The 57,671-nt window shown below is 62.5% G+C and carries 54 protein-coding genes (2 of these 54 cut by a window edge); 16 read left to right on the forward strand and 38 right to left on the reverse strand.

What is annotated here, in order from left to right:
• Window positions 1-179: the 3' end of an enoyl-CoA hydratase gene (locus ATN37_RS20665; RefSeq protein ID WP_218695562.1), read on the forward strand. It extends 601 nt beyond the left edge of the window; 179 of the gene's 780 nt are visible here — the last part of the coding sequence; its start codon lies off the left edge, out of view; the stop codon is at window positions 177-179.
• A 95-nt stretch (window positions 180-274) separates the two neighbouring features.
• Window positions 275-1,864, forward strand: coding sequence for a fatty-acid--CoA ligase FadD5 (gene fadD5, locus ATN37_RS20670; protein WP_003945871.1), 1,590 nt, complete (start codon window positions 275-277; stop codon window positions 1,862-1,864).
• 57 nt (window positions 1,865-1,921) lie between these two features.
• Here fadD5 and ATN37_RS20675 read toward each other — a convergent pair whose 3' ends face one another.
• The 8 genes from ATN37_RS20675 to ATN37_RS20710 all read right to left on the reverse strand — a co-directional run bounded on the left by ATN37_RS20675 (window position 1,922) and on the right by ATN37_RS20710 (window position 11,100).
• Window positions 1,922-2,401: a nucleoside deaminase gene (locus tag ATN37_RS20675; protein ID WP_054187906.1), complete on the reverse strand. Its 480-nt coding sequence runs from the start codon at window positions 2,399-2,401 to the stop codon at window positions 1,922-1,924.
• A 77-nt stretch (window positions 2,402-2,478) separates the two neighbouring features.
• Window positions 2,479-5,022 (reverse strand): ATP-dependent Clp protease ATP-binding subunit, encoded by a 2,544-nt coding sequence (locus ATN37_RS20680; protein WP_003945604.1) that lies wholly within the window; start codon window positions 5,020-5,022, stop codon window positions 2,479-2,481.
• 297 nt (window positions 5,023-5,319) lie between these two features.
• A complete protein-coding gene (locus ATN37_RS20685; protein WP_218695563.1) occupies window positions 5,320-6,177 on the reverse strand; it encodes a triacylglycerol lipase in 858 nt (285 codons plus the stop codon).
• Window positions 6,178-6,215: 38 nt separating this feature from the next.
• Window positions 6,216-7,112: a triacylglycerol lipase gene (locus ATN37_RS20690; RefSeq protein ID WP_047269726.1), complete on the reverse strand. Its 897-nt coding sequence runs from the start codon at window positions 7,110-7,112 to the stop codon at window positions 6,216-6,218.
• 150 nt (window positions 7,113-7,262) lie between these two features.
• Window positions 7,263-7,601, reverse strand: a complete 339-nt coding sequence (locus tag ATN37_RS20695) for an Lsr2 family protein (protein ID WP_003945673.1) — start codon at window positions 7,599-7,601, stop codon at window positions 7,263-7,265.
• Window positions 7,602-8,243: 642 nt separating this feature from the next.
• Complete coding sequence (gene lysS, locus ATN37_RS20700; protein WP_003945834.1) at window positions 8,244-9,755, reverse strand: lysine--tRNA ligase; 1,512 nt, start codon at window positions 9,753-9,755, stop codon at window positions 8,244-8,246.
• Between the two features lie 11 nt (window positions 9,756-9,766).
• A complete protein-coding gene (locus ATN37_RS20705; RefSeq protein WP_054826783.1) occupies window positions 9,767-10,270 on the reverse strand; it encodes a DUF1772 domain-containing protein in 504 nt (167 codons plus the stop codon).
• Window positions 10,267-11,100, reverse strand: a complete 834-nt coding sequence (locus ATN37_RS20710; protein ID WP_073512057.1) for an NAD(P)H-binding protein — start codon at window positions 11,098-11,100, stop codon at window positions 10,267-10,269. The genes ATN37_RS20705 and ATN37_RS20710 overlap by 4 nt, the downstream gene beginning before the upstream one ends.
• Before the next feature lie 80 nt (window positions 11,101-11,180).
• On the opposite strand from ATN37_RS20710, the gene ATN37_RS20715 reads away from it, so the two are divergent.
• Window positions 11,181-12,140: an AraC family transcriptional regulator gene (locus ATN37_RS20715; RefSeq protein ID WP_070161946.1), complete on the forward strand. Its 960-nt coding sequence runs from the start codon at window positions 11,181-11,183 to the stop codon at window positions 12,138-12,140.
• Window positions 12,141-12,161: 21 nt separating this feature from the next.
• On the opposite strand, the gene ATN37_RS20720 is transcribed toward ATN37_RS20715, so the two are convergent.
• The 14 genes from ATN37_RS20720 to ATN37_RS20785 form a co-directional block, all read right to left on the reverse strand.
• Window positions 12,162-12,584 carry a rhodanese-like domain-containing protein gene (locus ATN37_RS20720; protein WP_003945445.1) on the reverse strand — a complete coding sequence of 141 codons (423 nt, stop codon included), beginning with the start codon at window positions 12,582-12,584 and terminating at the stop codon, window positions 12,162-12,164.
• Entirely contained in the window at window positions 12,581-13,099 is a 519-nt protein-coding gene (locus ATN37_RS20725; protein ID WP_007726989.1) for a cysteine dioxygenase family protein, read from the reverse strand. Before ATN37_RS20725 ends, ATN37_RS20720 begins: the two co-directional genes overlap by 4 nt.
• Window positions 13,100-13,360: 261 nt before the next feature.
• Window positions 13,361-14,176 (reverse strand): type III pantothenate kinase, encoded by an 816-nt coding sequence (locus tag ATN37_RS20730; protein WP_054187902.1) that lies wholly within the window; start codon window positions 14,174-14,176, stop codon window positions 13,361-13,363.
• Between the two features lie 3 nt (window positions 14,177-14,179).
• The gene (gene panD / locus ATN37_RS20735) at window positions 14,180-14,626 is read right to left on the reverse strand and encodes an aspartate 1-decarboxylase (protein ID WP_003945761.1); all 447 of its coding nucleotides are present in this window, start codon (window positions 14,624-14,626) and stop codon (window positions 14,180-14,182) included.
• A 27-nt stretch (window positions 14,627-14,653) separates the two neighbouring features.
• On the reverse strand, window positions 14,654-15,586 hold the full coding sequence (gene panC / locus ATN37_RS20740) for a pantoate--beta-alanine ligase (RefSeq protein WP_003945953.1): 933 nt from the start codon (window positions 15,584-15,586) through the stop codon (window positions 14,654-14,656).
• Complete coding sequence (locus ATN37_RS20745; RefSeq protein ID WP_218695564.1) at window positions 15,579-16,520, reverse strand: Rossmann-like and DUF2520 domain-containing protein; 942 nt, start codon at window positions 16,518-16,520, stop codon at window positions 15,579-15,581. Before ATN37_RS20745 ends, panC begins: the two co-directional genes overlap by 8 nt.
• Window positions 16,521-16,630: 110 nt before the next feature.
• Window positions 16,631-17,752: a DUF6779 domain-containing protein gene (locus tag ATN37_RS20750; RefSeq protein WP_218695565.1), complete on the reverse strand. Its 1,122-nt coding sequence runs from the start codon at window positions 17,750-17,752 to the stop codon at window positions 16,631-16,633.
• 68 nt (window positions 17,753-17,820) lie between these two features.
• Window positions 17,821-18,288, reverse strand: coding sequence for a DUF3180 domain-containing protein (locus ATN37_RS20755; protein WP_153213529.1), 468 nt, complete (start codon window positions 18,286-18,288; stop codon window positions 17,821-17,823).
• A gap of 17 nt (window positions 18,289-18,305) precedes the next feature.
• Window positions 18,306-18,809: a 2-amino-4-hydroxy-6-hydroxymethyldihydropteridine diphosphokinase gene (gene folK, locus ATN37_RS20760; protein ID WP_218695566.1), complete on the reverse strand. Its 504-nt coding sequence runs from the start codon at window positions 18,807-18,809 to the stop codon at window positions 18,306-18,308.
• Window positions 18,806-19,171, reverse strand: a complete 366-nt coding sequence (folB, locus tag ATN37_RS20765; RefSeq protein ID WP_003945780.1) for a dihydroneopterin aldolase — start codon at window positions 19,169-19,171, stop codon at window positions 18,806-18,808. The genes folK and folB overlap by 4 nt, the downstream gene beginning before the upstream one ends.
• Window position 19,172: 1 nt before the next feature.
• A complete protein-coding gene (gene folP, locus ATN37_RS20770; RefSeq protein ID WP_218695589.1) occupies window positions 19,173-20,033 on the reverse strand; it encodes a dihydropteroate synthase in 861 nt (286 codons plus the stop codon).
• A 5-nt stretch (window positions 20,034-20,038) separates the two neighbouring features.
• The gene (folE, locus tag ATN37_RS20775; protein WP_019746783.1) at window positions 20,039-20,656 is read right to left on the reverse strand and encodes a GTP cyclohydrolase I FolE; all 618 of its coding nucleotides are present in this window, start codon (window positions 20,654-20,656) and stop codon (window positions 20,039-20,041) included.
• A gap of 59 nt (window positions 20,657-20,715) precedes the next feature.
• Window positions 20,716-23,280, reverse strand: a complete 2,565-nt coding sequence (ftsH, locus tag ATN37_RS20780; protein ID WP_218695567.1) for an ATP-dependent zinc metalloprotease FtsH — start codon at window positions 23,278-23,280, stop codon at window positions 20,716-20,718.
• A 267-nt stretch (window positions 23,281-23,547) separates the two neighbouring features.
• A complete protein-coding gene (locus tag ATN37_RS20785) occupies window positions 23,548-24,195 on the reverse strand; it encodes a FadR/GntR family transcriptional regulator (RefSeq protein WP_007727006.1) in 648 nt (215 codons plus the stop codon).
• A gap of 99 nt (window positions 24,196-24,294) precedes the next feature.
• Between ATN37_RS20785 and ATN37_RS20790 the strand changes: the two genes are divergently transcribed.
• Window positions 24,295-25,635 (forward strand): SLC13 family permease, encoded by a 1,341-nt coding sequence (locus ATN37_RS20790; protein WP_218695568.1) that lies wholly within the window; start codon window positions 24,295-24,297, stop codon window positions 25,633-25,635.
• A 28-nt stretch (window positions 25,636-25,663) separates the two neighbouring features.
• Window positions 25,664-27,073: an acyl-CoA synthetase gene (locus tag ATN37_RS20795; protein WP_217018333.1), complete on the forward strand. Its 1,410-nt coding sequence runs from the start codon at window positions 25,664-25,666 to the stop codon at window positions 27,071-27,073.
• Window positions 27,074-27,146: 73 nt separating this feature from the next.
• Here the strand turns inward: ATN37_RS20795 and ATN37_RS20800 are convergent, their stop codons facing one another.
• A complete protein-coding gene (locus ATN37_RS20800) occupies window positions 27,147-28,448 on the reverse strand; it encodes a hypothetical protein (protein ID WP_042451975.1) in 1,302 nt (433 codons plus the stop codon).
• Window positions 28,449-28,629: 181 nt separating this feature from the next.
• On the opposite strand from ATN37_RS20800, the gene ATN37_RS20805 reads away from it, so the two are divergent.
• The 3 genes from ATN37_RS20805 to ATN37_RS20815 are packed head-to-tail and all read left to right on the forward strand — an operon-like array spanning window position 28,630 to window position 34,693.
• Window positions 28,630-29,931, forward strand: coding sequence for a hypothetical protein (locus ATN37_RS20805; RefSeq protein ID WP_156511694.1), 1,302 nt, complete (start codon window positions 28,630-28,632; stop codon window positions 29,929-29,931).
• On the forward strand, window positions 29,928-31,964 hold the full coding sequence (locus ATN37_RS20810) for a hypothetical protein (protein ID WP_217018331.1): 2,037 nt from the start codon (window positions 29,928-29,930) through the stop codon (window positions 31,962-31,964). The genes ATN37_RS20805 and ATN37_RS20810 overlap by 4 nt, the downstream gene beginning before the upstream one ends.
• Window positions 31,952-34,693: a DEAD/DEAH box helicase gene (locus tag ATN37_RS20815; RefSeq protein ID WP_217018329.1), complete on the forward strand. Its 2,742-nt coding sequence runs from the start codon at window positions 31,952-31,954 to the stop codon at window positions 34,691-34,693. Before ATN37_RS20810 ends, ATN37_RS20815 begins: the two co-directional genes overlap by 13 nt.
• Before the next feature lie 11 nt (window positions 34,694-34,704).
• Here the strand turns inward: ATN37_RS20815 and ATN37_RS20820 are convergent, their stop codons facing one another.
• From ATN37_RS20820 to ATN37_RS20830, 3 genes are all read right to left on the reverse strand, one after another.
• Window positions 34,705-35,061: a hypothetical protein gene (locus tag ATN37_RS20820; RefSeq protein ID WP_230587424.1), complete on the reverse strand. Its 357-nt coding sequence runs from the start codon at window positions 35,059-35,061 to the stop codon at window positions 34,705-34,707.
• On the reverse strand, window positions 35,058-37,508 hold the full coding sequence (locus tag ATN37_RS20825) for an AAA family ATPase (RefSeq protein ID WP_217018327.1): 2,451 nt from the start codon (window positions 37,506-37,508) through the stop codon (window positions 35,058-35,060). The genes ATN37_RS20820 and ATN37_RS20825 overlap by 4 nt, the downstream gene beginning before the upstream one ends.
• 89 nt (window positions 37,509-37,597) lie before the next feature.
• Window positions 37,598-37,975 carry a PH domain-containing protein gene (locus ATN37_RS20830; RefSeq protein WP_030534814.1) on the reverse strand — a complete coding sequence of 126 codons (378 nt, stop codon included), beginning with the start codon at window positions 37,973-37,975 and terminating at the stop codon, window positions 37,598-37,600.
• Here ATN37_RS20830 and ATN37_RS32635 point away from each other — a divergent pair.
• A complete protein-coding gene (locus tag ATN37_RS32635) occupies window positions 37,965-38,087 on the forward strand; it encodes a hypothetical protein (RefSeq protein ID WP_256261790.1) in 123 nt (40 codons plus the stop codon). The genes ATN37_RS20830 and ATN37_RS32635 overlap by 11 nt on opposite strands.
• Here the strand turns inward: ATN37_RS32635 and hpt are convergent.
• Genes hpt through dacB form a run of 4 tightly spaced genes read right to left on the reverse strand, consistent with a single transcriptional unit; the run spans window position 38,075 to window position 42,093 of the window.
• Window positions 38,075-38,629 carry a hypoxanthine phosphoribosyltransferase gene (gene hpt / locus ATN37_RS20835; RefSeq protein WP_019746778.1) on the reverse strand — a complete coding sequence of 185 codons (555 nt, stop codon included), beginning with the start codon at window positions 38,627-38,629 and terminating at the stop codon, window positions 38,075-38,077. The two genes, ATN37_RS32635 and hpt, sit on opposite strands and share 13 nt — an antisense overlap.
• 3 nt (window positions 38,630-38,632) lie before the next feature.
• The gene (tilS, locus tag ATN37_RS20840; protein ID WP_217018326.1) at window positions 38,633-39,610 is read right to left on the reverse strand and encodes a tRNA lysidine(34) synthetase TilS; all 978 of its coding nucleotides are present in this window, start codon (window positions 39,608-39,610) and stop codon (window positions 38,633-38,635) included.
• Window positions 39,611-40,684, reverse strand: coding sequence for a zinc-dependent metalloprotease (locus ATN37_RS20845; RefSeq protein ID WP_047269664.1), 1,074 nt, complete (start codon window positions 40,682-40,684; stop codon window positions 39,611-39,613).
• Entirely contained in the window at window positions 40,684-42,093 is a 1,410-nt protein-coding gene (gene dacB / locus ATN37_RS20850; protein WP_007727020.1) for a D-alanyl-D-alanine carboxypeptidase/D-alanyl-D-alanine-endopeptidase, read from the reverse strand. The genes ATN37_RS20845 and dacB overlap by 1 nt, the downstream gene beginning before the upstream one ends.
• Window positions 42,094-42,196: 103 nt before the next feature.
• Here dacB and ATN37_RS20855 point away from each other — a divergent pair, with 103 nt between their 5' ends.
• Window positions 42,197-42,688 carry an inorganic diphosphatase gene (locus ATN37_RS20855; RefSeq protein WP_003941181.1) on the forward strand — a complete coding sequence of 164 codons (492 nt, stop codon included), beginning with the start codon at window positions 42,197-42,199 and terminating at the stop codon, window positions 42,686-42,688.
• Window positions 42,689-42,794: 106 nt separating this feature from the next.
• On the opposite strand, the gene ATN37_RS20860 is transcribed toward ATN37_RS20855, so the two are convergent.
• From ATN37_RS20860 to ATN37_RS20870, 3 genes are all read right to left on the reverse strand, one after another.
• A complete protein-coding gene (locus ATN37_RS20860) occupies window positions 42,795-43,625 on the reverse strand; it encodes a crotonase/enoyl-CoA hydratase family protein (protein ID WP_007727023.1) in 831 nt (276 codons plus the stop codon).
• 46 nt (window positions 43,626-43,671) lie between these two features.
• Window positions 43,672-43,878, reverse strand: coding sequence for a hypothetical protein (locus ATN37_RS20865; protein WP_124568973.1), 207 nt, complete (start codon window positions 43,876-43,878; stop codon window positions 43,672-43,674).
• A 133-nt stretch (window positions 43,879-44,011) separates the two neighbouring features.
• Window positions 44,012-45,541, reverse strand: a complete 1,530-nt coding sequence (locus ATN37_RS20870; RefSeq protein WP_257233573.1) for an LCP family protein — start codon at window positions 45,539-45,541, stop codon at window positions 44,012-44,014.
• 122 nt (window positions 45,542-45,663) lie between these two features.
• Here ATN37_RS20870 and ATN37_RS20875 point away from each other — a divergent pair, with 122 nt between their 5' ends.
• From ATN37_RS20875 to ATN37_RS20895, 5 genes are all read left to right on the forward strand, one after another.
• Entirely contained in the window at window positions 45,664-46,482 is an 819-nt protein-coding gene (locus tag ATN37_RS20875) for a polysaccharide deacetylase family protein (protein ID WP_007727026.1), read from the forward strand.
• Between the two features lie 4 nt (window positions 46,483-46,486).
• On the forward strand, window positions 46,487-48,466 hold the full coding sequence (locus ATN37_RS20880; RefSeq protein WP_217018325.1) for an amino acid permease: 1,980 nt from the start codon (window positions 46,487-46,489) through the stop codon (window positions 48,464-48,466).
• A 433-nt stretch (window positions 48,467-48,899) separates the two neighbouring features.
• The gene (locus tag ATN37_RS20885) at window positions 48,900-49,322 is read left to right on the forward strand and encodes a hypothetical protein (protein ID WP_228232423.1); all 423 of its coding nucleotides are present in this window, start codon (window positions 48,900-48,902) and stop codon (window positions 49,320-49,322) included.
• Between the two features lie 187 nt (window positions 49,323-49,509).
• On the forward strand, window positions 49,510-50,064 hold the full coding sequence (locus ATN37_RS20890; RefSeq protein ID WP_082893348.1) for a TetR/AcrR family transcriptional regulator: 555 nt from the start codon (window positions 49,510-49,512) through the stop codon (window positions 50,062-50,064).
• Window positions 50,061-51,854: an alpha/beta fold hydrolase gene (locus tag ATN37_RS20895; RefSeq protein WP_083055957.1), complete on the forward strand. Its 1,794-nt coding sequence runs from the start codon at window positions 50,061-50,063 to the stop codon at window positions 51,852-51,854. Before ATN37_RS20890 ends, ATN37_RS20895 begins: the two co-directional genes overlap by 4 nt.
• 948 nt (window positions 51,855-52,802) lie before the next feature.
• On the opposite strand, the gene ATN37_RS20900 is transcribed toward ATN37_RS20895, so the two are convergent.
• On the reverse strand, window positions 52,803-53,267 hold the full coding sequence (locus ATN37_RS20900) for a hypothetical protein (protein ID WP_218695569.1): 465 nt from the start codon (window positions 53,265-53,267) through the stop codon (window positions 52,803-52,805).
• Between the two features lie 497 nt (window positions 53,268-53,764).
• Between ATN37_RS20900 and ATN37_RS20905 the strand changes: the two genes are divergently transcribed.
• Entirely contained in the window at window positions 53,765-54,286 is a 522-nt protein-coding gene (locus tag ATN37_RS20905) for a 2-oxo-4-hydroxy-4-carboxy-5-ureidoimidazoline decarboxylase (RefSeq protein ID WP_007727034.1), read from the forward strand.
• A 56-nt stretch (window positions 54,287-54,342) separates the two neighbouring features.
• On the opposite strand, the gene ATN37_RS20910 is transcribed toward ATN37_RS20905, so the two are convergent.
• The 4 genes from ATN37_RS20910 to ATN37_RS20925 form a co-directional block, all read right to left on the reverse strand.
• On the reverse strand, window positions 54,343-54,798 hold the full coding sequence (locus ATN37_RS20910) for a tellurite resistance TerB family protein (protein ID WP_003941110.1): 456 nt from the start codon (window positions 54,796-54,798) through the stop codon (window positions 54,343-54,345).
• Between the two features lie 84 nt (window positions 54,799-54,882).
• Complete coding sequence (locus tag ATN37_RS20915) at window positions 54,883-56,439, reverse strand: TerD family protein (RefSeq protein WP_052959813.1); 1,557 nt, start codon at window positions 56,437-56,439, stop codon at window positions 54,883-54,885.
• A 40-nt stretch (window positions 56,440-56,479) separates the two neighbouring features.
• The gene (locus ATN37_RS20920) at window positions 56,480-57,373 is read right to left on the reverse strand and encodes an SGNH/GDSL hydrolase family protein (protein ID WP_218695570.1); all 894 of its coding nucleotides are present in this window, start codon (window positions 57,371-57,373) and stop codon (window positions 56,480-56,482) included.
• A 158-nt stretch (window positions 57,374-57,531) separates the two neighbouring features.
• Window positions 57,532-57,671, reverse strand: partial view of a TerD family protein gene (locus ATN37_RS20925; protein WP_054187881.1) — the final stretch only. Its footprint extends 1,270 nt past the window's final position; the window shows 140 of its 1,410 coding nt (coding positions 1,271-1,410); its start codon lies off the right edge, out of view — the gene reads right to left on this strand; it ends in the stop codon at window positions 57,532-57,534.

Here is a 57,671-nt window from a genome sequence, read left to right on the forward strand (position 1 = left end):
CGAAGGCTCCCCGACGCGCCCTCGAACTCACCAAGCGCGCACTCAATGCGGCGACACTGGACCGCCTCGATGCTGCGCTGGAGCTCGAAAATACCGGTCAGGCAGAACTTCTCACTGGCGAGGACTTCAAAGAAGGCGCGATGGCGATGCTGCAGAAACGCGCGCCCCACTTCAAGTAATCACTGCGAATTTTCGTTAACAAAACCACTGTACGAATCGACGGCTCACTGTAGCCTGAGTCACACAATCACCCACGCATGAGAGGAACCCATCGATGGCCTCCACCGATGCAGTCTCCGAGGCGCAGCGTTCACGCCGCACCAACTGGAACAATCAGATCGCCAGGCATGCGCAGATGATTCCCGATCGCACCGCACTGCGATTCCTGGGCGATTCCATCACCTGGAGCACCCTCGACGCACGCGTCGAGAAGCTGGCGGACGCTCTTGCCCGACGCGGCGTCAGCTTCGGCGACCGCGTGCTCATCCTGATGCTCAACCGCCCCGAATACCTCGAGGTCGTGCTCGCGACCAACGCACTGGGCGCCATCGCTGTTCCGGTGAACTTCCGTCTGACACCACCCGAGGTCGCTTATCTGGTAAACGACTCCGGCTCCAAAGTCATTGTCGCCGAAGGACCGTTGGCTCCGTTGGCCGGAGCTGCGCGAGCCGCGTCCGAGGGTATCGACATCTCCATCACCGTAGGCGCCCCCGCCGAGGGTGACAGCCTGAATTACGAGGACTTGATCAGCGAAGAGGGCGAGTCGCACGCGTTCGTCGACATCCCGGACGACACTCCTGCACTCATCATGTACACCTCGGGAACCACCGGTCGCCCCAAGGGCTCGGTGCTCTCCCACTCCAACCTGTCTTCGCAAGCATTGACCTGTATCAGGGCCTTCCACCTGTTCAATGCCGATTCCATCGGCTTCTGTGCGTCGCCCATGTTCCACATCGCAGCCCTCGGTTCCATAGCGCCGAGCCTGCAACTCGGCACGACCACGGTGATCCATCCGGTCGGCGCATTCGACCCGGGTCAACTACTCGACATTCTGGAAGCCGAGAAGGTCACCAGCTTGTTCCTCGTGCCCGTGCAATGGCAGGCCGTGTGCGCAGTACAGAAGGCGCAACCTCGAGCACTGTCGCTGAAGAACATCTCGTGGGGCGCCGCACCGTCGTCCGATACGATCCTGCGGGCAATGGCCGAAACCTTCCCGGACGCATTCAATGTCGCGGTCTTCGGTCAGACCGAGATGTCGCCCATCACTTGCGTTCTCGACGGCGAGGATGCGATTCGTAAGCTCGGATCCGTCGGTCGGGTCATCCCGACCATCTCGGCCAGGGTCGTCGACGAGAACATGGACGACGTGGCGCCCGGTGAAATCGGTGAAATCGTCTACCGCGGGCCCACGATGATGAGCGAATACTGGAACAACCCCACCGCCACCGCTGACGCCTTCCACGGTGGATGGTTCCACTCCGGCGATCTCGTTCGAGTCGACGACGAAGGCTTCGTCTACGTCGTGGATCGCAAGAAGGACATGATCATCTCCGGCGGAGAGAACATCTACTGCGCGGAGGTGGAAAACGTTCTCTACGAACACGAATTGATCGTCGAAGCGGCCGTCGTCGGTCGCCCCGACGCCAAGTGGGGCGAGGTGCCGGTAGCGATCGTCGCGATGGCGCCAGGTTCAGCCGTGGACCTGACCATCGAGGAGCTGAGCAGCTTCCTCAACGATCGTCTCGCGCGCTACAAGCACCCGAAGGACATCGTCGTCGTGGAAGCACTGCCGCGCAATGCAAGCGGCAAGGTCGTCAAGGGTGAACTGCGAGAGAAGGTTCGAGCGGTCGACGCAGTTTCCTGACTTCACACGCAAACGGGCGGCACCTCCAGCGAGGTGCCGCCCGTTTGTGTGTGCCCGTCAAGCGCTCTGCGAATGCAACTTCCGATGCAGTTCTCGCACCAGCGGAACCAACTCCGGCACCGGGCCTTCGACCGGGACGTTCGGCGCAACCTCGTTGACGGACAGAGACTTCACCGGCGCCGGGGACACACCCCACTCCGCGAGCCAGTCGCCGAGTTGAGCCGAAGAGCAGATGTAGACGATACGTCCGAGGCCCACCCACGCGTGCGCGGCCGAACACATCGCGCAGTGCTCTCCCGAGGTGAACACCGTTGCCGTCGAACGCTCTTCCGGCGTCAGGTACTGAGCCGCCCACCGAGCCAGCTCGAACTCGGGGTGGCGAGTGTTGTCGCCGCCCGCGATCCGGTTTCGATCTTCCGCCAGAAATGTTCCGTCGGCCGCTGCCAGGACGGAACCGAAAGGTTCGTCGCCCGCATCCAATGCTTCCGTTGCCAATTCGACGCAACGACGCAGGTGACCCAGTTCGATGTCGTTCATGTGTACGCCCTCTCCCGTGATACACGAAACGGGCGGCACCGGTGAGGTGCCGCCCGTTCGTTACCTACTCTGCTGTACTACTCTGCTGCGCTTTCGCTTTCGCCGGCCTTGGTCAGCTCGATCGGCGGTGCGTCCGGCACGTCGATCGGCTTCTTGGTGGGCGTGAACGTGAACTTCGCGTCCTCACCCGAGCCTTCGCCGTCCCAGTTCTCGACGTCGACGAGCACGATGTGGCCGGGTCCGATCTCTCCGAAGAGGATCTTCTCGGACATCTGGTCCTCGATCTCGCGCTGGATGGTGCGACGCAGCGGTCGTGCACCCAGTACCGGATCGAATCCGCGCTTGGCCAGAAGCGACTTGGCCTTGTCGGTGACCTCCATGGCCATGTCCTTGTTCTTGAGTGCCGCCTCGACGCGAGCGAGCATCAGGTCGACCATCTGAACGATCTGCTCGTTCGTGAGCTGATGGAAGACGACGATGTCGTCGATACGGTTCAAGAACTCGGGACGGAAGTGCTTCTTCAGCTCGTCGTGAACCTTGAGCTTCATGCGCTCGTAGTTCGACTCCGTGCCCGTTCCCGAGCTGAAGCCCAGGCCGACTGCCTTGGAGATGTCAGACGTACCGAGGTTGGACGTGAAGATCAGCACCGTGTTCTTGAAGTCGACGGTACGTCCCTGACCGTCGGTGAGACGGCCGTCCTCGAGGACCTGCAGGAGGGTGTTGTAGATCTCCTGGTGTGCCTTCTCGATCTCGTCGAACAGGACAACGCTGAACGGCTTGCGGCGCACCTTCTCGGTGAGCTGGCCACCCTCTTCGTATCCGACGTACCCGGGAGGGGCACCGAACAGACGCGAAGCGGTGAAGCGGTCGTGGAACTCGCCCATGTCGATCTGGATCAAGGCGTCGTCGTCACCGAACAGGAAGTTGGCGAGCGACTTCGCGAGCTCCGTCTTACCGACACCGGACGGGCCGGCGAAGATGAACGAGCCCGAGGGACGCTTGGGATCCTTCAGACCTGCACGCGTACGACGGATCGCCTTCGAGACGGACTTGACCGCCTCTTCCTGGCCGATGATCCGCTTGTGCAGTTCCTCTTCCATGCGGAGCAGACGAGTGGTCTCCTCCTCGGTGAGCTTGAAGACGGGGATACCGGTCCAGTTGCCCAGAACCTCGGCGATCTGCTCGTCGTCGACCTCGGCAATGACGTCCAGGTCGCCCGCACGCCACTGCTTCTCACGCTCAGCGCGCTGAGCAACGAGGGTCTTCTCCTTGTCACGCAGGTTCGCAGCCTTCTCGAAGTCCTGCGCGTCGATCGCGGACTCCTTCTCGCGACGCGCGTCGGCGATGCGATCGTCGAATTCGCGCAGGTCCGGCGGTGCAGTCATCCGACGGATGCGCATTCGCGCGCCCGCCTCGTCGATGAGGTCGATCGCCTTGTCCGGCAAGAAACGGTCGTTGATGTAGCGGTCGGCCAGCGTCGCCGCTGCCACGAGAGCACCGTCCGTGATGGAGACACGGTGGTGAGCCTCGTAGCGGTCACGAAGACCCTTGAGGATCTCGATGGTGTGCTCGACGGTCGGCTCGCCCACCTGAACGGGCTGGAAACGACGCTCGAGAGCAGCATCCTTCTCGATGTACTTGCGGTACTCGTCGAGCGTGGTGGCACCGATGGTCTGCAGCTCACCGCGAGCAAGCTTGGGCTTGAGGATGGAGGCCGCGTCGATAGCGCCTTCGGCCGCGCCCGCACCCACGAGGGTGTGCAGCTCGTCGATGAACAGGATGATGTCGCCGCGGGTGTTGATCTCCTTGAGAACCTTCTTCAGGCGCTCTTCGAAGTCACCGCGGTAACGGCTGCCGGCCACGAGCGACCCGAGGTCGAGCGTGTACAGCTGCTTGTCCTTGAGGGTCTCGGGGACCTCACCGTTGACGATTGCCTGAGCCAGGCCCTCGACCACAGCGGTCTTACCGACACCGGGTTCGCCGATGAGAACCGGGTTGTTCTTGGTACGACGCGAGAGAACCTGCATGACACGCTCGATTTCCTTCGAGCGGCCGATGACCGGGTCCAGCTTGCCTTCGAGGGCAGCTTGCGTCAGGTTGCGACCGAACTGGTCGAGCACGAGCGAGGTGGACGGCGTGCCGGCCTCTCCGCGGGTGCCACCGGTTTCGGTGGGCTCTTTGCCCTGGTAGCCCGACAGCAGCTGGATGACCTGCTGGCGGACGCGGTTGAGATCGGCACCGAGCTTGACCAGAACCTGGGCTGCTACGCCCTCACCCTCACGGATGAGACCGAGCAGGATGTGCTCCGTACCGATGTAGTTGTGTCCGAGCTGCAGCGCTTCGCGCAGACTCAGCTCGAGGACTTTCTTGGCGCGCGGTGTGAAGGGGATGTGACCGGACGGAGCCTGCTGGCCCTGGCCGATGATCTCCTCGACCTGGCTGCGGACTCCCTCGAGGGAGATACCCAACGACTCCAACGACTTGGCTGCGACACCTTCGCCCTCGTGAATGAGGCCGAGAAGGATGTGCTCCGTGCCGATGTAGTTGTGGTTGAGCATCCTGGCTTCTTCTTGAGCCAGGACAACAACGCGCCGCGCGCGATCGGTGAACCTCTCGAACATCGCTCTCCCTCACACTCTCCGGCGGGCAGGTTCGAGACCGGATGTCTCGTCCCTGGTCGCCGCGTTTCGCTCCGGCACTACAGACTGATCGCCTCGCCGGTCAGCGGACTGACGTCCACGAATCGACAAAGGTTGCACGACCCCACTTATTACTCTAGAGGGCGCGAAGTCCACCTGCTGCTCCTCCACCCGATTGGCGGCGGAAGCCGGACTGCTTACCGTTCACAACGTCGCAGCTGAGGGAATCGTTTCCCGGTTCCTGTACGCCTGAAGCGAACAGCGATTTTCGACGCCTGATCAGCCGAATATCGGGAGTACCCGAGCGCACGGCACCTCACGCGGATTCGACGGATCCAGCGCGTTGAGCGTCAGAGCCGCCGTTCGCTGCGACGCCACCAGCGCGATGTGATCCGACAGGTCCTGCTCGCAACCGTCCTGAACAACTATGTTCGACGCGTTCGACGCGGCCAGTATTCCGCTGCTGTACGGAACGACCACTTGATCGAACCGAGTCACGATGTTGGTGTACTCGACGTCATCGGAGTAGACGCCCGCGTCGCGCAGTTCGGTGACGAAGCTGGCGTTGTCGAAATCCGGTCCCCCGACGCCTTCCGGCGGGCCGACCTCCGAGCCGTCCCACAACGGAGCGATGGAGACGATCTTGGAAACGTGCGTGTCACCGCCGAGGAACTTGGCGTAGTAGGCACTGACCGTCGTCCCCTGGGAGTGCCCGATCAGGTCGACCTTCGAGGCACCCGTCGCAGAGAGAACGTCGTCGACGAAGTCCGACAGCTGCCCTGCGCTGTCTCCGAGTGGTGCGAGACCGCCGGCTGCGGAAATCGGCCACGGCTGGTCCGTTCGATTCCCGAAGGTGAGCGCAAAAACGCAGTATCCCTCGTTGGCCAGTACGGGTGCGAGTACGCCCCAATTGGTCTGACGGTTGGCCGCCGTCCCGTGCACCAGGACGACTGGATCAGGATGAGCAGCGGAAGGCGTGCACGAGAAGTCGTTGGTGCCAGGGGCCGATCCGCCCGGGTTGGTCGCTTCGAGGGCGATTCCACTGAGGAAACCGGACGGGACGGGAAGAGGTTCGTTCGCCGACGCAAGAGACGGCGCGGACACGGCCACGGCTCCCGCCACAGCGAGAGCGCCCACGCATGTTCGAATCCCCACCGAAGGCCTCCGCATAGTGATCAACCCACGACGGGCAATACCGAGTTGCACGGTACCGGCCGCTGATGCGCGGGGTCGAGTGCATTGAGAGCAAAAGTCGCGGCGCGCAGCGATGCCGCGATGGCGAGGTGATCGGAGATGTCTTGCTCACAACCGTCCTGGACGACGATGTTGGTGGCGTTCGGCCCAGGCTCCAGCCCATTTGTATACGGCAGCACCAGTTCGTCGTAGCGGGTCGTGATGTTCGTGTAGTGAACGCCCGGCGCGTAAACGCCTCCCGCACGGAGATTTTCGATGAACTCCGAGCCTGCCCCCATGTTCAGACATGCCTTGCAGATCGGGAATCCGGCCTGCGCTGCCTCGGATACCCCGAGTTCGCGAAGGCTGCGGCCGACACTTGCCTGCTCGTTTCCGAGCGTTCCCTTCCACAGCGACGCCACCGAGACGATGTTGTCCACTTTGTCGGCACCACCGAGGAACTTCGCGTAGTACCCGTTGATGATGGTGCCCTGGGAATGTCCGATCAGATCTACCGATGTAGCACCCGTGGCATCAAGTACTTGATCGACAAAATTCGACAATTGCGCTGCGCTGGAAGGAATTTCCTGCATTCCACCGATGGCCGACAACGGCCACGGCTGCTCGGGGAAGTTGCCGTATGTCAGCGCGAAGACGCAGTAGCCCTCGTTGGCGAGCAACGGCGCATAGGTGGCCCAGTTGGTCTGCCTGTTTCCACCCGTTCCGTGAACGAGCACAACCGGATTGGGATGTTCGGCAGTCGGTTTACACGAAAAGTCATTGGATCCAGGAGCTGAACCGCCAGGATTTCCCAACTCCTGAGGAACACCGGCAAGGAAGGCATTGGGCACGGGCAACGGGGCCTGAGCCGAAGCCACGGAGGTGAACCCGACGAGCATCAGAGCGGCAAGAACCACGCCCCCGAACAACCTGTTTCTGTGCACGACCGACTCCTCTACGAGAGATGCGAACCGTGCAGACGCTAACAAACTAGAACGCGTTATCAATCCGTTTCGGCAAAATGCGCCCGAATCCATTCGCGATCCATTTCAGACGGCCTTTTCGTAGGCTCGGCGCACCTCGGTGGAAATACGACCGCGGGCCGAAATCTCGAAGCCTGCACCCTTGGCCCATTCGCGGATGGCGGCACTCTGATCGCGGTCCGCAACGGGACGGGATTTGGTCACCGCTCCGTTGACTGATTTGGCGGAATTCGACTTTCTCGCATGAGGAATCCACTTTTTCAGTGCATCGCGCAGTTCCGCGGCGTGGGCGGCGGTGAGATCGATTTCGTAAGCAACTCCGTCGACGGAAAACTCCACAGTTTCGTCGGCGGGCGATTTTTTGTCCAGATCGTCAACCATCGTGACAACAACCTTTTTCACCACGACCATTCCTCCCCAGATCCTTCGATAAGCAGCGACAATAGCACCTGGACAAACGTCCTGTCTCGGCTCGTCAGGATGATTGGGACTGATCTCCGCCGGGTATGCCAGTCGACTTGTCTTGCGACAAAGACAGTGCCGATACGTTCTTTGCGGCGCATCGGGGGATGCATCCAGACGGGGGAATCATGACAGACGACGGCTCGAGAAAAGACCTCTACCGAGCGCAATCTTCGCCTCCAAGAACGGCACTCTCGCCAGTATCGCTTACGGCGGACCCACGAATTTCACCATCTCCGGACGCCCTGCGATCCGGTACACCCCAACCGTCACAAATATCCCGGCGGACAACGAATGCGATCCGCCCTCAGCACAATTCGATGTCGTCACCACACCCGGATACTCCACAGCCGAGGTCATGGTCTTCCTTGTCCAGTCGGATCGGGGACTACCTGACGCACTCAACCAGGGCACGATCGACCAAATCATCGCAACAATTCGAGAGTCCGAAACTCGGGCGACCGCGCATGGATGAATCCTTTGCCGCAGGCGAATGTCGTTGGGAACTATCGAATACCTTGGGAGCGCCTCAACTGAAAAAGGTTCGGCCGCAACATGTGCGGCCGAACCTTGATCGAAGTAAAGCTAGCGAGCGGACGGACGAACGATCGGGAAGAGGATCGTCTCGCGAATACCGAGACCAGTCAAAGCCATCAGCAGTCGATCGATTCCCATGCCGGTGCCGGTGGTCGGCGGCATGCCCTGTTCCATCGCGGCGAGGAACTCCTCGTCCAGCACCATCGCTTCGTCGTCGCCTGCCGACGCGAGGCGCGCCTGGTCGACAAAGCGCTCACGCTGGATGACCGGGTCGACAAGTTCGGAGTAGCCGGTCGCCAACTCGAATCCGCGGATGTACAGGTCCCACTTCTCGGTGACACCCTTCTTGCTGCGGTGATCACGGGTCAGGGGCGATGTCTCGACCGGGAAGTCACGGACGAACGTCGGCACGTACAGCTGATCGCCGCACTGGTGCTCCCACAGCTCCTCGACGAGCTTGCCGTGGCCGTAACCCTTGTCCTTGGGAACCTCGAGGCCGACCTTCTCCGCCAGAGCGAGAAGCTCGTCGACCGTCGTATCCGGCGTGACCTCGGTGCCGATGGCAGCCGACAGCGACGGGTACATCTCGAGAACCTGCCACTCGCCACTGACGTCGTACTCGGAACCGTCGGCGAGGGTGAGGACCTGCGTGCCGAATGCTTCCTGCGCAACTTCCTGGACGAGTTCACGAATCATCTTCGCGGAATCGTCGTACGTGCCGTAGGCCTCGTACGTCTCGAGCATCGCGAACTCGGGCGAGTGAGTGGAGTCGACGCCCTCGTTGCGGAAGTTGCGGTTGATCTCGAAGACCTTCTCGATACCGCCGACGACGCAACGCTTGAGGAACAGTTCCGGCGCGATACGCAGGTACAGGTCGATGTCGAGGGCGTTCGAATGCGTGACGAACGGGCGAGCTGCCGCGCCGCCGTGCAGCGTCTGCAGCATCGGCGTCTCGACCTCGAGGAAGCCGCGGCTCTCGAGTGCATTGCGCAGCGCACGGACAACAGCGACGCGCTTGCGGGCGTTGTCCCGAGCCTCGGGGCGAACGATCAGATCCGCGTAGCGCTGACGCACCCGGGACTCTTCGCTCATTTCCTTGTGAGCAACCGGCAGGGGGCGCAGCGACTTGGACGCGATCTGCCACGCGTCAGCCATCACGCTGAGCTCGCCGCGACGGGAGCTGATGACCTCACCGTGGATGAAGACGAAGTCGCCGAGGTCGACGTCGGACTTCCAGGCAGCCAGTGCCTCTTCGCCGACGCCGGCGAGGCTGATCATGGCCTGCAGCTGGGTACCGTCGCCTTCCTGCAGAGTCGCGAAGCACAACTTGCCGGTGTTGCGCATGAAGATGACGCGGCCGACGACGCCGACCAGCACACCAGTCGCCGTGTCCGGCTCGAGTTCCGGGTACTCCGCGCGGATCTGCGCGAGCGTGTGGGTGCGATCGACCGAAACCGGGTACGCCTCCTGCCCCTGCGCCAGGATCCGTTCACGCTTCTCGCGCCGGATACGGAGCTGCTCGGGGGTGTCGTCGACTGGCTGGGCTTCTACATCACTCACGGGGTACAAGACTACTGGGCCGTGTCCACCGCGTTTGTTGCTGGTAGCACCGCGGCCACCGCGAGCACGATTCCCGACAGCAGGTACAGCCCGACCCGAACGTGATTCCACATAGTCCAACCCGCCTCGTACGACGCCCATGCGGCCGCGTCGGTAGTGCTGACCGAGGCAAACGCGTCGTTGCGAGGGACGTGGTAGATCGCGGTCACCGCGAAGGACGCGAGCACACCGACGCAACCGACGACAGCAAGGACCCAGCCGTCCGGTCTGGAGATCGCTGCCCAGATTCCAGCGGCGATCGCGGTGAGCGCCGATCCGACCAGCGGCAGCATCAACGCACTACGCGGCGCTTCGACGTTGATCGCCTGCATCGACGTGATCGCGGTATGTGCATCGACCGACCGCAGAGCGGGCATCACGAAGGACGAGAAGGCAAACAACGCACCACCGGCGACGAGCGCGCCGAGCGCAGTCACCCCGAGCAGCAGCTCCAAGAAAATCTCGGATTTCTTCACGACCAGACCCCCGTTCGGGCAGCCTCGGCGGCAAAAGTGGTGAAATCTCGCGCGGGTCGTTCCAGGACCTCTTCGACGACGCCGGTCACACTTTGATTTCGTCCGTCGAGAACCTCGGCAAACAGGTACCTGAGTAACTCCACGACGTCACTCGGGACGCCGACCTCCGCCATGCCGTCGGAAAACTGTTTGAGTCCAATTCTTTCGAATGTCACGAGACGACCCGACGCCGTCGAAATCGCATCCACCGCCGCCGCGAAAGTGAGCAACTCCGGACCTGTCACCTCGAGAACTCGGCCAAGGAGGTCGGTTCGAGTCAATGCGGCCACCGCCACGTCGGCGAGATCGTCGACGTCGATGAACGGCTCCCCCACCTCACCGACCGGAAGTGCCAGGTGGCCTTCCCGAATCGGATCGAGTAGGTACCCCTCACTGAAGTTCTGGGCAAACCAACTGGCCCGCACCACAGCCCATTCCAGACCGCTGTCGGCGAGAACCTGCTCGGCTTTCTGCGCCGCCGGTTCACCGCGCCCGGACAGGAGCACCATGCGACGAACCCCTTCGCGGTACGCAAGCTCCGCGAACTCCTCGATGTGGGCGCTCGATTCCGGAACAGCCAGATCTGGCGCATACGTCACATATGCCACGTCGACGCCGGACACTGCTGGCTGCCACGTCGTCTGATCGTTCCAGTCGAAACGCGCCCCGGATGTTCTCGATGCGATTCGGGTACGGATTCCCACCGCCGTCAGCCTCTGCGCAACGCGCGCACCGGTCTTGCCGGTACCACCGATCACTACTGCCGATTGAATGTCGCTTGTTGTCGTCATGCACTCATTCGACCGCGGAGCGTCAATACGATCCATGGCCGAAGGTCGCAAAAACATACGCCAGCGTCTACCGTCGAAGCATGGATGCATTGTCGATGATGCTGGCGGGATCGCGGGCGGAGGGCGCTTTTCTACTGCGCTCGCTGCTCGATCCACCGTGGTCATTACGTATCGAGGACCACGCACCGATCACCGTGCTGGTTCTGGTTCGAGGCAGCGCGGTCGTCGTCTCCGACACCGGACAGACAGAAGATCTCGAGGCCGGCGACGTTGCACTGTTGCGCGGCCCCGATCCGTATACGGTCGCCGATCACCCGGACACACCAGTCCACGTACTGATCGACGAAGCACAGAATTGCGCTGCGGTCGACGGCACAGCACTCGAGGACATGTCGGTTCTCGGCGTTCGCACCTGGGGCAACTCGACCAGTGGTCAGACCGTCATGCTCACGGGCACATACCGTTTGGACTCCTATGTCAGCCGTCAGATCCTCGACAGCCTGATACCCGTCGCGGTAGTCCGTCGCAGCATGGAAACCACGCCGATGACGACGCTTCTGGAACAACAAATCGCCGCGGACGGGCCAGGGCAGGAAGTGTTGTTGGACAGGCTCCTCGACCTGGTTCTGATCTCGGCGGTCCGTACGTGGTTCGCGGCGAACCCGGATCGATCGCCGCGTTGGATCAAGGCCTACGAGGATCCCGTCATCGGGCATGCCTTGCGGCTCATACACAATCGGCCGGAGCACCCCTGGACGGTCGCGGCTTTGGCCCAGGAGTCCGGCTGTTCGCGAGCGGCCTTCGCGCGCAGGTTCACCAGCCTCATGGGGATCGGACCGGTTGGCTATCTGACCGAGTGGCGCTTGTCGGTGGCGGCGGATCTGCTCGCAGACCCGGCACGAACGGTGTCGTCGATCGCGCGAGAAGTGGGTTACTCGAGCCCCTTTGCCCTCACAACCGCGTTCACCCGTCATCACGGAATGAGCCCGAAGATGTACCGCCAGACCCGCTGTGCGCCTTTATTAACCGCCCGCGGTTAATAAAGGCGCACAGCAAATACCTCAATGAGCCGAAACCGCCGCCAACTCGCGGGAGCAATGACGAACTCCGCTCAGCGCACCGAGCAGGCCGGCGGCCTTGATCGCCTGGTACCCGCCCACGAGATCGGTGGCCTTGTGCAGACCCAACTGTTGCAACGACGCTGCGGCCAGGCTCGAGGTGTAGCCCTCGGAGCAGACGATCACCCACTCGACGTCGTGGTCGGTGGCCAACGCGAGGTGTGCGCTGCTGGTGGGGTCGAGGCGCCATTCGAGCACGTTCCGCTCGATCGCGAGTGCACCGGGAAGAGTTCCCTCGATGGCGCGCTGCGCCTGCGGGCGAATGTCGACGAAGATCGCGCCGCGGTGGAAGGCTTCGGTGAGCTGGAAGACGTACATACGATCGATCTGTGCGCGAGCGTCGTCGAGCATTTGGTCGATGGTCATTTGGTGCCCCCCTCGGGCAGGTCGGTCAGCTCGGTACGGGTGCGGCGAAGTGTCCGGTGATCCGTCACTTCGTAGAAGGACATTGCCGTCAGCGGCGGCGAGTAGGCGTGAACGCTCAGAGTCGGTGCATCAGAGCTGATTTCGATCGGAGCACCGGGAGCATCCGTCGAACGCACGACATCGTGAACCCATCCGAGCGGGAACGAAGCCTGATCGCCGGCGTCGAGCTGGCGTTCCACCAGGGCGTCACCGGCCCAACGGAATTCGGTGAGCGAACCACTGAGGACGGTCAAGGCACCGAACGAGCCTGCGTGGTCGTGCAATTCGGTGTTGCGTTCGGGCACCCAACTGATGAGCCACACATCGACGTCGTCGTCCGCGTGCAAGCGGGTGGACCAGCGGTCGAGCGTCGGGAAGGTGTCGGGGATGAGGTGATCGAAACGGCCGTCGAGCACGCCGTTTGCTCCCTCGTCGGTCAGACGCAGCAGATCGGCCGGGCGAAGGCGGGTAGGCAACGACGCACCACTCGGGCGACGTCCGGACGCCCCACGGTTAGCGCTACGACCTGCGGAAACAGCACGGTCAGCAGTAAGAGTCGGGGCCAAAACAGAGAGATCTGCAGAATATGTGGATAGCACGAGCTAGCTCCAAGGAATGTGAATTGGTCAAGGCAGCGGTCAGCCTCGACAACACTCCTGAGCACCCATGCAGCGATTCACGAGCACCATTGTGGCATAACTTTTGCAATCGCGAAACCGCTGGAACGAAACCATCGATCAGGCGACGGGTCGTCGACCGGATCCACGACGCGCCTGATTGCGCTCGAAGACCAACCTCAGCCCCTCGAGGGTGAGGTCCCGTTCGAGGTGATCGATGGTGTCGGATTCGGGAATGATCAGCGGTGCGCTGTCCCCGGTCGCGATCACGGAGACGTCGTCACCACCGAACTCCGATAGTTCGTCGCGGACGCGGTTGACCAATCCGTCGACGAGGCCTGCAAAGCCGAATACCGCACCGGACTGCATGCATTCGACGGTATTCTTGCCGACCACCGAACGCGGGCGCACCAATTCGACCTTGCGCAGCGCAGCGGACTGCGACGCCAAGGCATCGGTCGAGATCTCGAGTCCGGGCGCGATGCAGCCGCCCAGAAACTCACCCTTGGCGGAAACGACGTCGACACAGGTCGACGTACCGAAGTCCACGACAATGCACGGCCCCTCGTAAAGATGGTGAGCGGCAAGGCTGTTGACGATCCGGTCGGCTCCCACCTCTTTGGGGTTGTCCACCAGCAGTGGCACACCGGTGCGAATACCCGGTTCGACCACCACATGGGGAACGTGACCCCAGTACCGCTCGAGCATCACACGGATTTCACGCAAGACGGACGGCACTGTCGACAGCGCCGCAACGCCGGTGATCTGATCGACATGAGAACCCAACAGCCCACGGAAGGTCAACGCCAACTCGTCGGCAGTCATCCGAGGATCGGTTCGCATTCGCCAGTCCTGCAACAGCTTCGAATACTCACCAGTCCCGGAGAACAGACCGAGAACGATGTTGGTGTTCCGGACGTCGACCGTGAGCAGCATGGATTACACCAGGCTGGATTCGCGCGAGGCCTCGAGCGTCGACAGCATGCGTGGGGTGATCAGACCCGAACCCTCCGGCGCGTGAGCCGGGTCGGAACCGAGTTCGATCTGCTTGTTGTCGGCATCGACGAAGACTACGCGCGGGGAGTACTCCTTGACTTCCTGCTCGTTCATCACGCCGTAGGCGATGAGGATGACCAGGTCGCCTGGCTTGACCAGATGCGCTGCCGCACCGTTGATTCCGATGACACCAGTTCCGCGCTCGCCGGCAATGACGTACGTCTCGAGACGCGCACCGTTGTCGATGTCGACGATGCACACCTGTTCGCCTTCGAGGAGGTCTGCGGCGTCCATCAGATCCTGGTCGACGGTGACGGAGCCGACGTAATGCAGGTCGGCGTGAGTCACGGTGGCGCGGTGGATCTTCGACTTCATCATCGTGCGAAACATATCCAGGTCCTTACTCGTGAAAAGTGCTCAGTGAGACAGCAGGTCGTCGATGGCGTCGGCGGATGGGTCGGTGTCACGCTCGAGGAAGCCGGTTCCCACCGCGACACCGACGTTGTCGATCAAACGGGTGGTTCCGAGCTTGGCGGCCACCAACAGTCGGCCGTCACCTCGCTCGGGCGCGGGGCCCAGATCGACGCCCCGAACCTCGAGGTAGTCGACCTCGATTTCCGGAACAGCTGCCAGAACAGCGCGTGCGGTTTCCAGGATTGCTTCCGCTCCCCCAGCCGCCGCGTGTGCACCGGCGATCAGAGCGGCGGACAGCGCGACCGCTGCCGCGCGCTGGTTCTCGTCGAGGTAGCGATTGCGAGAGGACAACGCGAGACCGTCGAACTCGCGAACCGTCGGAACTCCGATGATCTGTACATCGAAGTTGAGATCCCACACCATCTGACGGATGAGCGTCAGCTGCTGGTAGTCCTTCTCACCGAAGTACGCGTGATTGGGTGCCGCGATCTGCAGCAGCTTCGCCACTACCGTCAGCATTCCCGCGAAGTGAGTGGGGCGCGCTCCGCCTTCGAGTTCGCTACCCAACGGGCCCGGCACGATGGTGGTGCGCTGACCACGCGGGTACATCGTCTTGGCGCTCGGCGCGAACACCAATTCGACGCCCTCGGCGCGCAACAGGTCGAGATCCGCATCGAGAGTGCGCGGGTACGCGTCCAGGTCTTCACCGGCACCGAACTGGAGCGGGTTCACGAAGATGGAAACGATCACGACGGCGCCGGTGACCTTGGCCTGACGAACCAGTTCGATGTGGCCGGCATGCAGCGCACCCATCGTCGGAACGAGCGCCACCTGACGCCCGACACCTCGCAGTGCCCGCGAGACGCGCCGAAGCTTGTCCGGATCGTGGTGCACCGTCAGTTCGCCGCGCTTGTATCCGCCCTGCAGATCACTCACGACGGTCACCTCCCGTTTCAGTCAAGATGTCGAACAATTCGGTGGGGGCGCCCACCCGCTGGGCCGATCGCAAGGACATCGCCCGATAGCCGGCAGCGAGCTCCGGATCCAGGTCTGTCAGTATGCGCAAATGTGTGTCGACGGCAGCAGCGTCGCCGCGTGCCACCGGGCCGGTCAACGCCGAGGGACCGCGTCGTAGCGCGTTGTCCAAGGCCGCCGACAGCAGCGGCTGCAGGACTCGCTCGGCCACTCCACCCGGATCGCCGTCGACCAACTGCTGACCGAGCAGCTCGTCACCTTGCAACGACGCTCGCAGTGCCTCGACGGCGTCGACCACGAGCGTGACCAGGTGATTACTGCCGTGAGCCAGTGCGGCGTGGTAGAGCGCGCGGTTCTCCTCGCGCACTCGGACGGGCTCGCCGCCGATCTCGAGGACCAGTGACTGCGCGATCGCGTAACCGATGTCGTCGGCAGCCGTGATTCCGAAGCAGGCCGACGACAGCCGTGCGGTGTCCTCGTCGTGACCGGTGAACGTCATCGCCGGATGGATAGCCAGGGGCAGTGCGCCCAGTTCGGTGAGTGGAGTCAGGATCGCGATCCCGTTGGCACCGGACGTATGGGCGACGAGCGTGCCGGGCTTGACGGCATGGGTGGCCGCCAGACCTCGAACAAGATCCGCAAGTTGATCGTCAGGAACGGCGAGAATCAGCAACTCGGAACGAGCTGCGACGTCGGCAGCCGGAAGAATTTCGGTATCGGGAAGCCGCTTCACAGCGCGGGCAACCGAGGCGCTGGAAACGGCGGAGCAAGCGCTGACAACATGACCGGCTCGCTCCAATGCGGCACCGACAGCTGTTCCGACCCGGCCTGCGGAGACAATTCCTACCGTCAATCGCGCAGGTGCAGGTCCATTAGTGATCCCGAAGGAAGTCACCGGATTCCTCTCGTTCGTTCCAGTCCCGCTCGGCGGGTACCAGACGTTCTGCGTCCGAGGATATCCTTCGCCCGAACCGTCATGCCATGGCCGGGCGAGTGATCTGCGACTCAGTCCTCTCGGCGACGGCGTCGACCGGAGCCTTCGGACGGGTTGTTCGAACTCAGATTCGCCATGATTTCGGCGACGGTCAATCCGTTGGAATGAGCACCACTGGCGGCATCTTCCGGAGCAGCACGGCGACGACGTCGCGGCTCCGCGTCAGGCTCCGCAGCGGATTCGGGTTCAGCTTCCGCGACAGCTTCGGGAACAACCGCGCGAACAACCTCGGGCACCTCTTCGACGACAGCGTCTTCGATGACGGCATCTTCGATGTTCGGGGCCTGGGCGGGAGCCTTGACTTCAGGCTCGACCGGCGCGACCGGCTCCGAATCCTTCTTCACCGAAACGTCTTTCACCGTTCGTGTCGGCGAGGAACTCACCGGAGAACTCGGTGCTTGGTTCCCGCTCTGGGGCTTCTGCGTCTCTTGTGACTTCTGCGTCTCTCGAGACTTCTGGGTCGGGATGACGCGCGGCGCCACGAAGCTGCTGTCACGCCACGACGTCTCCGCGAACACGACGGTTGTCTCTGCAGTCACCGGATCGTCGTTGGGCGAAGCCAAGCCGCCGACGTTCGGTGCCGGTTGGCTGGGCCCGCTCTGGCCGGCGCCGGGAACGTACAACCCCGACGGTGCCGGCTGGTACGCGCCGTACGAACTACCGCCAAGTTCCGGCACTCGCGTCGAATCGGTCTTGAGCGCGGTCTGTTCGGGCAGCAGCCCACCTTCGAACAGTGCTTCGAGGTTTCGGCGCAGCGCCACCAATTCGGCGCGCAACCCGGCCAGCTCCTCCGCGTCCGCGGTCACCTCACGTCGCACGCGACCTTCGACGCTCAGTTCGTACTCGCGTCGAGCAGAAATTTCACGTTCGAGCTGCAGTTCGTACACGGTCTGCAGATCGGCAACCTTGGCTTTGTCCAGTGCCGACTCACGCCGATACTTGGTCATGGCGATAGCGCCGAGGGTGGCTGCCCACAGAGCGACGACCAGACCCACCCGAAGAAGCTGAACGCTGTTGCTGAAAATCAGAAACAGCGAAGCAATGACAGCAAGTGCCAGAAGAGCAGCAATGATCATCTGGCTCGCGCTGCGCTTGCTTCGGCGCGCAGACTTCGATCGACCAGAATTTGTCATGGTTGCCAGGGTACTTGCCGAGACCGGGGTCGCCACGTACCTCGGTGGGTGATTTGCCGACCAGGCTGTCAGTGCGCAGGCTCGTCAGGTGTATCTTCCGGCGTCTTGCAACAATGTTCGAGCCACAGAGCTGCCGCTACCAGCGCAATTGCGGCGCCCAACCCCACCCACGCGCCCGGCGTGTCGGAGGCTGCAGCCTGCAGAACCGAGCGCTGTGGGATGAGATACACCAGCACTCCGACCCAGACACCGACGGTAGCTGAACCGACCAAAGCGGATGCTTTGGCCAATGCCAGCGCTCGGGCGGCGGTGATCGGATGAAGCTGTCTGAGCCCGTCGCCGACCTGCCGGTTCTTGACGCGTGAACGAATGACAAAAGCGAAGACGGCCTCGGCAACGGCGACGAAGTAGAGCGACGCTCCCGCATAAACGGGGATGGGCGGCATCGAACCGTAGAACACGCGAATCAGAATCCAGGTGGCCACGGCCGCCACTGCGGCGAGTACCGCGAGTTCACTGATCCGGGTCGGCTTCAAACCCTTGTCTTTTTCGGTCACCGCGCAAGCACCACATCGGTAGTGCGGACACCTTCGCGCTCAGTGCGATCGAGGCCGTCGAGAATTTGTGCCACCGGCAACTTCTGGCCGTCGACGATCAGCGTCGCGTCAGGCTCGACGTCCAGCCAGGGAACGAGAACGAATGCCCGAAGATGCGCGCGCGGATGCGGAAGTGTGAGCACGGGATCGGAACTGACGACGCCTTCGCAGTCGACTACGTCCACGTCCAGGCTCCGTGGCCCCCACCGCTGTTCGCGCACCCGGTCTGCGGCTTCCTCGAGAGCTTGCGAGCGGCGAAGCCATTCAGCGGCATCGGCTTCGGGATCGTCGACCACCACCACCGCGTTGTAGAAATCCTGCTGCTCGACGCCACCCCACGGCGCGGTCGAGTAGACCGGTGAAACAGCAACGAGGGCGCTGCCCAACCCGTCGACAACGGACTGCAGGTGAGCCACGCTGTCGCCGATGTTGGAACCGATCGACAGAACAGCGCGCGTCATGCCGATCGGGTCCGATGCGCGACGACGGCAACGTCCGCAAAAACCAGCGGAATCGGTGCCGACGGTTTGTGGACAACAACCTCGACGCTCTCGACTCGCGAATCTTTCATGACGTCGTCGGCGATCTCCGCGGCGACGGTCTCGATGAGATCGCGCGACGGGCCGGCGACTATCGCTGCGGCGGCTTCCGCCAACTCGCCGTAGTGCAGGGTCTGCGTCAGGTCGTCCGACGCCGCGGCGGGAGCCAAGTCCATCCATACGGTGATGTCGATGAAGAAGTCCTGACCGTCACGCTTCTCGTGGTCGAACACTCCGTGATTGCCGCGAACCTTCAGTCCGCGCAATTCGATTCGGTCCCCCATGTCAGGCCCTTTCTCGTCCACGGTTCCAGGCGTCGACCACGGCAATGGCGTCGAGCGAAGCTTGTGCGTCGTGCACCCGAACTCCCCAGGCGCCCTCGCGCGCTGCAAGGGCGGAGACCACGGCCGTCGCAGTCTCGCGGCCACCAGGTGGACGCGGATTGCCGTCGGGATCGCTGAGCAGAGACCCGAGGAACCGCTTTCGGGAAGCGCCGACCAGTACCGGGAATCCGGTCGCGTTGAACTCGGGTAGTGCGCGCAACAGTGCCCAGTTGTGGTCGGCGTTCTTAGCGAACCCGAGGCCGGGGTCGAGGATGATCGACGACGAATCGACCCCTGCCTTCAACGCCAGATCGACCTGCGACAGCAGTTCGTCACGGACGTCGCGGACCACGTCGTCGTAGTGATCGGCGCTGCCACGATGGACGTAGTCGCCGGCCGAGCGCCAATGCATGAGGATCCAGGGCACTCCGGCGTCGGCCACAACGGACGCCATGTCGGGGTCTGCGCGACCGCCCGATACGTCGTTGACGATGCCTGCGCCCGCTTCGATCGCGGCGGCGGCGACGGAAGCACGCATCGTGTCGACGCTGACGCGAATTCCGGCTGCCACCAGTTCTTCGATCACCGGGACAATTCGGTCCGCCTCGAGTTTCGGATCGACACGGGTGGCTCCGGGACGCGTCGACTCGCCGCCGACGTCGACGATGTCGACGCCGATGCGTTGCAGTTCGAGTCCGCGAGCGATCGCCGCGTCACGATCGAGAAATTGACCACCGTCGGAAAACGAATCGGCGGTGACGTTCAGAATCCCCATCACGACCATCCGGGCCGGATCGCTGCCTGCAACGGGAGCCGCGGACATCTTGCTCACTTACGCAGGATGAGGTCCAGCGCTTCGGACCGTGAGGCCGCGCTGGATTGCAGGAGCCCACGAACCGCAGACGTGGTCGTGCTGGCTCCTGGCTTGCGGATACCGCGCATCGCCATGCACAGATGCTCGGCTTCGATGACGACGATGGCTCCACGCGGGTCGAGCTTGCGCATCAATGCGTCCGCGATCTGACTGGTCAGGCGTTCTTGAACCTGCGGACGCTTGGCGTACAGGTCGACGACGCGCGCGAGCTTCGACAAACCGGTGACCTTGCCCGACTTTCCCGGGATGTAGCCAACGTGAGCAACACCGTGGAAGGACACCAGGTGGTGCTCGCACGTCGAGAACATCGGAATGTCTCGCACGAGCACCAACTCCTGGTGACCCTCGTCGAAAGTTGTGTTCAACGCGTCGTCAGGTTCGGAGTACAGACCCGCGAAGATCTCCTTGTACGAGCGCGCAACCCGGGCCGGCGTATCGAGCAGTCCTGGGCGCTCCGGATCTTCACCGACCGCGATCAACAATTCCCGTACGGCAGCCTCTGCCCGCGCCTGATCGAACGGGCGGCCCGTTCCGAGCGACACCAGTTCACTGGCCACATCATTCACCGACAACCGAACTCTCCTCGAGAATTGTTCACAGGTCCCCCGCCGCAGAGCCTAGTGGCGCAAGGTCAGCGAGATCCGTCCGGTCCGTCCCAGCGAACGGTGCTCGGTCCCTCGTCCTCAGCCGAATGATGCGGCGGAGGAGTTTGCGGCTGTTCCGGTGCGGGGCTCTGCCACTGGTTTTCACCCGACGGGTTTCCCCGGTTCGGATCGGCGAAGGGTCCACTGTCCGGGTACTGCACCGGGTAATCGGGCTGCGCGGGGTAACGGCGGCCGGGATGCGGCTGCTCCGGGTACGCCTGCTGCCCCGGGTGCGGCTGGCCGTACTGCCCCTGATCGGGCTGGGGCTGACCGTGTTGGGGCTGACCGTACTGGCCAGGCGACTGGTTCGGCGGGGTCGGATTCTGTCCACCGGTGTACCCACCCGACTGCTGTCCGGGGTACGTCGGCGACGGGTTCTCACGCGGAGGCCAACCCGGTGCCGACCATCCGGCGGGCGCTCCGTAGTCGGGTGTTCCCGGTTGCGGAGTCTGCTGCGGAGCACTCGGCTGCGGGTACGAAGGCTGTGCGTAGCCGTTCGAGGGTCCCTGGTTGCCGTTGTTGGGGAGACCACCGTTGTTGGGGACACCACCGTTGGGGGCACCGCTGTTGGGTGCACCTGCCTTGACGAGAACAGGTGCGGCAGCGGGCTCCGGCCAGGTTTCGCCGCGCTCGATCGCGAGTTCGCGAGGAGTCTTCACCGGCGGACGATCCGAAGGCGTGCGCCCACCGAAATCGTTGAAAGCCGTGATGCGCGGACGCTTTTCGACGCCGGCAAGGATCTTCTCGAGGTCCTTGCGAGTCAACGTCTCACGCTCGAGCAGTTCGGTAGCGATGAGGTCGAGCGCATCGCGGTACTCGTTGAGGATTGCCCACGCTTCGGTGTGCGCTGCCTCGATGAGGTTGCGCACCTCTTCGTCGATTTCACGGGCGATCTCGTGTGAGTAGTCGGACTGAACGCCCATCGAACGGCCGAGGAACGGATCCCCGCCCTCCTGTCCGTAGCGAACCGCGCCGAGCTTGGCACTCATGCCGTATTCGGTGACCATCGCGCGGGCGATCTTGGTCGCCATGTCGATATCGGACGACGCTCCGGTGGTGGGCTCGTGGAACACCAACTCCTCGGCGGCGCGTCCACCCATTGCCATGACGAGACGAGCGATCATCTCCGAACGCGTCATCAAACCCTTGTCGTCCTCTGGCACGGTCATCGCGTGGCCACCCGTGCGACCGCGAGCGAGGATCGTGACCTTGTAGACCGGCTCGATGTCAGGCATTGCCCAAGCAGCCAGCGTGTGACCGCCCTCGTGGTACGCCGTGATCTTCTTCTCGTGCTCGCTGATGATGCGACTCTTACGCCGCGGTCCACCGACAACACGATCCACCGATTCCTCGAGCGAGGCTTCGGTGATGACGGTTCCGTTTTCGCGTGCGGTGAGCAGCGCAGCCTCGTTGATGACGTTGGCGAGATCAGCACCCGACATTCCGACGGTCCGCTTGGCGAGACCTTCGAGGTCGGCGTTGGGATCGATCGGCTTGCCCTGCGAGTGCACGCGCAGGATCGCGCGGCGACCGGCGAGGTCGGGGGCGCCGACCGGAATCTGGCGATCGAAGCGTCCCGGACGCAGCAGTGCGGGGTCGAGGATGTCGGGGCGGTTGGTTGCGGCGATCAAGATGATGCCGGTGCGATCACCGAAGCCGTCCATCTCGACGAGCAACTGGTTGAGTGTCTGCTCGCGCTCGTCGTGTCCGCCGCCCAGGCCTGCGCCGCGCTGACGACCGACGGCGTCGATCTCGTCGACGAAGATGATGCAGGGGCTGTTCTGCTTGGCCTGCTCGAACATGTCGCGAACACGCGAAGCACCGACACCGACGAACATCTCGACGAAGTCAGAACCGGAGATGGTGAAGAACGGGACGCCGGCTTCGCCTGCGACAGCGCGTGCGAGCAGCGTCTTACCGGTTCCGGGAGGGCCGTACAGCAGGACACCGCGCGGAATCTTGGCGCCGAGCGCCTGGTAGCGGGCCGGGTTCTGCAGGAAGTCCTTGATCTCGTACAGCTCTTCGACAGCCTCGTCCGCACCGGCGACGTCGGCGAACGTGGTTTTCGGCATGTCCTTGGTGAGCTGCTTGGCCTTCGACTTACCGAATCCCATGACTCCGCCGCGACCACCGCCGCCCTGCATCCGGTTCATGACGAAGAAGAAGATGCCGAACAGAATGATCATCGGCAGCACGAACAGAAGGATCGACGTCAGCCAGCTCTCCTGAGTGACCGTCGTGTTGAACTTGTCCGCACCGGCGCCTTCGACCTTGTCGAAGATCTGCTCCGACGCACTCGCGGGGTACTTCGCCAGGATCTGCGTCTTACCGTCGGTGGCGTCGTTGCCGTTCTTGAGCCACAGACGCACCTGCTGCTCACGGTCGTCGATCTGCGCCGACTCAACGTTCTTGGCGTCGAGTTGGGAGATCGCGACCGAGGTGTCGACGGTCTTGAAGTCGCGGGTGTCGTTGCTGAAGTAGCTGAAGGCATAGATCACCAACAGCACGACGGCTACGAGTAGCACGTTACGGAACACAGTCTTACGGTTCATACAGGTCGGCCGATGTGGCCGGTCCTTTCGAGAGTGCGGGTCTGCCAGGTCGCCTTCCGGCTGCCAACCGGACACCTGCAGGTTACCGCGATCGGCCCCATCGATGCCCGCCAGCGGCCGTGCCGCTTGGTTGGAACGGTCGTCACTGTGTTCAACGTGCGCATTACCGATCAGGTTCCCGGGCTACGTCGCAGCACAGTTTCCTGTGAGCGAACATGCTCATAGTGGTTATCGTGCGCTTTTCCGACGCTCGTCCGTCGTTATTCGTCAGGCCGTTTCGGAGAGGATTCCCGCAACAGCGTCAGCGGCGCCCGATTGGTCACCGTCGATGATCCGGTGCGCGAGCTGATCTAGTCGCGCAGACAGTCGCGCCGAGGACTCGGGCACGTCCGCCTGCTTGGCGATGGTGTCGTCGAGATCAGCCAATAAGCCGCCGCCGGCCAGGTGCCTGACGCAGCGCCATGTCTCGGCGAAGTTTCTCGCGGTCCCGTCGTCGGTCAACATCGCGACCCGAAGCGCAGCGTTGGGATTCGACGCCGCCGCCCGAGCCAGGCCGGCCATGATCGCTTCCCTGGCAGCAGTCAGTTCGTCGACAGTTCGGTCTTGCAACCGCACTCCCGAATCCGCAGACCTACCCGCGTCGGGCGTGGGAGCTTCGCGAATCACCGCTCCGTTACCGTGCTGAATTTCCACTCTGCCTCGAATCTCGAGGGCCACGAGCGCTTGAGCCAGCGACGCTCGACTGACGCCGAGTTCGGCAGCCAGGCTGCGTTCGGGAGGGAGCCGATCGCCGGGCGAAAGGCCTTGAGCCTCGATGAAATTCGAAATGTGCTCGGCCAACTGCTCATACAGACGCGGACGCTTCAATCGTCCGGGCAGGCCCGAGCGCGAGCCGGGCGATGACGTCGAATTCATGCCTCGGAGTGTACTTGACAAATGGAGCAGTGGCAGAGAGGCTAGGCCAATTCCAAGTGATGCAGACCACAAGCTGGTCGCGAACGGATTGAGAGTTCGATGGCAAATGTCATAGCCCTGTCAGTACTTGTCCTGGTGTTCGTCATATCCACCGTGAGGTCGGTGAACATGGGTGCGCTCGCCCTGGTGGCTGCCTTCGTCGTCGGAACACTGGTCTTCACCGTCGATACCAGCGAGATCCTCGACGGCTTCCCGGCCAGCCTCTTCGTCATCCTGGTCGGCGTCACCTACCTGTTCGCGCTGGCCAGAAACAACGGCACGGTCGACTGGATCATTCACGCGGCAGTCCGCGCGGTCAGAGGACGAGTGGCCCTCGTGCCGTGGGCGATGTTCGCGGTGTGCGCAGCCGTGACCGCCATGGGCGCGGTCAGTCCCGCTGCCGTCGCCATCATCGCGCCCGTGGCAATGGGCTTCGCCACCCGCTACCGGATCCACCCCATGCTGATGGGCTTCATGGTCGTCCAGGGCGCAACGGCGGGCAGCTTCTCCCCTATCGGAATCTTCGGTGTGATCACCAACGACGTCATGCGTCAGAACGGCCTCCCGTCGAGCCCGGCCTTGCTGTTCGTCTCGACCTTCGCGGCCGCGGCCGTTGTTGCTGCCATCGCGTACGTCTCGTTCGGCGGACGCGCGTTGATTGCGCGCGGCGCCTCCGAACGCGTGCTCGTCAACGCAGCCGGCAATGCGTCTGGCGGTGGCGACACCATCACCGGTTGGGGTTCCGGCGACAGCTCGAAGGGTGGCGGCAAGTCCTCGGGTGGGGCCGCTCCGCACGAGGTAGCGCTCAATCTCGAGCGGCGACTCACCCTGCTCGGACTGGCGTCGCTTGCACTCGGCGCCTTGGTGTTCGACCTCGACGTCGGATTCACCGCACTGACCGTCGCGGTACTTCTCACCCTGATCTTCCCGGCCTCCGCCCGCGGCGCCGTCGACAAGATCAGCTGGGGCACCGTGCTCCTCATCGGCGGAATCGTCACGTACGTCGCTCTTCTGCAGAACCAGAACACCGTCCAGTGGCTCGGGGATTCTGTTGCACACGTGGGGATTCCACTTCTCGCGGCGTTCTTGATCTGTCTGATCGGCGCGATCGTGTCGGCGTTTGCATCCACCACGGGAATCCTCGGCGCACTCATCCCTTTGGCAATTCCATTCCTCATGACCGGTCAGGTCAATGCAACCGGTCTGGTCATCGCGCTGGCAATCTCCTCGTCTCTGGTCGATTGCAGTCCGTTCTCGACCAACGGCGCGCTGGTGGTCGCGAACGCCGCTCCGGAAGAACGCGACGTGGTGTTCGGGCTGACGATGCGGTGGGGCATGACCATCATGGTGGTGACGCCGATTCTCGCCTGGCTGCTGTTCGTTGTTCCCTGGTCCGTCTGAATCTTCGCTCAAAGAAAGGGAACTCGCGATGAACAGCGAATCCACACTTCTGCGCTCCCTCGACCCCCGCATCTTCGACGATCACGGAGCGGCGGTCAGTTTCGGCGAAGGCGCAACCCTCTCTCGCGCCGACTTGTTTGCCGCCGCCACCGCGGTCGCCGATCGAATCCACGGTGCACAGCGAGTGGCAGTACAAGCCGCCGCCGGCCTCGAGACAGTGGTCGCCGTCGCCGGCGCACTGATCGCCGGTGTTGCCGTGGTCCCGATCCCGCCGGACTCCGGCCCGCTCGAACGTCAGCACATCATCGCCGATTCCCAGGCCGAACTGATACTCGGAGACGGACCGTCGGATTCGAGTATCCCGTTGATTCCCATCGATATTCACGCGCGATCTGCGACGTCCTATCCCGAACCGAGCGCGGCAGCTACCGCACTGATCATGTACACCTCAGGAACCACCGGAGCTCCGAAAGGCGTTGTCCTCTCGCGAGCATCGATCGCTGCGGATCTCGACGCGCTCGCTCATGTGTGGAATTGGACGCCAGAGGACACACTCGTCCACGGACTGCCCCTCTTCCACGTCCACGGGTTGATTCTCGGCGTGTTGGGCGCCTTGCGCGTGGGTTCGCCGCTGATTCATACCTTCAGACCAACTCCGGATTCGTATGCCGCAGCGGGTGGCTCGTTGTACTTCGGTGTTCCGACCGTCTGGTCACGCGTGTGCGGTGAGCCCTCGGCGGCAGCAGCATTGCGATCCGCGCGCTTGCTCGTGTCCGGAAGTGCACCACTTCCGGTTCCATTGTTCGAGCGGATGAAATCGCTGACCGGGTTGGCTCCCGTCGAGCGCTACGGAATGAGTGAAACCCTCATCACCGTCAGCACGACGCACGACGGCGAACGTCGCCCGGGTTGGGTCGGGCACGCCGTTCCGGGAGTCAGGACGAGGTTGCGCGGCGAGAACGGCGAATTGTCGGCGCACGACGGAGAGCAGCTTGGGCAACTGGAAGTTGCGGGCGCCGTTCTCTTCGACGAGTACCTCGGGAACCCCTCGAAGACAGCGGAATCCATGACCGAAGACGGCTGGTTCCGCACCGGCGACATCGCGGTGATCGACGACAGCGGATTCCACCGCATCGTAGGTCGCGAGTCGGTCGACATGATCAAGTCCGGTGGATACCGCATCGGTGCCGGCGAGGTGGAACAGGCACTTCTGGCATACCCCGGCGTTCGCGAGGCCGCCGTCGTCGGTGTGCCGGACGACGATCTCGGCCAGCGCATAGTCGCCTTCATCGTCGGCGACGTAGCCGACTGCGCTGTGGTTTCGGACTTCGTCGCCGAATCACTGTCGATCCACAAGCGCCCACGCCAGGTTTGTCTGGTGGACAGCTTGCCCCGCAACGCTATGGGCAAAGTCCAGAAGAAGCTGCTGACGCTCTGAGGCTGGACCTGTAGCAGCCACCGACGAACCCAGTGGCTGCTACGTGCTCATTTGCGGTGCGAGTCAGCTCGGACTAGGCGGCCAGGGCGGGAAAGACGACAACCGATCCATCACGCCGTCTTGCGATCTCGATCGCCACGTCGGATTCGTTGTCCGACATTGCGACCCCATCTCCCAACTCCCGCAACAGGTATGCGGTCCGCAGCATCTTGTCGACTTCACTCGACTTGAACACAAAATCACGAACACCGTGGGATCGGTCAAGCCTCAGCTCGGAAAGTCCCATGAGCAGTGACGCGATGCCCGACTCCAACTTCGCGACACGCTGCTGATCGCTCTTCAACGCGCGAGTAAAGCTCTCGAAAGGGTTGGCTTCGTCCATCTGAGCGTGCTCCACAGCTTGAAGGACGATCACACGCTTCTTGAGCGCGATAGCGAGTGCGGCAAGCTCGAGGTGGGCGCGGAACTCGCCACCGTCCTCGTCGATTCCGGTGAACGCTTTTCGCAGAGTATCGAGCTCGACGCGACCGGTCTTCAATGCGTCGAGTCCCTGCTGCCATTTCTTCAGTCGCCCTTCGGCATCCGCCATACCGACACTGATCGCGTGTACGGCGGAGTCCAGTCCAACTGACGCGCCGATGCGTCCCTGATCGAGCAGAATCGCAGTCGCAGTGTCGATCGCGCCCCGACATCCGTTCAGGGAGTTACGTTCCTTTTGCAACGCGTCATCGTGGAGCTTCTCGAGTAACTTGGTGATGTTCTCGATTGCGAGTTCACGCTTGTGGTCGGCGTGGGCGCTGACACCAACCGCGACTGCCATCAACACCAGGGGAGCCGCGACTGTCAGTGCACCCGCACTGGCTGCTGCAAGACCTGCCGTCGCGGCGGACCCGCCAGCGGCACCAACCGCGGCTGCCTGTCCTGCAACAGGCACGAACGAGGCCTGCGCAGCAATCCCCGAAGATCCGATAAGCGCACTGTGCACGCCACCCGCCGCCGCCTTGGACGTCATCGGTTTCACCAGCCCACTGCCAACTTGCGCGGCGACTTTTGCCGGGACAACCATGCGGTACAACGTCTCGCCACTCGCGACCGCTGAACTCGACGAAGCTTTGGATGTCTGGCTGATCAGCTGCGACAGATGGGTAGCCAGTGGACTCGCACTATCCAGGGAGATCCCTCGATCGAGGTCGATCGACTTCGGAAGCGGATGCGCCTCGAGTGTTGCGATCGGGGTCTCGGCCAACACCGCCAGGACTGTCCGCAACTCCGCCAGTCGGTCGGGCGTCATGGTTCCCTCGTCCGGAATAGCGGGCACCTCCGCCTGCTTTGTAGCAAGCGTCCACACCGGAATTACATTGTCATTGTCGACCACATCGAGCCTTCCTCGGTTACGTCGCGCTCACGCTATCCGGTCACTCAGATATTTGGATGCGTACACGGTATGCGGCTGGGATGGACCAGTGCCGCCAACGTTCCCCCACGCCAAGACTGCAGTGCTGGTACAACCATCTCGTGGACACACTGCTCGCACCAACATGTCATGAGGTGTGCTCATGACCTCAGCGCTCACGGGCTTCACGGTCCCCCAGTTCTCAGAGTTCGATCCGCCGGTCGCAGGAGAAGGGAGCCTGGACCCAATGGGTCTCGGCGCCATTTCGGAAAAGTTGTCTGACAAACTGGTTCCCGACTTCCGCGCGCGAATGACTCGGTTTCGCCTGATGACAGCCATGGCCGTCGGCAGTATCGTCTGTGACGATTTCGAATCCACACGTGCCGCAGACGGCGTGACAACACCCCAAATCGCATTCGAATGGATAGTTCTGGAGGCGTTTGCGCGAAGTTCTAAAAGTGCACTGCGTGGCGTCCCCGGGATGCAGAAAGCACGGGCGGTGGTCGGGCGCCGAGATCGCCTGTCTGCGAACTCGTACCTCAAAGGTCCGTCGGTGTTCGGTTTTCACGGCGTGTACAAGCCGCTCGCGAAAACGCTCGACATCGTTACTTCGAGCTTGACGGCGGGGTCGCAGCAAACAGCATTGGTGTCGATGTGGGAACGCGAAGCCAACCTTCCTGGCTTCGTCGATGAGACCGCAGGAACGGACGGTGGCGAACTACGTCGCGACCTGCGCAACGCCCTACGTCGAAGCTTCGAGTCATCTCGCTGCGATGTTGCTCCTACTGGTAGGACAGTCGGCACACTTGCGCAGGCATTAGATCCCGACGGCCCGGGAGCAGGTGAACGCAGCTTACTCCGGGGCCTGTCCGAAGAACGCCACCCGCTACGCAGTGAACTCGCGCGCTTGCTGGAACCTTCACTCGACGACGAAACCCTGACGGAAAGCGATGTGATTTCGGAGATTGTTCGCGCTTCGTCGCCCGCACTTCGCGAGACGATCAACGCCGTCATCGCATACGAGAACTTTGCGCGCTACCTCGACACTTGCTTCCGTACGGTGTGCCACGTTTCGTATTCGCTGGGCACGACGCCATTGAAAGCCGACGCGTTGAAGCACGATCCGACCTTCGTCCGCGCAGCAGGAAATCTCCCGGCTCTCCACAAGCGCGCGTTCGAGACGCTCTCCGCGACAACGGGTACAGTTGAATTCGATGCGCGTTTCACCGGTTTCGCCGACGAACACACACCCGCCGATCTGGCCCAACTGGTTCTGAATCATCATGGCGCGATACAAGCGTCGAAGCCGCCACTGGGCAAGCGGCCATGGTTCGAGCCGTACAAGAACGGCTGGTTGGTGCGGCCCGGATACGAGGAACGAACCCGGCCATCGCTCGACGGACCATTCATTCATCCCATCCGAATAAACGCATTGCGTCGATTCTTACGAGATACCGCCGTATGACCACAAAAATGCTCGACCACTGGTCCGCGCCAGCAGGCAGCGGATCTGCAGTGGCATGTCTGGCAACAACATTCACATTCGACCCTCAGTTCTTCACGGATGATTGCCTTAGCAGATTTCTTGCGCTATCTGCGGTAACCGGCGAGGGGGACAAGATCAGCTCGATTGCCGCAACCTTCGAAGAGGAGCTTCGACTTAGTGAAACCGCGGCCATCTCAGTCCTGGTCGATCGAGGCACTCGCACCGACAGACGCAATCTTCGATGGGACCTGATACCGGTTTCGACGGGCAATGGCCTACTACATGCCAAAGTCGTAATACTCATATGGGAACGCCATGCGCGCATCGTCGTCGGCTCGGCAAACCTCACCCCTGCGGGCTACCGAGAAAAGATCGAGGCGGCGCTTGCATTCGACATCACCCAAGGCTGCCAGATACCACGCCCAGTCCTTCTCGGCATAGTGAGCGAACTGCGCAGCTACCTTGAATTGTTGCCTGGTGCAGCTAGTTCGACGACGGATCGGGCAACGGACACGCTCAACCGCATCACCAGCCGCATCGAGCAACATTCCCCTGCCTTGCCGACAGAAACCGCAGTGCACCTCGCGGTCGCGCCTTCAGCTCCCGGTTCTTCCCCACTCGACGGTTACAAGGCTGTGTGGCGAACATCGAAGAAACCACTGCGGGCATCCGTACTGTCACCCTTCTGGGATGCCGCAACGAGCACGACGGCATTGACCTCGGTTCGATCGTTACTCACCGGCCAGCCGAAGACTGCGCGAAGCGTGACCGCTGTCGTCGGCCTTGATCGTGTGGGTGCGGTAATGGCACCGGTTGAGCTCGCCTCACAAGTGGATCGAGTGCGAGCACTGGCGCCACTCGATGCCGAGCAACGCACCTTGCATGCCAAGGCACTTGTGTTGGAGAACGACGAGTGGGTCGCGGCACTCATAGGATCATCGAACGCAACCACGGCCGGTTGGGGGCTCGCAACGACCCATGGCCACCGAGAACTCAATGTGTGGGTCGGCGCCCCGCGTACGTCGCCCACAGGTCGAGCTTTGCGCGCACTGGTCAGTACACAGAAATCCGTCGACTTGAATGCCATCGAAACGGTGAACACTGATGACGACGACAGCAACCTTCCTTCACTTCCGCTCTTCTTCTCTTGGTGCACAATCGAACTGACGTCGAATTCCGCACAGTTGGTGCTTTCGTTCGATCGAACGGAGCAAGAGCCGGACTCGTGGTCTGTGCACGCACTTGGCCTCGAGTGCGCTGTGGACCAAGAGTTGTGGCGGAAGCAATTGCAACCTGAACAACTTTTTGTGACGGTAGACAGAACCGCAGTACCTTCATTCCTCGACGTCGGTTGGACGGCTGACGGAACCCCGGTATCAGCCCAATGGGTAGCGAACGTCGACGACACGAGCAAGCTGCCGATTCCCGCAGAACTTGAGGACCTTCCTGTGCAACTCTTACTGGACGCCCTCGGATCGACCCGTCCGCTCCCAGCTGCGGTGGAGCATGAACTCCGGCGAATCGAAGCTCGAAAGCTGGCGGGTACGGATGCAACCGACGCCCTACGCCGATTCGATTCGAGCGGTCTACTGCTGCATCGCACACGCGCGCGGTCTGCAGCCCTCTGGGCGTTGCGTGAGCGACTCGGCACACGTGCTGCTTCGCTCGAGGTATTGCGAAATCGCCTGTTCGGTGTGGTCGGGCCAGTCGAGATCGGTAGGCTCCTCGTACTTGACCAGACAGCTCTCGATGGGGGTTCGTCGGGCACAGGGACCGCAGCACCCGCCGAGACTCATTTCCTTCTCGCTGAGATCGCACTGACGGTCGGGACCGTCGACTGGAAATGCGCTCTCCAATCTTTGGATCGCGCTGTCGCACAGAGTGTTCTCGCCGAGGCACTTTCGAAGATCGAGGACAGACAACGATCCCTGAATTCCGATGAATTGGAGAGTGACATGCTCGAATACGTTGCCGACGCATTCAAGGAGGCACGGCGCTCATGTGGACTTTGAGCCCGGACATCGACCTCTCGAACGACAACCTCCCCACAGCAGACTCGACGCGCCAGCAGAAAACCGCTGAGGAGATTCTTCGTAGATTCGCGAATCAGCCGGGTCTGGTACTTGCCGACGAAGTCGGCATGGGGAAAACATTTGTGGCACTGGCAGTCGCAGCATCGGTCGTTCGAGCAACCGGCCACCGGCATCCGGTCGTGGTGATGGTGCCACCATCCGTCGCCGAGAAATGGCCTCGAGAGTGGAATGTCTTCGCCGAAAAGTGCTTGCCGGACGCGTCGGACATTCGTGTCTCGGGAGCCATTCGACACGGAATCGAGTTCTTGAAGCTTCTCGATGATCCACCAGAACGCCGACGTCACATCATCTTTCTGACGCACGGAGCCTTGACAAGAACGACAAATGATCCGTTCGTCCGACTCGCACTACTTCGACGTGCGGGCCGCAGAAGAGCTGAATTACAGAGGCGACGGCCGGCGATCGCTCGGCATGCATCATTCCTCCTCTCAGACAAACGCTTCCGCGACGAAGCCCTTGTTACGCGCCTTCTCGAAACGCCCGAGAGCAACTGGATGGACTTGTGGAACAAGCACTCGGGGGCTGCACCATTGGATGACGACCCGGTTCCCGCCGCGTTTGTCGATGCCATCGACAATGACATCCTCGAACCACTCCGCGATGCACTCACACTGCTACCAATGAAGCAATCGATCAATTTCGACGATCGGTTGTCCGGAGCCAAGAAAGCTTTGACGACGGCGATGCGCGGCGCTTGGGCTGACGGGCTTCGCCAACTCGATGTCACCCTCCCATTGCTCGTGTTGGACGAAGCCCATCACGTCAAGAACGACAACGCCACATCCGGTTTGTTCGCGAACGAAGAGGCCCAAGGAGATGCCGAAGCACTCCGGGGCCCACTCGGCGGAATGTTCGAGCGCATGTTGTTCCTGACTGCAACCCCGTTCCAGCTCGGACATCACGAATTACTCAGTGTACTAAGGCGGTTCGACGGTATTCGATGGCCGAACCCCGTCGACCGCGTCGCGTTCGAAGACTCGATCAGCGAACTCGGTGATGCATTGGACACTGCGCGATCAGCCGCCCAACGGTTCGAGCAGCGTTGGACAGCCATTGACCCCGTACAGGATTCCAGTTTGAAATCGCTTTCGAGCTTCGACAATGCCGACATCGAGAGTTTGAGTCGTTCGGCCCGTGCCGCTGTAACAAGCGGGATCGATGCGCGTAAGGCCAAAGACTGCGCCGCAGAGGCATTGCGCCCGTGGGTCATCCGCCATCTGAAGTCCAACGACACCGAACGTCGTCGCTATCGTGCCGGTGCGGCGGTCCTCGACAGTAGGGCCGGCGATCTCGGGTTGCCGATCGACGGCGCCGCGGCTTTGCCGTTCCTGCTTGCAGGTCGCGCAGATGCTGTCGCACGGCTGTCTGGCGACTCGACAGGCTCCACCCGATCGCTCTTCTCTTACGGGATAGCATCATCGTTCGAGGCCTATCGCAGAACTCGATCAAATGGGGCGGCAGATATCGACGATGTCGAGGGCGCAAAGCGCACCGCGCCCACGACAGGCCCCGTCAAGTGGTATCTGGATCGTATCGAACAACAACTCCCCGACAATCCAGAGAGCCTCGCGCGCCACCCGAAAATTGCTGCCACAGTGGAGCTTACACTCCGTTTATGGGACGAGGGCCACAAGGTCCTGATCTTCTGTTTCTACCGAGAAACCGGGCGCGCACTTCGGTTGCACATCGCACGAGCACTACAGAAGCGCATAACCGAGCGAGCAGCGGGCGCACTGTTCGTCGATGCCACTGATCCGACAGCAGTCGGCGAAGCCGTCAATCGATTGCGCAATCGCCTGTTACGTAGCGATTCCTCTGGAAACAAACGCATTCGAGATACTGTCGAGGAATTGGCCGACCTTCTCGATAAAGAATCTCGATACCAACTCGGCGAAGTAGTCGTGAGATTTCTTCGCACGGATTCCTTCCTCGTTCGGTTCACGCCCATTTCCCCTTCGATGACCGTCGAAGAACTGATGAAGGGACTCGAAACAGCTCCTCCGGGTGGCATTCCACTACGAAAGCGTATCGAGTCATTTGCCGAGTTTCTTTCCAAGAGAACCCCGGAGGACCGCGAACGCATTCTGAATATTCTGCTGACAACGCGAACCGGCGACATCACAGTCGACGAATCCGCGGACGACGAAATCGATCCAGCAGAGCACTCACCCCTTCACACCACGGTTGCACCCAATGTGCGGCTCGCGAATGGTGAAGTAGCTCAAAAGACTCGACAAAGGCTCATGGCATCATTCAACTCCCCGTTCTTCCCCGATGTGCTCATCGCCAGTTCCGTGATGTCTGAGGGTGTGGATTTGCACGTTGCCTGCCGACATGTCATTCACCACGACTTGGACTGGAACCCCGCGACGCTCGAACAACGAACGGGTCGCCTGGATCGACTCGGCTCGGCCGCGCAACTGGCGGGCGAACCTTTGATCGTGTACGAGCCATACCTCGGCGGCACCCACGATGAACGTATGTATCGAGTGGTCAAAGATCGAGATCGTTGGTTCGGCGTCGTCATGGGAGATACGCGTACTGCGGACAATGCAGAAACGGGTGGTGTGGAAACTAGGGTGCCTCTTCCGTTGTCACTGGTACGTGAACTCACAATGGACTTGGCAGTCACGGAGTCATCCCACTGACGCACACATACTCAGCCGCTCTCCAACAGGACGGCAACAACTCCACACAAATGCCGCACCTCGGCGACGGTCGGCGCAAGTTCATACGCATGGTGATGACAGACATTGCTCAATCTGTTCCACGCCACTGCTGCGGCGTCGGCACGTGCCGGTGTGTCGAGGGAACGCAGTATCACCAATCGCGAGCGCATGCTTGCTTGCGGCGCTTCGGCATTCAGCGCGATACACCGTTCGGCTACCAGTTCCTCCAATGCCTGCCTGGCCAGAAAAGCAGCCAACCGTGCCGAACTTCCAGCAGCACCGACACTTCCATCGAGCAGTAGCTCCGCATTTCGCAGCACGACAGCCGGCGGCATCTGTGTTGTCATTCCGCGAGGATCCCGTCGACCGTCTTCCTGAGGTCATTCACTTCGCTCCTCGTGATCGACATGTCGGCCCCGACATGCGAGCCGGCGTTGGCAATGTTGAGCGTCGCTTTGCGCCCTTCTCGCAGAATTTGCCACTGCGACAAAGGCTTCTCGGCATCGCCGTACACCGCGAGCGCGATCTTGGCCCGCGTCTTTTTCACCGACGTCCACCGGTTCTCGGTATCGACCCGACTCTCGCCCGCCTTGTGCTGCTTCGCGTAATACACCTGCTGCGCCGCGGATTCCAAGGCCAACCGGAACAAACCTGGTGCCACTCGGCGCTTGACCTCGTCGGGAACGTTCTCGTCGAGCACCAGCGCGCGGACGTCGTCCACATAGCGGGTCGCCTGGTTCAGTGTCTCTGCGACACAGACCTGCGATCCGGTCTCACGTGCAACCTCGACCAGTCGCGCATTCACCGCAAGTTGCCGTATCGCAGTGGCCAATCGGTCGTCGTGGGAGAACACGATGACCTGCCGTGTCTCCGACAGCTTCGACAAAACTCGGATGAACCCGTCGATCTTGGCCGGGTCCATCGCCTGAATCGGATCATCGAGAACGATGAAGCGGAACGGACTGTTCGGTGTGGTCGCACGTGGAATGAACAGTGCAAGCGCCAGAGCGTGCAACTCCCCCTGACTCATCACCGCCAATGCTTCGGTCGGCACTCCGTCCACCGACCCTTTCAGCACCGCCCTGCGTCGAGTATTGCTGCCTTCCAGGCTGATCGACCCGATGTCGACGTTGCTTTCCTGCCTGAGCTCCGACCAAATCTCGCGCGCCTGCTCCGCGATCGGCTCGAGTCTCTGATTCCGCAGTTCTGCCGCATGGGCGGCTACCCACCTCTTCGCCGCATCCAGGGCTTTGACGGTGTCATCACTCAATCGTGCGTCACGCTCGAGGTTGACCCACGTCATCAAACGACCCGCGATCGGAGCCCATGTGTCTTCCTGCTCGGCGATTGCGACCGCCGCCTCTTCGCGCACGGCGTTCGCAGCGTCGATCACCGCAGGCAAGGTCTTCTCGATGTGCTCGGCGAGCTCGGTTACCCCGGTCGGCGCACCTTGGGCAGCGGCCACTGAGTCTCGGTACCGGATCAACGACTCCAATTCCGGACCCTCGACCGTTTCCAGACGCACCAGCTCGTTCAGCAATTCCTTTGCTGCCCGACATGCGTTGTCAAGATCGCGTCGAGACTTCCGATACTTCCCCAGCTTGCTGTTCTGTTCCGCGAGGCGCGTTCGGGATTGCGTAGCCCAGGCGTCGTCGAGCACCCCCGCCGCACATACCGGGCACTCGATTGTGCCTGTCTCACTGTGCAATTGAATGGCTCTATCGAGGATATCGCTGCGCTGTTCCACTACCGACAAAGCATCGCCAGCGTGCTCGACGGTGTCGGCGACCGCAACCCGAAGATCGGCGACAACCATGTCGATCGCCGGCTTCTGTGGGACCGCCAGATTCGCGCACCTGCGCAGACCAGACAGGGTGGACGCAACAGCCGAACCAGAGCCTGTGGCGAGCGCAAGCACCTCGTCGAGATCGTGAGTCCGCTTCTTCAACTGAGTGACGGCGGTTTGTGCACGCTCGTCTGCTGATTCGGCGACAATTTCCTTGAGTTGACGCAGCTCCTCATTCGCGCACTGACGCGCAGTCTTGGCAGACTTCAGCGCGGCGGTGAGCCGTTTCTCGGCGTCCGCGATCTCGTCCAGTCCCAATAGCTTTGCAAGTGCGTCGTACAGCGTGGACGGGCTGTCCTCGACCAGCCCTCCGATCTCGTCGTAAGACAAGATCGGCCGATGCAGCTCGACGGCGGACTTCCATCCGAGTTCATCGGTACCGACAGTGCGCTTCTGTTTGCCCGTCTGGGTCCACGCTTCGTTGTCGTGCAACGTGGCACCGATCGGCCAGTCGACGGCGACGACGGTCGGTTCGGAACCCTCGACGGTCAGCCCAACGCGCACCTCGCATGGATCCGGGCTGTGCAGGTTTCGCCAGCTGTCAGCCCATAATTTCGCCTTGTTTTTCCACCGGTAGCTCGAGCTGGTAACTGCAAATTCAAGAGCTTCCGCAAAACTCGACTTACCCGACCCGTTGCGTCCACTGACGATCGTGATGCCAGGCGCAGGATGCAGATCGAGAACGGCTTTCGGTCCGATGCCGCGGAAGCCGGCGACCGAGATAGATGTAAGGAATGCTCCAACTGGTTCTTCTGCTGGGCCGCTGGCGGTTTCGGGTCGGGTTCTGAGCTGCTCCGTACCGCCAATCTGCTTGCTGAGCGCATCATCACCCTCGAGTGCTGCAAGAACGAGATACTTCGCTGCATCAGGCAGATTCGTGTCTTCGTCGATCGCGTCCCAGACGACCTCGTCGAGCGATCTTTCTGCATCTCTGTTGGCAGTTGTCACCAAAACTCCCTCGCCTCGTCGATCCCAACCGACCCAACGGTTTCATATGGGACCGACAGTACGTCTTGGCGAGGGAGCTCAGCTGCACATCAGGACACGACAAAATGCGACAGGATCGCCTGGACTTCGTAGATGTCGACCTGCTTGGTGAACTGTTTCTGGATCGGTGTCGCGTTCCCCGAGATCCATATCTTCAGCTCGGCGTCGAGATCGAAGGTTCCGGCTGTCTCGACCGCGAAGTGGGTGATCGACCGGTACGGCACACTGTGGTACTCGATCTTGCGACCCGTCAGCCCCTGCTTGTCGACCATCAAGAGTCGCCGATTCGTGAACAGAAATGCGTCGCGAACCAACTGATACGCCGCATGAACCTGCTCCCCGTGTCCGAGCAGACGCGCGTATTCGTGGTGCGCCGCAGCGGGATCGATCTTTCCAGCGTTACCGATCAACCCGTCCATGAGACCCATCAGGCCCGATACCTCCGTGCTCGTCCAAGCTGCCTCCACGGTCGAAGGCGACAGCGACGCTATCGGTGGACGAGTCAGTGGTGTTACCGGCGAGCAGGCTCAGCCGCCGTAGACCTCGGGGTCCAGGGTGCCGATGTACGGCAGATCGCGGTACCGCTCGGCGTAGTCGAGGCCGTAACCGACGACGAACTCGTTGGGGATGTCGAAGCCCACGTCGCGGACATCGACGTCGATCTTGACCGCGTCGGGCTTGCGGAGCAATGTGACGACCTCGAGCGAAGCGGGATTACGTGTCTTGAGGTTGCGCATCAGCCACGACAGCGTGAGACCGGAGTCGATGATGTCCTCGACGATCAGCACGTGGCGACCGGCAATGTCCTTGTCGAGGTCCTTGAGGATGCGGACGACGCCCGAAGACGAGGTCGAGGATCCATAGGAGCTGACGGCCATGAATTCCATCTGCGACGGGATCGGCAGGGCGCGGGCGAAGTCGGTCATGAAGAAGACCGCTCCCTTGAGGACGCCGATCAGCAGGAGATCCCCTTCGGGGGCGCCTGCCGGGTAACGCTTGGCGATTTCCTCAGCCAGTTCCGCCGTTCGTGCACGGATCTGTTCTTCGGAGATCAGTACCGATGCGATGTCGCCCTCGTACACGCGTCAAACCCTTCGTCGGTCTTCGAATCCGAGGATCAGCCTGCCACGTCGCCGGGCCGCCACCAACCTCGCCTCCGGTGTTCCGCCCCCGATCGCGACGCCGCCTTGCCCCCGCCAGTCGGTCACCAGGGCGTCGACCGCCCGTAACTGTTTGTCCGTCAATGCTTTTGCGCCGCCCTGCAGCAGCCAGGCCCGCAGAGCGCGTCGGCGGATTGCGGTGGGCGCTTCGGCAAGTGTGTCCACTTCCACTTCTCCGTCGACGACAACCCGTAGGAGTAGGGCTTCGGCGTACTCGTCGAGCGCCTCGCCGTCTTCACGCAACTGCGTCGCGGTTCGGGCCAACGCTTCGGGAACTCCCCCGCCGAGAATTTCTTCGAGCAGCGGCAACGCCTCGTGCCGCAGACGTACGCGAGTGAACTCGGGATTGTTGTTGTGCGGGTCCTCCCACGGCGTGAAGCCCAGGTCGACGCAGGCCGCCCTGGTCACCGATCGCCGGATGCCGAGTAGCGGCCGTCCCCAGGGAGCGTCGAATGCAGCCATACCCTGAATCGATCGCCCACCGGACCCGCGGGACAGTCCGAGAAGGACGGTCTCTGCTTGATCGTCGAGCGTGTGTCCGAGCAGAACCGGGAGGTCAGTCCTGGCGTCGCGCAGAGCGCTGTACCGAGCCTCACGCGCGGCGGCTTCGAGACTCCCACCTTCGGCTACGTCGACGGTCAGCACCGTCGCGGTCCGGCAACCCAGCGCCAGCGCCTGGTCTGCGGCCGAGCGCGCGACGGCATCAGAACCATCTTGTAACCGATGGTCCACGATCAATGCGTCGACAGAATCGGTTTCCGCCACGGCTGCTGCGGTCAGCGCCAACGAATCGGCTCCCCCGGACAGGGCGACGACCACACGGCGTCGTGGCTCGAATGCGAGCGTCCACGCCCGCACGGCCTGTCGCAGCGCCAGGAGGGCAGGCGTCTCAGGCAGCAGCATCTAGCCGAGAACGCGCTTTACCCACGCGTCGGGATTGTCGATCTCGTCGAGCAACGGCAAGGTCTCGGGCCCGGTCCAGATGGTGTTGAACTGCTCCATGCCGACCTTGAGAACCACCGCGTCGACGAAGGCCTTGCCGCGCACGTACTGCGCCATCTTGGCGTCCATGCCGAGAAGCATCTTGATGATCCGCTGCACGGGGTTGGACTTGCGCTGCCGACGCTTGTCGAAGGCCGCGCGGATCGTTGCCACCGACGGCACCACGGCGGGGCCGACGGCGTCCATCACGTGGTCTGCATGCCCTTCCAGGAGAGTGCCGAGTACAAGCATCCGATCCAGCGCGTCACGCTGGGGTTCCGCCTGCGAGGCGCGCAGCAGTCCGATGATGCCGCCCGCCGTCGCACCGTCACTGGAGTCGGGTTCCTTCCGCGAGCGCAGCTCTGCAGCAAGGCGCCCGACAACGTCGGTCATCGACTCGTCCACCGTCGCACCAAGCGTTTCGACGGATTCCTTCATGTACTCCGCGAGCCACGGCGAGGACGAGAACTGGACCCGGTGAGTGACCTCGTGCAGGCAGACCCACAACCGGAAGTCACTCGGGTTCAGCCGAAGGGACCGTTCGACGGAGACGATGTTCGGTGTGACCAGAAGCAGGGTGCCGTGCTCGCCGGTGAACGGGTCGTACTGCCCGAGGATCGCCGAAGACAGGTACGCCAGCATGGCGCCGGCCTGCAGGCCCGCCGGCTTTCCGACGATGAGATTGCCACTGCCGTCAGGGTCGGCGCCGGTGAGATGTGCCATCGACCGCGAGGCCGCCGTGATCCACCCGGCCCGGTCAAGCACGTCAGCGGCCGGGACCGGTAGACCGTCGGCCAAACCGGTCACTTCACGAACCGGCAGTTCTGCGCGCTCGGACGCTTCGGCGAGTTCTGCGGTTGCCGTCTCGGCCGTATAGCGAGACATCGCGGGGCCGCCGCGCGCCAGTTTTATCCCGGCTTTGGCGGCAAGACTCCAGTCGACGGCACCACCGAGCGGAGCCGAGGCTTCATCATCTTGTGGAGTCTTTTCGGCCACTATTGGCACCCGCAATTCCTCAATGCTCCGGCAATCGCGTCCAGGGCAGGACGGCTCACTTCTGGCGGCCGGTCATTGGACATCAGTGCGAAGGTGAGCACTCGCCCGTTCTGATCGACCACGAACCCTGACAACGCGCTGGCCGTCGACAGAGTTCCCGTCTTGGCCCGCACCCAACCCGCACCGGTTCGGTTTCCGGACGCGTAGCGGTCGGACAAACTTCCTGTTCCGCCGGCCACCGGAAGGTAGTCCAGCAGGGGGCGCAGTTTCGGATCACCGTCACCGGCCGCAGCCGTCATGACGCGATCGAGTACCTGAGCGGGAATGAGATCGTCGACGGACAGTCCGCTGGAATCGTGCAGCGATACACCGGTGTAGTCGAACCCGGCCGCCTGCAGGGTCTTGCCGGTCGCGTCGACTGCTCCGGTGAACGAGGCTTCGATTCCGGAGGCAATCGCGACCTCACGCCCGATGGTCTCTGCGAGCACGTTGTCGGAATGTTCCATCATCTGCAGCAGTCGGTCGCTCAGCGGCGCCGACTGCACGGTGGCGATCGGCTTGGCACCGGCAGGCGCCGCGCCGAGACTCACGTTGGCGGGATCGACACCGAGCGCCTGAGCGAGCACCTTGCCCGCGTCCAATGCGGGAGTTTCCGAACGCGGCGACTCGTCTTGAGTGCCGTCGTACCGACCACCTTCGATCATCACCGATTCGATCGGGGTGATGTAACCGGCCGCGATGTCCGCGGGGAACCAGCCGGTGGCCATGTTGTCGCCCTTGAACAAGCTCGAGTCCACCACGACGCTGTTCACCGGCGTACCGGCAGCCTTGATCTGGTCGACGAGATCCGCGATGTGCGCTGCGTTGGCGTAGTACCCGCTCTGCCCCTTCGGCGTCGCCGTCAGCGTCGGGTCACCGCCGCCGACCAGAACGACCTGCCCGGGGCTCGTTCCGGGCACCACCGTCGTGGACAGCCGGTGGTCGAGCGGCAACTTCAGCAGTGCCGCCGATGCGGTCAGCACCTTTGTCGTGGACGCGGGCGTCATCGGCGTCGACGGGTCCGTGCTCCAGAGAATGTTTCCGGTGAGCGCATCAGCGACTACTCCGGTGAACTTCCCCAGATCCGGGTTGGCCACGGCCGGGCCGATCGCCGCTGCGATTCCCGACGCGCTCGGGATCGGTGCGTCCGTCGGGACGGGCACCACCTGGGGTGACGGCGTCACGAGCGCAGGCTGAGGCGACGTAGTCACGGTCGTGCTGCCCGCGGTGTCGTTCGACGTACCGAGTTTCACGACGACAACTCCGGCGACGGCCAGTACAACCACTGCACCGACCGCCAGAAGGATGCGGAAGTTACGCCGTCGACTCTCTTCCAACGAGCCGATCTTCTTCTTTCCTTGGCCCGCCAACGCCCCTCCGTCTGTGCTCTGCCTACTGGGTGGTCAGGCAACCTTATCCTTGACCCGATATCCTTCCGACGAATCATTACCGACACGACAGCGAGGAATCGGCGTGGAGTTCGACGTCACCATCGAGATCCCCAAGGGTCAGCGCAACAAGTACGAGGTCGACCACGTAACCGGTCGCGTCAAACTCGATCGCTACCTCTACACAGCTTTCGGCTACCCGGCCGACTACGGCTTCATCGAAAACACCCTGGGTGAGGACGGCGATCCGCTCGACGCCATGGTCCTGCTCCCCGAGTCGGTCTTCCCCGGCGTCATCGTCGAGGCTCGCGCAGTCGCGATGTTCAAGATGGTCGACGAGGCCGGCGGAGACGACAAGGTCCTCTGCGTTCCGGCCGGTGACCCCCGCTGGGATCACATCCAGGATCTGGGTGACATCTCACAGTTCGAGCTCGATGCGATCAAGCACTTTTTCGTCCACTACAAGGACCTCGAGCCGAACAAGCACGTCGAGGCAGCCAACTGGGTCGGCCGCGCCGAGGCAGAGGCCGAGATCGAGGCTTCGATCAAGCGTCTCGCTGCCAACGGCGGTCACTGAGCTCGAGTTCTCAGGCCTAACGAAAATCCCCGCACATCGGAAGATGTGCGGGGATTTTTGTGCTGTTTTTACTCGCCCTTGCAGTTCCTACTCACCCTTGCAGTTCCTACTCACCCTGGAAGACTGGCGGGCGCTTCTGGAAGACGGCGGTGATGGCCTCGGTCAGATCCTGCGAAGGCAGGAACGCCGCGTTCCAGGCTGCGACGTAGCGAAGGCTGTCGTTCACGCTCGCGCTGCGGGTGTGATCGAGCACGTCCTTGATCCCGTGGACGACGAGCGGCGGGTTGAGCGCAATCTCCTTGGCGGTCGCGCGCGCCGCTGCCAGTACCGCGTCGGCATCTTCGAAAACGTCGTTGACGAGGCCGATCTTCTCGGCGCGCGCTGCGTCGATGTCCTTGCCGGTCAGAGCCAACTCACGCAGGTGTCCGTCGCCGATGATCGCGGGCAGACGCGCGAGGCTGCCCATGTCTGCGACGATCGCGACCTTGACCTCGCGGATGCTGAACTTGGCATCGGCACTTGCGTAGCGGATGTCCGCCGCCGTGATCAGGTCGACGCCGCCGCCGATGCACCAGCCCTGCACAGCTGCGACGACGGGCTTGCGGCAATCTGCCACGGCATTGATGCCCGACTGCATGCGCTTGATCATGTCGTGGAACTTGGTGCGCGGGCCTGCCTGAGCCTTGTCCGCGAGGACGGCACCGAATTCACCGCTCATCGCCGGCAGGTCCAGTCCGAACGAGAAGTGCTTGCCGGAACCGGCGATGACGATTGCACGCACCTCGGGGTCGGCGTCGAGGTCGGCGAAGATTTCGGGGAGTTCACTCCAGAAATCCGGCCCCATCGCGTTGCCCTTGCTCGGCCCGATCAGCGTCACCTGGGCGATGTTGTCTTCGCGCTCGACGGTGAACGCATTCCAGCTCTTCTGTTCAGTCATTACTCAAGAGTAACTAAAGGTCGGGCTCAGCCGAAGACCGCTGCCTTCATCCGAAGATTCCTGCCTCGTCAAGTACCAGTACGACGAGGGTGACGGCCATCAGGGCGAACATGATGAGCATCGCCATCCTGGCCGCCCGCTCACTGGTCGGTGGGAAAACGCGCTGCGCCGGATGCTCGGCCACGTACTCGGACAAGGACATGGTCCTGGCACGTGAGCGTGTCGGATTCTGTACCGCTGCTGTTGTAGCCATGTCGGTGATCCTTTCAACTACGCAATCTCAGTCAGGTACCCCAAAGGTGAAGTACCCGACTGAGTTCGACTTCTCCAATGTAGACCCGCAGATCGAAGAAGTCAGCGTGAGTTTGGTGCGAATTACCTGAGAGTCAGTCCACACAGGGAATGCCGCCATTCGCGTCGGCCCGGATGGGTGATCCCTGCGCTCCCGTATCGGGAACGGTGCCGGCGGATACCGACGAGTCCGACTGCGCCGGAGCGGCCGAGAACACGGTCTGCGCATTGTCCTCACCGATCAGTACAGACACTGATTCGGCCGCTGCCTGCTCGTTAGGCACTGCGGCCACGCCCAACTGCTCGGCCAGCGCCTCTGCGACGGCTTTGGCGCCGACTCCATAGCTGACCACCGACTTTGCCGTCGCAGCTGCGGTGCTCACCTCTCCGACTTCGACTCCCGACGCTTTCATCGCCGCTGCCAACGCGGCACCCAACCCGTCCGTCGCGGTTCCGTTGCGGATGTCCACAACTTCGTTCCCGGTCGAGACAGCAGTGTCCATCGCAGGTGCAGATGCCGAGTCACCTCCCGCGAAGATCCGCGACACTTCACTACGCAGACGCGCCGGATCGACCATGTTGACGTCCTGGCCGTCGACGGTCTCGTATCCCTCGATGGGCAGGGTGTAGAAGTCGATGTTCCCACCTGCGAGAGCGCTTGCCTGAGAAGCGAATCGGACGGGATCCATGGCGGAATCGATCACCACGTCCTTCTTCACCACGTCGGCCAGCGCCGTCATCTTCGGAATGTTTCCGATGACGCCGGAGCCCTTCAAGTTGGCGATCACCGCGCTGATGAAAGCCTGCTGCCGGTGGGTGCGATCCAAGTCCCCGTTGTCCAGGCCGTGGCGTTGACGGACAAACGAAAGTGCCTGTGACGCATCGAGAGTCTGAACACCGGCCGGGAAGTTGGCGCCCGAGAAGTCATCCTGCACCGAATTGTTGAGGCACACCTGAACGGGGCCGATAGCCGAGACGACATCATAGAAGCCCATCAGGTTCACTTCGGCAAAGTGATCGATCGGAACCTTGAGCAGATTCTGCACGGTGGTCAGTGTCGACCGCCGACCGACTTCACGCGCTTGCTGTTCTCGTGCAGCAGGATCCGTCACACCGTCCGCTACGAGTTTGGCGTCCGCATCAGCCTTCGCCATTCCGTAGGCTTCCTTGATCTTGGCCATTCCGTAGCCGGGTACCGCGACGTAGTCGTCGCGTGGGATCGCCACTGCACTGGCCGTGCCGCCATCGCCCGGAACATGGAGCAGGATAAGCGTGTTCGTGTTGTATCCACCCACATCACTGTCCCCCGCATGCAGCTTGTCGGTGACGAACTCAGCCGGCAGGTCGCTGCCGTCCATCGCTTTACGACTGTCGAGCCCGATCAACAAGATGTTGGTATCCCCGTCGAGCGAACTGCCGGCGTCGTCACCGAGGGCGGAGAGCGCGTCCGATCGGTACAGCCCCGACGTGAGATCCGACTGCACGTACCAGCCGATTCCGACGCCCACCAGAATCGTCGTCGACAGGGACGCCGCCGCCAGCTTGCGCCCCACCGAGAGCGTCGACCGCTGCGGTTGACGCCTACGCCTGTGCCTGGTTGCCGAGTGTCGAGGTCGCGGTTCCACGGCCGACACGCTATCCACCGTTCCTGAGTAGAACCTGTCGATACCGGACACGGCTGGTCTTTCGCTGAAAGAACGCTGAGAATGAAGTCCGAATTAGGCAAATCTGCTCTAGGCTCCGCCCTGTGGACCGCCGACGCTTCCTCAGTGCCCTCGCAGCAGCAACTCTGACCGGAACCGCCGCGGTGACCATGGGAACCGCTTGTTCGTCACGTTCGGTCGGCACGGCAATCGCCGCAGCCGACGAACCAACCGACCCCGTCCCTGTCCCGGATCTCCCGCCTGCCTTGTTGCCGCCTCCACCGCCGTCTGCCCGGGTGCCGCTGCCCGCCGGCGGATCGTTGACCGCGTTACCCGGCGGTGGGGATCTGTTTGCCCTGACGGTTGACGACGGAGCCAGCTCCGAAGTCGTGCGCCTCTACACACAGTTCGCAAAAGACACCGGCATCCGTTTGACGTACTTCGTCAACGGGCAATACAACTCGTGGACCGAAAACGCCGGACTTCTCAGACCGCTGGTCGAGAGCGGACAAATTCAGCTCGGCAATCACACCTACTCGCACCCGGATCTGACGTCCGTGTCGAAGCAGCAGATCGCAGACGAGCTGACGAAGAACGGCACGTTCCTGCGCAACACCTACGGCGTGGACGCGGCGCCGTACTTTCGGCCGCCGTACGGAAGGCACAACGCGACAGTCGATTCCGTGGCCGCGAGCGTCGGCTACACCGTGCCCACCCTCTGGTACGGATCACTGTCGGATTCTTCGTTGATCACCGAGGAGTACATCCTCCAAATGGCGAACCAGTACTTCAATCCGGGGGCCATCGTGATCGGGCACCTCAACTATCTGCCCGTGACCCACGTGTATCCGCAACTGGTGGACATCATCCGGAGCCGAAACCTGCGGACTGTCACGCTCAACGATGTTTATCTGAAGCCGTGACGCCGTGGTGACCGCAGCCGACAACGAGGTCCCGGCCGAAAACACGGCTCCGTCCGTGAAACAACGCACCGAGGCCTGGCTGCTCGCGGACATCACCGAGGAACCGGCCGGACATCTGGGGCCCCACCGGATGGCGCCGAAGAAGGAGAAGCGCCACCCGTGGTGGAAGGTGATGTGCCTGACGGGTGTCGATTACTTCTCCACCCTCGGTTACCAACCCGGTATCGCGGCACTGGCGGCCGGCACGTTGGCTCCCATCGCGACAGTCGTATTGATCCTGCTGACACTCTTCGGCGCTCTACCGGTCTACCGGCGAGTGGCTCGCGAGAGTCCGCACGGCGAGGGTTCGATCGCCATGCTCGAGAAGCTGCTGCCCAAGTGGCGCGGCAAGATCTTCGTTCTCGTGCTTCTCGGCTTCGCGGCCACCGATTTCCTCATCACCATGACGCTCTCGGCTGCCGATGCCACGGCGCACCTCGTCGAGAACCCTTTTGCTCCAACCTTTCTCTCCGGACACACCGTCGCCGTCACCCTGGTTCTGCTCGCGCTCCTCGCTGCGGTCTTCCTCCGCGGATTCACCGAAGCGATCGGTATCGCGGTCGGATTGGTCGCCGTCTATCTCGCCTTGAACGTGGTGGTCATCTCCGTAGGTCTGTGGCACATCGCGACCGCGCCGTCGTTGGTCACCGACTGGACGCGCGCCATGACCACCGAGCACGGAAACCCGGCGATGATGATCCTGATCGCGCTGATCGTCTTCCCGAAGTTGGCTCTCGGTCTGTCCGGCTTCGAAACCGGCGTCGCGGTCATGCCGCAGATCAAGGGCGATCCGCACGACACCGAACAGAATCCACGTGGCCGCATCAAAGGTGCGCGGCGCCTGCTCACCACGGCGGCGCTGATCATGAGCGGATTCCTGCTGACGTCGAGCCTGGTCACCACCATCCTGATCCCAGAAAACGAGTTCCAACCCGGAGGCGCTGCCAACGGTCGCGCGCTTGCCTTTCTCGCCCACGACTATCTGGGTGAGATCTTCGGAACCGTCTACGATCTCAGCACGATTCTGATCCTCTGGTTTGCCGGTGCATCGGCAATGGCAGGGTTGCTCAATCTTGTTCCGAGGTATCTCCCCCGCTACGGCATGGCGCCGTCGTGGGCCCGCGCCGTGCGTCCGCTGGTCCTCGTGTTCAGCGTCATCGCCATCACTGTCACGATCTACTTCGACGCCGGTGTCGACGCTCAGAGTTCCGCGTACGCAACCGGTGTCCTCGTGCTCATCTCGTCGGCGACCGTCGCCGTTGCACTGTCCGCTCGTAAGCACGGTCAGCGAAAACTGTTCGTGGGGTTCAGTTTTGTCGCAGTTTTGTTCGTCTACACGACGATCGCGAACATCTTCGAACGTCCAGACGGTGTGAAAGTGGCGTCGTTCTTCATCGCCGCGATCATGGTGGTGTCCTTCCTTTCCCGGATCTCGCGAGCCTTCGAACTTCGGGCAACCTCCGTCGAACTCGACGAGACTGCGCTGCAATTCATCGCCGAGGCAGCCGAGAAGGGTTACCTCGCGATGGTGGCGCACGACGTCGACCGTCTCGACGAGGACGAGTATCGGCAGAAGGAATCGCAGCAGCGCGCCGAAAGCAACATCCCCGAAGGCGAGTCGATCATCTTCATCGAGGTAAACGTCACGGACTCCTCCGAATTCAGCACCGACCTCCTCGTCCACGGCCGACAGCGCGGTGAGCACCGGATTCTGTGGGTCGACAGCCCGGCCGTCCCCAACACCATTGCGGCGGTTCTCCTGCGGACGAGGGACATCACCGGCGTGATTCCCGACGTCTACTTCGAGTGGACGGAGGGAAACCCGATCATGTACCTGCTCCGCTTCCTGTTCATCGGTGAAGGCGAAACAGCTCCCGTGACCCGTGAGGTCCTCCGCCGCGCCGAACCCGACCAGTCCCGCCGGCCACACGTCCACGTCGGTTGACGCCCACTCCCACAACCGCTCACAAGCCCGCTCGCGATTGCTGTCGAACATCGCTGCATCCAGGGCTGTGGTGGCCGAGGTGGCGGGCGACCAATGCGGGCGCGATGGCGAGGGGCGTCGTTCGTCATGGCGACCTTCCATTCGCGTCTGGGGGCCAATCTCGGTCCCCTTCATGGATTTCGCCTTCTGACAACGGAAATTGCACCGGCAAGAGGGACTGGCGTGCAACTGGTGAGCGAAAAGTCTGTCCGCACGCGCGAGTGCAGATTGAAAGGCCTTTCGACCCGCAGGTGGACGGGACGATGCGACGGAGATCGAGAATGACCGCGACATACAATCGCGATCAGAGCGAAGCTCCAGGCCGAGATTCCGGCGCCGCTGTGATGGAGGGGTCAGGATGTTCGGTTGGAAAAAGAAGCGCAACGATTCAAAGATGACGCTCGACGATGTGATGTCGAAGCTCAGGCCTGACCTGAGTCGGGAATCACTCGGCGTCGGACCCGACTTTCCGGGCGTCGCCCCGAACCCGCTCATGAGCAGTGATGCACGCAAGCGCAATGCGGAACTGCGGACGGGGGTGCTTGCGCTCGGCGTTCTCGTCGACTGGCGGGAGGTCAACAGCAATCCACGCGTGGTCCTGATGTTCGACGTGGAGACCTCCGACGGCATCTTGTTCCGCGGTATCGCAGACGAAGACCTCACGATCACCGAGCTGACACGACTCGCCCCAGGACAGACGTTGCCCGTGCGCTACCGGCCGGCCGTCATGGACCACTACGTCGCCCTTGCCCGGGACGCGGACGCCGCCCACGTTCAGCAGCTCTCCGACGAGATCGCGACCCGCAAGCGGACCTGACCCGAAGCCTTGGCCGGATCCTAGGTCGCCGGCACTCCGATGATGGCGTCGGCGGTCACACGCATGTCGATCACGACGAGACTGGTTGGTAGATGCATTCTCTCGGTTGAAAATAATATGTAGACCGGTCTATTGTTGACTCATGGCATCCAAAGGAGACCTGACAAGGGCACGGCTCGCAGAATCCATGCTCGAGCTCATCCAGACCAGCGGCTACAGCGGCACGGGCCTGAACGCCGTGATCGAACACGCCGCAGCGCCGAAAGGGTCGATCTACTTCCACTTCCCCGACGGGAAGGAAGGCCTGGGCGTCGCAGCGATTGAGCTCGCCACGAAGGCATTCGGGACGCTGATTGCAGAGGCCGCGATTTCCCGGGTCGATGCGGCCGAGGCCGCACGCGCCGCGATCGAGGCCCTGACGACCATCGTCAGCGAGAGCAACTTCCGGCGGGGTTGCCCGGTCTCTGTCGTCACCCTGGAGATGGGCGCGGAGAACGAGCGTCTGCGGCAGGCGTGCGCCGCTGCCTTTGAGTCGTGGATCGCCCTGACAACCGCGTTTCTCGAGGCCAGCGGCGTTCTCCCCGACGAGGCCCGATCCCTGGCGACCGTTGTTGTGTCGACGATCGAGGGGGCGGTCATCGTCTCTCGCGCTACGCAAAACACGCAACCCCTGATTTCGGCCGCTGACATCGTTGCGGAGCTCATCAACCAGCGCTGCCAGACCGTTGGCGGAACGCGATGACTCCACGCGACGTCTCCCGTCACGCCCTGGTCTTCGGGGCCTCAGGTCTGGTCGGTCGGCACCTCGTCCTGACCCTCGCCGAGGCTGGTACGAACGTCACGGCGGCAGTTCGGACCGCCGAGTCCGGGGCCCGTGTCGAGCGATGGGTCAGAGAGCATGGCCTGACGCGGAGCATCAGCACGACGATCGTCGACTTCGACGCTCCTGAAATCGTCGCGGGTGGCCCATCGGCGTTCCCTTTCATCACAGAGATCCACAACTGCGCCGGGTCCTACCGATTCGGAATGACCGCCCAGGAGGCACGCAGCGCGAACGTCGGCATCGTCGAGAAGCTGATCGACTTCGCCAAGGACCTCCCCAACCTGCAGCGCGTGATCCACGTGTCGGGCTACCGCGTCGGCGGACAAGACCCCACAACGGTTCCATGGCCCGACGATCACCGCACCGCGGTTTACAAGGACCTTGGCGCCTACGAAGCGTCAAAAGTGGAATCCGACGCAATCTTCCAGGCCCGAGCCCTCAAGCACGGAGTTCCCTGGACCATTGTCAATCCGTCCAGCGTGATCGGCGACAGCGCCACCGGGGAATCCGACCAGCACATCGGGCTGGCCAGCACAGTCGAGCAGATTTGGAACGGCACCGCAGCAGCGTTGCCTGGAAACGAATCGACGTTTCTCCCGATCGTCACGGTCGACTATCTGGCGGCCTTCATGACGGCAGCTGCGGTCGATCCCGCTGCTGAGGGCATGGCCTACTGGGTTCTCCACGACGACACCCCACCGCTAGCGGACCTGCTCACACACGTCGGTCGGCATCTCGGTGCGAAGGTCCCGCGGGTCAGGATTCCGATCGGCGTCATCAAGCGGCTCCCGCAGCAGATCACCAAGGCCGATCCCGAGACTCTCACCTTCATGTCCGCCGACCGCTATCCGACAGAGTCCGCCGTCGAGTTCGCCGACAGACACGGGATCCTGATGCCCGACGTGCTGGTGTCCCTCGAACGGTGGGCCGACTACCTGGCAGCGCATCGGTTTGGTGCCGTCATGTCCGCCGACCGTCGATTCGTCGACGTCGGCGGCCTGAGGACATTTGAGCTCGGCGTACGAGGATCGAGTCGGGTGATTCTTCCCGGCATGCCCGTGAACGCGGACACGTGGGCAGAGGTAGCTGCCGGCATCGAGGGGCGGGTCGTCGACTTGCCCGGCCTCGGCCTCAGTAGCGGGGCCGGCGTTCAGGACTGGGATGAGTGGCTGCCGGCGGTAGTAGCTGGTGAACCTGCTGACCTCGTCGGCCACTCCATCGGTGCGGCTGCTGCAGTAGTTGCGGCTGACCGGTTCCCGGCGCAGGTGAAGTCCCTCACGTTGATCGCACCGTTCTTCCTCCAGGCCCCGATGGGTTCCTCGGCCAGACTGAAGCCGCTCGTACGCGCCTACTTGCGACACGCAGACCCGGCACGGCTCTCACGCAAACTGACCGGATCAGAAGCGAGCGCGGATTCTCTCGTTTCCAGTCTCAGTGACCTCGAGCGAAGCAGTTCCAAGAGCGTGGCCGAGCATCTCGCCCGTGCGGGATCGAAGCGGTGGCGTGCTGAACTCCAAGAAGCGCTTAGGCGATTCAGTGGCCAGGTCCGCATCATCACAGGAAGCAAAGACCCAATCGACCCCGCCGCGGTTGCGCAGCTCGAGTCACTTCCGAACATCAAACTGATCTCGCTGCCGGGTGCCGGGCACCATCCGCAACTAACCCATACCGATGCTCTCGTCGATCTGCTCGAGGGATCGCTCGCGTGACATAGACGCCTGCGGTTTCAGCAGCTGACAGAGATACGGGCATCCAATCTGCAGCTGGCCAGTCTGTCGGTGACCATCACACTCAGCACAACTCCAGTCCTTTGAGCAGTCGACGTAAGAGCTTCATGGCTGCCGAAGTGTTCACCAGGGCGTCAGTAAAACTGCGTTCCGCTTGAGCTCGCATGGAGTCACCTAGGAGAGCGCTATCCGCCATTCCCACGGCAATGGAAGCCACCGAATCCCACCCCAGCAATCATCTGAAGCCTCCTCGAATGCGTTGTTGCTCCGGATCAGTGACAACCGGGGAGGTCGACGGGCCGTGCAGTATTCGAATCGCGCAGTGTTCCTTCACTTCAATTGCAACGGAGGGGAGCGTTGAGTGGCTCGAGGCCGCATCACCGGAACCCGATACGAGTAGCGAGGCAACATGATCGGCGGGGCCGGCGCTGCAGCTTCGAGGGTGCCCGCCGCGAGCCTGGTGAGCAACACCCCATCGCCGACGGCATCAACCTCGTCGGCATCAGGCGGGTCCTCGAACTCGAGGACAGCACCGCAGCACTACGCCGCGACAACGCGCAAACAACACTGAAATCCGCACAGCCAGAAGGACACACCGCACAGTAAGGACCACCGCCATGGAAAACGACCGCGTACCCGCAGCCGTCGACGCGACACCCGACGCCGACTACATCGAACAATCAATACCCGTCGTCCAGGACGAAAACCTCTGAGTGAGTCACGGCACCTCATGGAGAGTTCGCCGTTCACACACCAAACGGCGCAGATAAACCGTGGAAGATCGTGACGTCTACGAGCTACTTCCGAGGCAGCGAGCGCTTGCGTCGCCCCACAAAAAGAATCGCCGAGCTACTTGCGTTCGAATGGCGTAGCCGCGAGGACGGTTACGTGAAATTCCGGTTTCCCTGCCACCGCCGCCGCCATACGGACTCACATGTTCAACGTCCCCACATCACTACGCCCCTTCCGTCGAGCCGGCCACGCCCGAACTGCCTTCCGCCCGGAGAAAACCGCCAACGCTCCCGTCGCCAATGACAGCGAACTACTCAAAGCCACGATCAGCGTCGGACTCGATCCGACCAAGTGACCACTCGAACCCCGCCACAACCTGACCGTCTGCCCCACAGCGTATTCGTGCGCGCTGGAGCAGTCGACGAACGATTCGATGTGGTCCACCTCGTCCTGCGCCCATCCCACCGTATAGATGCGCGGATGCACACAACGGCCCAGCGTGGCACCGTCCTCCACGTCCAGCACCCTCGCTTCGACAGCAGGACCCATACCACCGGAGATCGACTGCACAGCAATGCTGAACGTCACCACCGCGCAGATGAGTGCTGCCAGAGCAAGTATCGACAATGCGGCGACGATCCACATCCCCCTCCGCTCGCCCACCGTATCCACCCTCGACCTCATAGATTCTTGATATGACATCTACGGCCCGATACAAAATCGAGCCAACCGCGAACTCGCGCGGAGCCTCCACGGCTGCCAGCGAACGAGACACACTCCCTGCCCATTGCAGGGGCCGACGCCGAGAGCCTCAAACGAGAGCCGACCCTGTCAAGCCGCTGGTCGCCTTTCGGAGACGGCGGGATCGCCAACCGATCTCCGTGAAGTTGCATCAGACGCAACGTTGATTGGCCTCTTTTCGGGACAGATTGCTCGCCATCTCCTGTGGTCATCGGCGCCCGGTTGAGTCGGCTTCGTCAGCGAACCTTGTCGGGTGGAGACCGTGTCGGTCAGCTCGTTACGCCGCGTTAAGAACCTGAAAACTCGGGGAGCAAACCTTCCTTTCCCAGGTGAAGCAGTGAATTATCGATATGGTCGCGCATCTGGTTACCGCGCGGCATGTCGAGCGCGCCTGAAAGCACAACGGGCCGGGAGGTCACATGCTGCTACATCAATCGATCGGGTTGGAGCGCTTCAACGAACTACCGCGGCAGAAGGCGGTTCACGCATTGTTCGAGTGCTGCTGCTCGCTGACGTGGGCCGGGTGGGTCAGCGACGGACGTCCGTTCGCCGATCACGCGGAGATCCTCTCGCGCGCCGAGGACGCGATTCTCAACCTCTCGGACGAGGACGTCGAACGCGCCCTGCAATGCCATCCACCCGTAGGCGTGCGCAAGAACAGCGTGCCGTCCCACCTCGAGCAATGCTCGATCTGGGTTCCGGACGACGCCGTCATGGCAACCATCTATCGCGCCGGCGAGGAGTACGAGCGGAACTTCGGCTTCCGGTATCTGTGGTGTTCGCACGGCCACGACGCCGACGACCTGCTCGAGAACATCGGCCAGCGCATGTCCAACGAACGGTCCGTCGAGCGCAAGGTCTGCGTCGACGAGCTCGCCAAGATCACGCGGACGAGGATCGAGCGGATGCTGGGACCCGAGGACGGCTATCCCGAGTACTGAAAAGAAAAGCGGGTGCAGCGCTTTCGCGCCGCACCCGCTTTCATGCTCTGAATCGATCAGAGATCGAACTCGGCCGGAGAGATTCCGACTGCAAAACACATGTCGCGTACGACGCCGCGCTCGTGCTCGTCGAAGTTGCCGTCCGCGCCGCCGATGATGATGCCGATCTGGATGACCGCGCGAGCCTGATCCTGCTTCGACTTGAGCTTGGCGATGGTCGCGGTTGCCTCGACCTTGCCGAACTCGTAGTCCGAGGACAGCTTGCTGCAGTACCAGTCGAACTGCTCACGAAGCTCGTCCGGCGGGAAGACCGCGAGCGACTCGTTGCTCATGATCAGCGCGGCGGTCTTCTGACGCTCCGACGGATCGATCGAACCGTCTGCGGCGGCGATCAACGCGCACATTGCCATGCTCGCGTTCTTGAATTCCTTGTTCTGGAACTGGCTGGTCTTTGTCTTGAGCTGGCCGTTCATCTCCTGAGCCTTAGCCTTCAACTGATCCCAGAATGCCATGAGTCTCCTCGAGTATTGCCGCCACACACCGCGCGTGGTCGTACCACCACTCTGCCTGTGCGCTCGGCAATCCGCCATCGGCCACTAGGTGCGGTCGAACACTGCCAGAATTCGCGACTCGGAGATCGGGTCGAGCACGTCCGGGGTGAAGTGCCATTGCGTGCGGGTCCACGGATCGTGAACCTCCGTCTGCCCTGCTGCCGAAAGATGTTGGCACCCCTCGGACAGCGCGGCGACGGATTCTTCCGCGAAGTTCGACTCGTCCTCTCCGACAATCAGTATCGACAAACCGATTGCCGGCCCGCGTTCGGCGAGGAACATGATGGTCTGTGCGTCTTCGGCGGAGTATCCGTGCGGGAAATCGCTGAGGATCAACAGGCGCAGGGAACTCGGCCCGTCGGCGACGCCACTCATTCGCGCGAGTTCGCCCATGTCGACGGCCTCGGCCAGTGCCCGCAAGCGCGCCGAGATCTCGGTGTGAGCGGTGATGACCGGCCCCGCGAGCATCGGTGCCAGTCGGTCGGTCAGTGGCGTCAGCGAGCCGGTCAGATCGACGACGTCGAGTAGCGGCATCGGGCCGGCGGCCATGACACGCACGGTGACGGCACTGATCAGACCGAGCGCTGCTTTGCTCGACGTACTGTCCACCCAGATCGGCCGGCGCAATGGCAACGGGACGCAGTACGGAACGGTGAGTGTGCCGCGGTCCGGAGCCGACAGCTCGCCAAGACGCATTCCGTCGCTGACGGCCGTGATCTGGGCCGGATCGGTTGTACCCGCCCACGACACCGACTTCCACGACGCCATCGACCGTGGGAGCACGCCGTCGATCACACCGAGTTCGTGCGCAAGCTGAGCGCTGTCGCGGGCGTGATTGTCCCGCGCGAGTGAGACGAGGTCGTCGTGACGCTTCTGTGCGGCATCGCGCGCCGCCACTCCCGCTGCCGAGTTCCGCAACGACGGATCTGCGACGGCAGCGGTCAGATCTTCGTCCAAACGGGCAAGCGCGTACTCGCTGCTGGAGACGAAGGAAGCGGCAGAACGCGAGGCATCCTCGAAGATCATCCACGCGCGCTCGAGGCCTCGGCCCACCTCCAACGGCTCCACGGCGGAGTCCCACGCGGGCGCGGCTGTCGGAGCTGGTTGTGCCGGCTCGTCGTCCACCTCGACGCCGTGCACCGAGATCAGTTCCGCCAGACCACCCGCATAGCCCTGCCCGACGGCCCGAATCTTCCAGGCACCGGACTTTCGGTACAGCTCCCAGCAGATGACCGCTGTCTCGGTACCTGCGGTGGGGATCGCGAATTCGGCCAGGACCGAACCGGATTGATCGCTCAGGGTGGCGGAGAGCCCGGCCGTGCGAAAGGCGCCCGCGGCCGTCGCTGCCGGATCCACGCTGACGATGCACAACACCGCTGCCGCATCGGGGTGAAGTCGATCGAGTTCCATCCGGATGCCACTCTCGTCGAGTTGCACTCCAGCGGTGGATGGTTGGTTGTAGAACACGAAGTCCGCGGACGTCAATGCCCGCAGGTTCGCGTCCGCTACCAGCGCCGACACGTCGAACGGCGTCTGGCTCTCGGCTCGAAACGTCACCACGGGCGCCTGCAGCGGCGCGTTCTGTCCGGGAACAAAAGTCATACCCACAGCAGCGAACTATGCCATGACCGGGCTCTCTCGGTCAGCCTTGCACGTCCGCCACCACTTGATCGGCCACCGCGGTCATCCCAGCGTCCGTGAAGTGCAAGCGTTGCGCCGTCGACTCCGAGAACAGGCCTTCGAACCAACGCTGATCTGCACTCGCACATGCGTCGTGCCCGCCGGCGATGCTCGCCGCCGCAATGTCGACAGTGCGCACACCGTGGGCGTGGGCGACCTCGTCGAACTTCGTGTTGTAGCGAGCGAAGTAGTCCATGAACCAGGATGCGTCGGCGTCTGAGAACGGAATGTTCGGCCAGCATCCGCGAGAGGAGATCATGCCGCCCTCACCGATCAGGTAGATGCGAGCGTTCGGCGCGCGCTGCGTGACCGCGGTCAGGATGCGATCCAATTCTCCGGCAGCCCGGTCGATTCCGGACTGGGCGACGGAATTCGCGAGCGGGTCGTACCGGCATCCACGATCGGTTCCTGGCCCCGGAGCGACGCACAGGGGGCCGAGGAAGATGCTGTTGGAGTCGTTGCCGCCGATCGAGATGGTGATCAGGTCGGTGTCCGGGTGAACGGCATCGAGTTGGACAGGCCAGTAGTTCGGAATCAGCTGTGGAGTGTCGATGATGTTCTCGGCGCGTGCCGCGCTGCAAGAGACGTCGGTGAACTCCGCGACCTCGAGTGCCCGAGAGATCTTGCCCGCGAAGTTCTCGTACGAACGCGAACAGGCGTCGGGGTACATCGGTTCCAGCCTTGGGCCGGAGGCGCGGGAGTCACCGAGGGCGACGTACTTGATCCCGGTGCCGGATACACCTGACAGCGTTTCCGACTGCGGCACCGAAGCCTGCGCGATCCCGGTGCTCACGAGCGCCAGCACAACGCCTGCGACAGCCGCCGCCCGACCGAGAAGTTTCCCTCGAATGATCATCTACTGTGCCAAGTCCTCTCGCGCACGGCCGCTCGACTGACGGCTCGACATGCCGCATGAGGTTAACGCACAAAGGGGGAAACGATGTCCGGTTCGACGGACGGCGATCGAAATCACCTACCGCCGAACCGGATTCATCTCGACTATGCAGTCTCGACTCAAGCAGTGAGGAAACGGCCCAGCTGCGGCGCAGCTTCTCCTGCGTGCTTGGCCTGGATACCTTCACCGATGGCCTGCAGCTTCCATTCACCGTTCACGCGGTACACCTTTGCCATCACCATTCCGGTGAAAGCCATGC

It is taken from the genome of Rhodococcus sp. MH15 (assembly GCF_019266045.1).
Taxonomy (GTDB): Bacteria; Actinomycetota; Actinomycetes; order Mycobacteriales; family Mycobacteriaceae; genus Rhodococcus_F; species Rhodococcus_F qingshengii.

Coding starts and splice junctions, on each gene's coding strand:
- fadD5 (WP_003945871.1), top strand. CDS start 275: ATGGCCTCCACCGATGCAGTCTCCGAGGCGCAGCGTTCACGCCGCACC.
- ATN37_RS20675 (WP_054187906.1), bottom strand. CDS start 2,401: ATGAACGACATCGAACTGGGTCACCTGCGTCGTTGCGTCGAATTGGCA.
- ATN37_RS20680 (WP_003945604.1), bottom strand. CDS start 5,022: ATGTTCGAGAGGTTCACCGATCGCGCGCGGCGCGTTGTTGTCCTGGCT.
- ATN37_RS20690 (WP_047269726.1), bottom strand. CDS start 7,112: ATGCTCGTCGGGTTCACCTCCGTGGCTTCGGCTCAGGCCCCGTTGCCC.
- ATN37_RS20710 (WP_073512057.1), bottom strand. CDS start 11,100: ATGACGACAACAAGCGACATTCAATCGGCAGTAGTGATCGGTGGTACC.
- ATN37_RS20715 (WP_070161946.1), top strand. CDS start 11,181: ATGGATGCATTGTCGATGATGCTGGCGGGATCGCGGGCGGAGGGCGCT.
- ATN37_RS20720 (WP_003945445.1), bottom strand. CDS start 12,584: ATGACCATCGACCAAATGCTCGACGACGCTCGCGCACAGATCGATCGT.
- ATN37_RS20730 (WP_054187902.1), bottom strand. CDS start 14,176: ATGCTGCTCACGGTCGACGTCCGGAACACCAACATCGTTCTCGGTCTG.
- panD (WP_003945761.1), bottom strand. CDS start 14,626: ATGTTTCGCACGATGATGAAGTCGAAGATCCACCGCGCCACCGTGACT.
- ATN37_RS20750 (WP_218695565.1), bottom strand. CDS start 17,752: ATGACAAATTCTGGTCGATCGAAGTCTGCGCGCCGAAGCAAGCGCAGC.
- folK (WP_218695566.1), bottom strand. CDS start 18,809: ATGACGCGCGCTGTTCTGTCGATCGGTTCCAACATCGGCGACAGCGTG.
- folB (WP_003945780.1), bottom strand. CDS start 19,171: ATGGGGGACCGAATCGAATTGCGCGGACTGAAGGTTCGCGGCAATCAC.
- folP (WP_218695589.1), bottom strand. CDS start 20,033: ATGTCCGCGGCTCCCGTTGCAGGCAGCGATCCGGCCCGGATGGTCGTG.
- ftsH (WP_218695567.1), bottom strand. CDS start 23,280: ATGAACCGTAAGACTGTGTTCCGTAACGTGCTACTCGTAGCCGTCGTG.
- ATN37_RS20785 (WP_007727006.1), bottom strand. CDS start 24,195: ATGAATTCGACGTCATCGCCCGGCTCGCGCTCGGGCCTGCCCGGACGA.
- ATN37_RS20790 (WP_218695568.1), top strand. CDS start 24,295: ATGGCAAATGTCATAGCCCTGTCAGTACTTGTCCTGGTGTTCGTCATA.
- ATN37_RS20795 (WP_217018333.1), top strand. CDS start 25,664: ATGAACAGCGAATCCACACTTCTGCGCTCCCTCGACCCCCGCATCTTC.
- ATN37_RS20805 (WP_156511694.1), top strand. CDS start 28,630: ATGACCTCAGCGCTCACGGGCTTCACGGTCCCCCAGTTCTCAGAGTTC.
- ATN37_RS20810 (WP_217018331.1), top strand. CDS start 29,928: ATGACCACAAAAATGCTCGACCACTGGTCCGCGCCAGCAGGCAGCGGA.
- ATN37_RS20815 (WP_217018329.1), top strand. CDS start 31,952: ATGTGGACTTTGAGCCCGGACATCGACCTCTCGAACGACAACCTCCCC.
- ATN37_RS20820 (WP_230587424.1), bottom strand. CDS start 35,061: ATGACAACACAGATGCCGCCGGCTGTCGTGCTGCGAAATGCGGAGCTA.
- ATN37_RS32635 (WP_256261790.1), top strand. CDS start 37,965: ATGAGACCCATCAGGCCCGATACCTCCGTGCTCGTCCAAGCTGCCTCC.
- ATN37_RS20830 (WP_030534814.1), bottom strand. CDS start 37,975: ATGGGTCTCATGGACGGGTTGATCGGTAACGCTGGAAAGATCGATCCC.
- tilS (WP_217018326.1), bottom strand. CDS start 39,610: ATGCTGCTGCCTGAGACGCCTGCCCTCCTGGCGCTGCGACAGGCCGTG.
- ATN37_RS20860 (WP_007727023.1), bottom strand. CDS start 43,625: ATGACTGAACAGAAGAGCTGGAATGCGTTCACCGTCGAGCGCGAAGAC.
- ATN37_RS20865 (WP_124568973.1), bottom strand. CDS start 43,878: ATGGCTACAACAGCAGCGGTACAGAATCCGACACGCTCACGTGCCAGG.
- ATN37_RS20885 (WP_228232423.1), top strand. CDS start 48,900: ATGACGCTCGACGATGTGATGTCGAAGCTCAGGCCTGACCTGAGTCGG.
- ATN37_RS20890 (WP_082893348.1), top strand. CDS start 49,510: ATGCTCGAGCTCATCCAGACCAGCGGCTACAGCGGCACGGGCCTGAAC.
- ATN37_RS20895 (WP_083055957.1), top strand. CDS start 50,061: ATGACTCCACGCGACGTCTCCCGTCACGCCCTGGTCTTCGGGGCCTCA.
- ATN37_RS20905 (WP_007727034.1), top strand. CDS start 53,765: ATGCTGCTACATCAATCGATCGGGTTGGAGCGCTTCAACGAACTACCG.
- ATN37_RS20910 (WP_003941110.1), bottom strand. CDS start 54,798: ATGGCATTCTGGGATCAGTTGAAGGCTAAGGCTCAGGAGATGAACGGC.
- ATN37_RS20915 (WP_052959813.1), bottom strand. CDS start 56,439: ATGACTTTTGTTCCCGGACAGAACGCGCCGCTGCAGGCGCCCGTGGTG.
- ATN37_RS20920 (WP_218695570.1), bottom strand. CDS start 57,373: ATGATCATTCGAGGGAAACTTCTCGGTCGGGCGGCGGCTGTCGCAGGC.